The 56419-nt window shown below is 53.8% G+C and carries 62 protein-coding genes (2 of these 62 running past the window's edge); 23 read left to right on the forward strand and 39 right to left on the reverse strand.

Going from position 1 to position 56419, the window contains the following annotated elements; all coding sequences use genetic code 11:
* Together EVJ20_RS08170 and EVJ20_RS08175 are read right to left on the reverse strand one after the other, a co-directional pair.
* Positions 1-103: the 5' portion of an FMN-binding glutamate synthase family protein gene (locus EVJ20_RS08170; protein WP_131507859.1), read on the reverse strand. Its footprint begins 1484 nt before the window's first position; 103 of the gene's 1587 nt are visible here — the first part of the coding sequence; the start codon lies at positions 101-103; its stop codon lies off the left edge, out of view.
* A 102-nt stretch (positions 104-205) separates the two neighbouring features.
* The gene (locus EVJ20_RS08175; protein ID WP_131458521.1) at positions 206-1054 is read right to left on the reverse strand and encodes a MurR/RpiR family transcriptional regulator; all 849 of its coding nucleotides are present in this window, start codon (positions 1052-1054) and stop codon (positions 206-208) included.
* Between the two features lie 130 nt (positions 1055-1184).
* Between EVJ20_RS08175 and gnd the strand changes: the two genes are divergently transcribed.
* The 4 genes from gnd to EVJ20_RS08195 all read left to right on the forward strand — a co-directional run bounded on the left by gnd (position 1185) and on the right by EVJ20_RS08195 (position 5558).
* Positions 1185-2069, forward strand: coding sequence for a phosphogluconate dehydrogenase (NAD(+)-dependent, decarboxylating) (gene gnd, locus EVJ20_RS08180; protein ID WP_131507861.1), 885 nt, complete (start codon positions 1185-1187; stop codon positions 2067-2069).
* A gap of 82 nt (positions 2070-2151) precedes the next feature.
* Positions 2152-3495: a GntT/GntP/DsdX family permease gene (locus EVJ20_RS08185; protein WP_016507825.1), complete on the forward strand. Its 1344-nt coding sequence runs from the start codon at positions 2152-2154 to the stop codon at positions 3493-3495.
* Between the two features lie 16 nt (positions 3496-3511).
* Positions 3512-5011, forward strand: a complete 1500-nt coding sequence (gntK, locus tag EVJ20_RS08190) for a gluconokinase (RefSeq protein ID WP_131507863.1) — start codon at positions 3512-3514, stop codon at positions 5009-5011.
* 244 nt (positions 5012-5255) lie between these two features.
* Positions 5256-5558 (forward strand): hypothetical protein, encoded by a 303-nt coding sequence (locus tag EVJ20_RS08195; protein WP_131464474.1) that lies wholly within the window; start codon positions 5256-5258, stop codon positions 5556-5558.
* A gap of 42 nt (positions 5559-5600) precedes the next feature.
* On the opposite strand, the gene EVJ20_RS08200 is transcribed toward EVJ20_RS08195, so the two are convergent.
* Positions 5601-6116 carry a dihydrofolate reductase family protein gene (locus tag EVJ20_RS08200; protein ID WP_131464477.1) on the reverse strand — a complete coding sequence of 172 codons (516 nt, stop codon included), beginning with the start codon at positions 6114-6116 and terminating at the stop codon, positions 5601-5603.
* A gap of 66 nt (positions 6117-6182) precedes the next feature.
* On the opposite strand from EVJ20_RS08200, the gene EVJ20_RS08205 reads away from it, so the two are divergent.
* From EVJ20_RS08205 to EVJ20_RS08210, 3 genes are all read left to right on the forward strand, one after another.
* Positions 6183-7082, forward strand: coding sequence for a helix-turn-helix transcriptional regulator (locus EVJ20_RS08205; RefSeq protein WP_131458514.1), 900 nt, complete (start codon positions 6183-6185; stop codon positions 7080-7082).
* 84 nt (positions 7083-7166) lie between these two features.
* Positions 7167-7298, forward strand: a complete 132-nt coding sequence (locus tag EVJ20_RS15345) for a hypothetical protein (RefSeq protein ID WP_268887656.1) — start codon at positions 7167-7169, stop codon at positions 7296-7298.
* A gap of 321 nt (positions 7299-7619) precedes the next feature.
* Positions 7620-8336 carry a polysaccharide deacetylase family protein gene (locus tag EVJ20_RS08210; protein ID WP_131504889.1) on the forward strand — a complete coding sequence of 239 codons (717 nt, stop codon included), beginning with the start codon at positions 7620-7622 and terminating at the stop codon, positions 8334-8336.
* A gap of 34 nt (positions 8337-8370) precedes the next feature.
* On the opposite strand, the gene EVJ20_RS08215 is transcribed toward EVJ20_RS08210, so the two are convergent.
* The 6 genes from EVJ20_RS08215 to EVJ20_RS08240 all read right to left on the reverse strand — a co-directional run bounded on the left by EVJ20_RS08215 (position 8371) and on the right by EVJ20_RS08240 (position 13393).
* Positions 8371-8793: a cytidine deaminase gene (locus EVJ20_RS08215; RefSeq protein ID WP_255570025.1), complete on the reverse strand. Its 423-nt coding sequence runs from the start codon at positions 8791-8793 to the stop codon at positions 8371-8373.
* A gap of 146 nt (positions 8794-8939) precedes the next feature.
* Positions 8940-9971, reverse strand: a complete 1032-nt coding sequence (locus tag EVJ20_RS08220) for a FecCD family ABC transporter permease (protein ID WP_131507865.1) — start codon at positions 9969-9971, stop codon at positions 8940-8942.
* Positions 9968-10987 (reverse strand): FecCD family ABC transporter permease, encoded by a 1020-nt coding sequence (locus EVJ20_RS08225; protein ID WP_070328124.1) that lies wholly within the window; start codon positions 10985-10987, stop codon positions 9968-9970. Before EVJ20_RS08225 ends, EVJ20_RS08220 begins: the two co-directional genes overlap by 4 nt.
* Positions 10988-10991: 4 nt before the next feature.
* Positions 10992-12011, reverse strand: a complete 1020-nt coding sequence (locus EVJ20_RS08230) for an iron-siderophore ABC transporter substrate-binding protein (protein WP_131507988.1) — start codon at positions 12009-12011, stop codon at positions 10992-10994.
* 186 nt (positions 12012-12197) lie between these two features.
* Positions 12198-12689, reverse strand: a complete 492-nt coding sequence (locus tag EVJ20_RS08235; RefSeq protein ID WP_131507867.1) for a hypothetical protein — start codon at positions 12687-12689, stop codon at positions 12198-12200.
* A 110-nt stretch (positions 12690-12799) separates the two neighbouring features.
* Positions 12800-13393 (reverse strand): FMN-binding negative transcriptional regulator, encoded by a 594-nt coding sequence (locus tag EVJ20_RS08240; protein ID WP_131507869.1) that lies wholly within the window; start codon positions 13391-13393, stop codon positions 12800-12802.
* A 167-nt stretch (positions 13394-13560) separates the two neighbouring features.
* On the opposite strand from EVJ20_RS08240, the gene EVJ20_RS08245 reads away from it, so the two are divergent.
* The 4 genes from EVJ20_RS08245 to EVJ20_RS08260 all read left to right on the forward strand — a co-directional run bounded on the left by EVJ20_RS08245 (position 13561) and on the right by EVJ20_RS08260 (position 15746).
* A complete protein-coding gene (locus EVJ20_RS08245) occupies positions 13561-14232 on the forward strand; it encodes a haloacid dehalogenase type II (protein WP_131507871.1) in 672 nt (223 codons plus the stop codon).
* 29 nt (positions 14233-14261) lie between these two features.
* On the forward strand, positions 14262-14876 hold the full coding sequence (locus EVJ20_RS08250) for a flavodoxin family protein (protein WP_131490204.1): 615 nt from the start codon (positions 14262-14264) through the stop codon (positions 14874-14876).
* A gap of 88 nt (positions 14877-14964) precedes the next feature.
* Positions 14965-15324 (forward strand): DUF2200 domain-containing protein, encoded by a 360-nt coding sequence (locus EVJ20_RS08255; protein ID WP_131507873.1) that lies wholly within the window; start codon positions 14965-14967, stop codon positions 15322-15324.
* Positions 15324-15746 carry a DUF1801 domain-containing protein gene (locus EVJ20_RS08260; RefSeq protein WP_131507875.1) on the forward strand — a complete coding sequence of 141 codons (423 nt, stop codon included), beginning with the start codon at positions 15324-15326 and terminating at the stop codon, positions 15744-15746. Before EVJ20_RS08255 ends, EVJ20_RS08260 begins: the two co-directional genes overlap by 1 nt.
* Before the next feature lie 41 nt (positions 15747-15787).
* On the opposite strand, the gene EVJ20_RS08265 is transcribed toward EVJ20_RS08260, so the two are convergent.
* A complete protein-coding gene (locus EVJ20_RS08265; protein WP_131490207.1) occupies positions 15788-17497 on the reverse strand; it encodes a methyl-accepting chemotaxis protein in 1710 nt (569 codons plus the stop codon).
* 206 nt (positions 17498-17703) lie between these two features.
* Between EVJ20_RS08265 and EVJ20_RS08270 the strand changes: the two genes are divergently transcribed.
* Complete coding sequence (locus EVJ20_RS08270) at positions 17704-18351, forward strand: TVP38/TMEM64 family protein (RefSeq protein WP_131507877.1); 648 nt, start codon at positions 17704-17706, stop codon at positions 18349-18351.
* Between the two features lie 89 nt (positions 18352-18440).
* Here the strand turns inward: EVJ20_RS08270 and EVJ20_RS15165 are convergent, their stop codons facing one another.
* Positions 18441-18614 carry a hypothetical protein gene (locus EVJ20_RS15165; RefSeq protein WP_161568103.1) on the reverse strand — a complete coding sequence of 58 codons (174 nt, stop codon included), beginning with the start codon at positions 18612-18614 and terminating at the stop codon, positions 18441-18443.
* Between the two features lie 224 nt (positions 18615-18838).
* Positions 18839-19702 (reverse strand): SDR family oxidoreductase, encoded by an 864-nt coding sequence (locus EVJ20_RS08275; RefSeq protein ID WP_131490208.1) that lies wholly within the window; start codon positions 19700-19702, stop codon positions 18839-18841.
* A 237-nt stretch (positions 19703-19939) separates the two neighbouring features.
* On the opposite strand from EVJ20_RS08275, the gene EVJ20_RS08280 reads away from it, so the two are divergent.
* The 4 genes from EVJ20_RS08280 to EVJ20_RS08290 all read left to right on the forward strand — a co-directional run bounded on the left by EVJ20_RS08280 (position 19940) and on the right by EVJ20_RS08290 (position 22501).
* Positions 19940-20128 (forward strand): CsbD family protein, encoded by a 189-nt coding sequence (locus EVJ20_RS08280; protein ID WP_131490209.1) that lies wholly within the window; start codon positions 19940-19942, stop codon positions 20126-20128.
* A 200-nt stretch (positions 20129-20328) separates the two neighbouring features.
* Positions 20329-21249 carry a TerC family protein gene (locus EVJ20_RS08285; RefSeq protein WP_131507879.1) on the forward strand — a complete coding sequence of 307 codons (921 nt, stop codon included), beginning with the start codon at positions 20329-20331 and terminating at the stop codon, positions 21247-21249.
* Between the two features lie 95 nt (positions 21250-21344).
* Complete coding sequence (locus tag EVJ20_RS15225) at positions 21345-21518, forward strand: hypothetical protein (RefSeq protein WP_201740016.1); 174 nt, start codon at positions 21345-21347, stop codon at positions 21516-21518.
* A 266-nt stretch (positions 21519-21784) separates the two neighbouring features.
* Positions 21785-22501: a peptidoglycan DD-metalloendopeptidase family protein gene (locus EVJ20_RS08290; protein WP_071398313.1), complete on the forward strand. Its 717-nt coding sequence runs from the start codon at positions 21785-21787 to the stop codon at positions 22499-22501.
* A 40-nt stretch (positions 22502-22541) separates the two neighbouring features.
* Here the strand turns inward: EVJ20_RS08290 and EVJ20_RS08295 are convergent, their stop codons facing one another.
* A complete protein-coding gene (locus tag EVJ20_RS08295) occupies positions 22542-23405 on the reverse strand; it encodes an SDR family oxidoreductase (protein ID WP_236636317.1) in 864 nt (287 codons plus the stop codon).
* A 178-nt stretch (positions 23406-23583) separates the two neighbouring features.
* On the opposite strand from EVJ20_RS08295, the gene EVJ20_RS08300 reads away from it, so the two are divergent.
* On the forward strand, positions 23584-24711 hold the full coding sequence (locus tag EVJ20_RS08300) for a sensor histidine kinase (protein ID WP_236636320.1): 1128 nt from the start codon (positions 23584-23586) through the stop codon (positions 24709-24711).
* 41 nt (positions 24712-24752) lie between these two features.
* Here the strand turns inward: EVJ20_RS08300 and EVJ20_RS08305 are convergent, their stop codons facing one another.
* The gene (locus tag EVJ20_RS08305) at positions 24753-26195 is read right to left on the reverse strand and encodes a carbon starvation CstA family protein (RefSeq protein WP_131464521.1); all 1443 of its coding nucleotides are present in this window, start codon (positions 26193-26195) and stop codon (positions 24753-24755) included.
* Positions 26196-26440: 245 nt separating this feature from the next.
* Between EVJ20_RS08305 and EVJ20_RS15230 the strand changes: the two genes are divergently transcribed.
* The 3 genes from EVJ20_RS15230 (at position 26441) to EVJ20_RS08310 (ending at position 27228) form a co-directional block, all read left to right on the forward strand.
* Complete coding sequence (locus EVJ20_RS15230; protein ID WP_167615672.1) at positions 26441-26587, forward strand: hypothetical protein; 147 nt, start codon at positions 26441-26443, stop codon at positions 26585-26587.
* A 49-nt stretch (positions 26588-26636) separates the two neighbouring features.
* Positions 26637-26789, forward strand: a complete 153-nt coding sequence (locus EVJ20_RS15170; RefSeq protein WP_161567338.1) for a hypothetical protein — start codon at positions 26637-26639, stop codon at positions 26787-26789.
* A gap of 91 nt (positions 26790-26880) precedes the next feature.
* Entirely contained in the window at positions 26881-27228 is a 348-nt protein-coding gene (locus tag EVJ20_RS08310; protein ID WP_131507883.1) for a hypothetical protein, read from the forward strand.
* A 51-nt stretch (positions 27229-27279) separates the two neighbouring features.
* Here the strand turns inward: EVJ20_RS08310 and EVJ20_RS08315 are convergent, their stop codons facing one another.
* The 7 genes from EVJ20_RS08315 to EVJ20_RS08345 form a co-directional block, all read right to left on the reverse strand.
* Positions 27280-28008, reverse strand: a complete 729-nt coding sequence (locus EVJ20_RS08315) for a glycerophosphodiester phosphodiesterase (protein ID WP_131507886.1) — start codon at positions 28006-28008, stop codon at positions 27280-27282.
* On the reverse strand, positions 27971-29278 hold the full coding sequence (locus EVJ20_RS08320; protein WP_131464550.1) for an ABC transporter substrate-binding protein: 1308 nt from the start codon (positions 29276-29278) through the stop codon (positions 27971-27973). Before EVJ20_RS08320 ends, EVJ20_RS08315 begins: the two co-directional genes overlap by 38 nt.
* 15 nt (positions 29279-29293) lie before the next feature.
* The gene (locus EVJ20_RS08325; RefSeq protein WP_131464553.1) at positions 29294-30103 is read right to left on the reverse strand and encodes a carbohydrate ABC transporter permease; all 810 of its coding nucleotides are present in this window, start codon (positions 30101-30103) and stop codon (positions 29294-29296) included.
* Positions 30100-31005, reverse strand: coding sequence for a carbohydrate ABC transporter permease (locus tag EVJ20_RS08330; protein ID WP_131507888.1), 906 nt, complete (start codon positions 31003-31005; stop codon positions 30100-30102). Before EVJ20_RS08330 ends, EVJ20_RS08325 begins: the two co-directional genes overlap by 4 nt.
* Entirely contained in the window at positions 31002-32093 is a 1092-nt protein-coding gene (locus tag EVJ20_RS08335) for an ABC transporter ATP-binding protein (protein ID WP_070328149.1), read from the reverse strand. Before EVJ20_RS08335 ends, EVJ20_RS08330 begins: the two co-directional genes overlap by 4 nt.
* On the reverse strand, positions 32090-32677 hold the full coding sequence (locus tag EVJ20_RS08340; protein ID WP_131464556.1) for a glycerol-3-phosphate responsive antiterminator: 588 nt from the start codon (positions 32675-32677) through the stop codon (positions 32090-32092). Before EVJ20_RS08340 ends, EVJ20_RS08335 begins: the two co-directional genes overlap by 4 nt.
* 201 nt (positions 32678-32878) lie before the next feature.
* On the reverse strand, positions 32879-34360 hold the full coding sequence (locus EVJ20_RS08345; RefSeq protein ID WP_131464559.1) for a cryptochrome/photolyase family protein: 1482 nt from the start codon (positions 34358-34360) through the stop codon (positions 32879-32881).
* Positions 34361-34435: 75 nt separating this feature from the next.
* Here EVJ20_RS08345 and EVJ20_RS08350 point away from each other — a divergent pair, with 75 nt between their 5' ends.
* Positions 34436-35065 carry a class I SAM-dependent methyltransferase gene (locus EVJ20_RS08350; RefSeq protein ID WP_131507890.1) on the forward strand — a complete coding sequence of 210 codons (630 nt, stop codon included), beginning with the start codon at positions 34436-34438 and terminating at the stop codon, positions 35063-35065.
* Between the two features lie 81 nt (positions 35066-35146).
* On the opposite strand, the gene arcC is transcribed toward EVJ20_RS08350, so the two are convergent.
* From arcC to EVJ20_RS08415, 14 genes are all read right to left on the reverse strand, one after another.
* Positions 35147-36109, reverse strand: a complete 963-nt coding sequence (arcC, locus tag EVJ20_RS08355; protein WP_131507892.1) for a carbamate kinase — start codon at positions 36107-36109, stop codon at positions 35147-35149.
* Positions 36106-36906 carry a DUF2877 domain-containing protein gene (locus EVJ20_RS08360; protein WP_131507894.1) on the reverse strand — a complete coding sequence of 267 codons (801 nt, stop codon included), beginning with the start codon at positions 36904-36906 and terminating at the stop codon, positions 36106-36108. The genes arcC and EVJ20_RS08360 overlap by 4 nt, the downstream gene beginning before the upstream one ends.
* Complete coding sequence (locus EVJ20_RS15235; protein ID WP_236633435.1) at positions 36903-38174, reverse strand: DUF1116 domain-containing protein; 1272 nt, start codon at positions 38172-38174, stop codon at positions 36903-36905. The genes EVJ20_RS08360 and EVJ20_RS15235 overlap by 4 nt, the downstream gene beginning before the upstream one ends.
* 12 nt (positions 38175-38186) lie before the next feature.
* A complete protein-coding gene (gene fdrA / locus EVJ20_RS15240; RefSeq protein ID WP_201738998.1) occupies positions 38187-39878 on the reverse strand; it encodes an acyl-CoA synthetase FdrA in 1692 nt (563 codons plus the stop codon).
* Between the two features lie 12 nt (positions 39879-39890).
* Positions 39891-41132: an MFS transporter gene (locus tag EVJ20_RS08370; RefSeq protein ID WP_051121426.1), complete on the reverse strand. Its 1242-nt coding sequence runs from the start codon at positions 41130-41132 to the stop codon at positions 39891-39893.
* Positions 41133-41259: 127 nt separating this feature from the next.
* Positions 41260-41943 carry a response regulator transcription factor gene (locus EVJ20_RS08375; protein ID WP_071398332.1) on the reverse strand — a complete coding sequence of 228 codons (684 nt, stop codon included), beginning with the start codon at positions 41941-41943 and terminating at the stop codon, positions 41260-41262.
* Between the two features lie 3 nt (positions 41944-41946).
* Entirely contained in the window at positions 41947-44436 is a 2490-nt protein-coding gene (locus EVJ20_RS08380; protein WP_161568104.1) for a sensor histidine kinase, read from the reverse strand.
* Positions 44437-44616: 180 nt separating this feature from the next.
* Positions 44617-44895 (reverse strand): hypothetical protein, encoded by a 279-nt coding sequence (locus EVJ20_RS08385; protein ID WP_131468944.1) that lies wholly within the window; start codon positions 44893-44895, stop codon positions 44617-44619.
* 156 nt (positions 44896-45051) lie between these two features.
* On the reverse strand, positions 45052-46143 hold the full coding sequence (locus tag EVJ20_RS08390; protein ID WP_131507898.1) for an RNA-guided endonuclease TnpB family protein: 1092 nt from the start codon (positions 46141-46143) through the stop codon (positions 45052-45054).
* Between the two features lie 234 nt (positions 46144-46377).
* Positions 46378-47427: a C45 family autoproteolytic acyltransferase/hydolase gene (locus EVJ20_RS08395; RefSeq protein ID WP_131490230.1), complete on the reverse strand. Its 1050-nt coding sequence runs from the start codon at positions 47425-47427 to the stop codon at positions 46378-46380.
* Positions 47428-47490: 63 nt separating this feature from the next.
* A complete protein-coding gene (locus tag EVJ20_RS08400; protein WP_201740017.1) occupies positions 47491-49230 on the reverse strand; it encodes a methyl-accepting chemotaxis protein in 1740 nt (579 codons plus the stop codon).
* 94 nt (positions 49231-49324) lie between these two features.
* Entirely contained in the window at positions 49325-49777 is a 453-nt protein-coding gene (locus tag EVJ20_RS08405) for a hypothetical protein (RefSeq protein WP_131507900.1), read from the reverse strand.
* 11 nt (positions 49778-49788) lie between these two features.
* Positions 49789-50211 (reverse strand): 3-hydroxyacyl-ACP dehydratase FabZ, encoded by a 423-nt coding sequence (gene fabZ / locus EVJ20_RS08410; protein ID WP_070328162.1) that lies wholly within the window; start codon positions 50209-50211, stop codon positions 49789-49791.
* 13 nt (positions 50212-50224) lie between these two features.
* Positions 50225-50476 carry a DNA-directed RNA polymerase subunit beta gene (locus tag EVJ20_RS08415; protein ID WP_070328163.1) on the reverse strand — a complete coding sequence of 84 codons (252 nt, stop codon included), beginning with the start codon at positions 50474-50476 and terminating at the stop codon, positions 50225-50227.
* A 205-nt stretch (positions 50477-50681) separates the two neighbouring features.
* On the opposite strand from EVJ20_RS08415, the gene mscL reads away from it, so the two are divergent.
* Entirely contained in the window at positions 50682-51062 is a 381-nt protein-coding gene (gene mscL, locus EVJ20_RS08420) for a large-conductance mechanosensitive channel protein MscL (protein WP_070328164.1), read from the forward strand.
* A 17-nt stretch (positions 51063-51079) separates the two neighbouring features.
* On the opposite strand, the gene EVJ20_RS08425 is transcribed toward mscL, so the two are convergent.
* The 4 genes from EVJ20_RS08425 to EVJ20_RS08440 form a co-directional block, all read right to left on the reverse strand.
* The gene (locus EVJ20_RS08425; protein WP_236636322.1) at positions 51080-52183 is read right to left on the reverse strand and encodes a glycerate kinase; all 1104 of its coding nucleotides are present in this window, start codon (positions 52181-52183) and stop codon (positions 51080-51082) included.
* 63 nt (positions 52184-52246) lie between these two features.
* Positions 52247-53032, reverse strand: coding sequence for a flagellar hook-basal body protein (locus tag EVJ20_RS08430; protein ID WP_070328166.1), 786 nt, complete (start codon positions 53030-53032; stop codon positions 52247-52249).
* A gap of 11 nt (positions 53033-53043) precedes the next feature.
* On the reverse strand, positions 53044-53817 hold the full coding sequence (locus tag EVJ20_RS08435; RefSeq protein ID WP_070328167.1) for a flagellar hook-basal body protein: 774 nt from the start codon (positions 53815-53817) through the stop codon (positions 53044-53046).
* A 158-nt stretch (positions 53818-53975) separates the two neighbouring features.
* Entirely contained in the window at positions 53976-55907 is a 1932-nt protein-coding gene (locus EVJ20_RS08440) for a sensor histidine kinase (protein ID WP_131507902.1), read from the reverse strand.
* Between the two features lie 189 nt (positions 55908-56096).
* Between EVJ20_RS08440 and EVJ20_RS08445 the strand changes: the two genes are divergently transcribed.
* Positions 56097-56419 carry the 5' portion of a sensor histidine kinase gene (locus EVJ20_RS08445; RefSeq protein ID WP_131507904.1) on the forward strand. Its footprint extends 1486 nt past the window's final position, so only the first 323 of its 1809 coding nucleotides appear in the window; its start codon is at positions 56097-56099; the stop codon falls past the right edge of the window.

Consider the following 56419-nt stretch of genomic DNA (forward strand, 5'->3'; position numbering starts at 1 on the left):
TGCGGTCTTTCATCCATAAGTAGAACAGCAGCATGAACGGCATCGAAATCAAAAGCACCATCAATATGAGCAGTACGACCAGCATCGTCGTATTGAGCGACATCGTCCTCTCTCCTCCCGTAGCGTTCGGTTGTCCTTATCCGATACCACGTCGGGTGAACGATGAAACAGCTCCGACCCATAACGTCCTGGGTCGGAGCTGTCTTCACATACGACGGCGTGAGATGGCTTCCCGCATCTGACGGAGCGCATCCCGTCCCACTTCCCCGCGTTGCATCATGACGACCGTGAACAGAGCGTCAATTAAACTGAGCTCGGCGATACGCGAAGCGAGCGCCTCGGAACGGAACTCGGTCTCTTGCGACACGGTATACAAGGCGACGTCGGCGAGTTTCGAGAGCGGTGATTTGGCGTAGTTCGTGATTGCTATAATTGGCACACCGCGATCCCGACAGACGTGCGCGACGTCGAGCGTCTCTTTCGAGGCACCCGAATGCGAGATGAGGACGGCGACGTCGTCTGTCGTCAGCTGTGACGCCGACATGAGCTGCATATGTGATTCTAAATTCGCCGTGACGAGCAGGCCGCTACGGACGAATTTGTGGTACGCGTCAAGTGCGATGACAGCCGAGCCGCCACTCCCGAAAAACTCGATGCGGCGGGCCGACAGCAACAAGTCGACCGCCTGCTGCATCGTCGCCTCCTCTAAGATTTGGCGGGTCGACTCGATCGTCTTGACGTTCGTCGCGAAAATTTTTTCGGCGATTTGAAGTGGCGTATCGTCTTGCGTGATGTCTTCATGGATATCATGGAGCGGTGCGACGATATCCGAGGCGAGCGCGATCTTCAGCGCTTGATACCCTTTGAAGCCGACGCGTTGACAGAAACGGAACACGGTCGACTCGGCGACATCTAAGTCGTCGGCCACTTGGTTGATCGTATGGTGAATGATCAGTTCCGGTTGTTTCAACATATAGTCGGCAATTCGTTGTTCCTTTTTGCTGAGTGTCGAATAGGCACCGCGGATACGGGCCAGTCCATTCATCGATTCCATCATCTATCACCCTTTCGTCTCTCTTAACGATACCTTTCCGAAAAAAATTCCGCAATCTCTATTGAAAATCGAATTTTATTTGATATTATGGACTAGAGACGGAAAAAAATTCTTTTTTTGAGGTGACGTTATGAAAATCGGTTTGATTGGATTAGGTAAAATGGGTTACAACTTGGCGCTCAATTTGAGCGACCACGGTCACACGGTCATCGGAACGGACGCGTCGAGCGTCGAGGCGACGACAGCGTTTGAGATCGTCCCGACACTCAAGGACGTCGTCGACAAGCTTGAGGCGCCCCGTGTCGTCTGGGCGATGGTCCCGGCTGGTGACATCACCGAGACGGTGCTCACTGAACTCTTCGAGCGACTCGAACCTGGTGACATCGTCATTGACGGCGGCAACTCGAACTATAAATTGTCGGTCTCACGCGCCGAGCAGTTCGCAGAGAAGAACATCTCGTTCTTCGACTGCGGGACGAGCGGCGGGACGGACGGTGCACGCAACGGGGCCTGCACGATGGTCGGCGGTGACGCCGACGCGTGGCCAACCATCGAGCCGATCTTCAAGGACCTCTCGGTCGAGAACGGCTACTTGTACACGGGACCGGCCGGCAGCGGCCACTTCCTCAAGATGATCCACAACGGCATCGAATACGGCATGATGCAAGCCATTGCCGAAGGGTTTGATATTTTAGAGAAGAGCCCGTTCGACTACGACTACGAACAAGTCGCCCGAGTCTGGAACCACGGCTCGGTCGTCCGGTCATGGCTCATGGAACTGACCGAGAACGCGTTCAAAAAAGACGCCAAGCTCGATGAGATCCGTGGCGTCATGCATTCTTCAGGGGAAGGAAAATGGACGGTCGAGACGGCGCTCGAACTGCAGGCGGCGGCCCCGGTCATCGCCATGTCACTCATGATGCGCTATCGCTCGCTCGAGGACGACACGTTCTCAGGTAAAGTCGTCGCCGCACTCCGCAACGAGTTCGGAGGCCACGCGGTCGTCAAAAAATAATGTTCGGGAGAAGGTCAGGGGTGGCCTTTTCCTTTGTAAAAATTTGTAAACGGTTACACATACGGTAAAGGGGGAACTAAATATGTCAGGCTCTACACTTATCTTGATCGCCGTCGCCGGCATCTTCTTGCTCTTATTTTTGGTCATGCGGACGAAACTTCATGCGTTCGTCTCGCTCTTGCTCGTCAGCTTGCTCGTTGGGATCGCGGCCGGAATGCCGCTCGGGGATGTCATCACCTCGATTCAGAACGGGATGGGCGGGACGCTAGGTTTCGTCGCCGTCGTCGTCGGACTCGGTGCCATGTTTGGTAAAATGTTAGAAGTATCAGGTGGCGCGGAACGTCTCGCCCAGACACTCGTCAACAAGTTCGGTGAGGACAAGGCACAATGGGCACTCGCCATCACCGGCTTCATCGTCGCCGTCCCGGTCTTCTTCGACGTCGGCTTCATCATTCTCGTTCCGATCGTTTATGGCCTCGCCAAGCGGACGGGTCGCTCGCTGCTCTACTACGGCATCCCGCTCCTCGCCGGCCTCGCCGTCACACATAGCTTCATCCCGCCGACACCAGGTCCGATTGCGGTCGCAAACCTCATCGGTGCCGAGCTCGGTTGGGTCATCTTGTTCGGAGTGATCGCCGGGATTCCGGCAGCGATTCTCGCCGGTCCAATTTTCGGGAAGTACATCGCGAACAAGATTCACGTCACCATCCCGGACTATATGGAATTTGAAGAGATCGACACATCGAAAGAACTGCCAAGTTTCAAAATGATCATCTCGCTCATCTCGATCCCGCTCGTGTTGATTCTTGCGAACACGTTGTCTGCGGTACTGTTAGATGAAGGAAATACGATTCGTACGTTCTTGACGTTCATGGGTCATCCGTTCGTCGCTTTGACGATCGCGACGCTCCTCACGTTCATCTTCCTCGGCACGCGCCGTGGTTACACACGTGACGAAGTGCAAGAGATTGCGACGAAAGCGCTCGAACCGGCCGGGATCATCATCCTCGTCACCGGTGCCGGCGGCGTGTTCAAACAAATCTTGATCGACTCAGGTGTCGGTGACGTCCTTGGGGAGATGATGGCCGGGTCACCGCTTCCGGCGATCGTGCTCGCCTTCTTGATTGCGACCGTCGTCCGCGTCGCCCAAGGTTCAGCGACCGTATCGATGGTCACGGCGGCAGGACTCATCACGCCGCTTCTTGAGATTCAAAACATCACTGGGGCCGCGCTCGGCTTGATCGTCATCGCCATCGCTTCCGGTGCGACTGTCCTCTCACACGTCAACGACTCGGGCTTCTGGCTCGTCAACCGCTACTTCGGTCTAGACGTGAAAGACACGCTCAAATCGTGGACCGTCATGGAGACGATTATCGGACTGACCGGATTTGCGGTCGTCTTCTTGATCAGCCTATTCATCATTTAACAAAGGAAGTGATTGTGTGTACACCATTGGCGTCGACATCGGGACGACGAGTACGAAAGCCGTCCTGTTTCAGAATCACCAACAACTCGCGGTACATAACGTGCTGTACCCGCTCCTCACCCCGGACACGGAGACGGCCGAGCAAGACCCGGTCGTCATCTACGGGGCGGTGCTTGAAGCAGTCAGTGCCGTCCGGGCGCAAGCCGACGGGCCGATCCGCTTCGTCTCGTTCAGCTCAGCGATGCACAGCTTGATTGCACTCGATGTGTCAGGGCATCCGCTCACGAACAGTATCACCTGGGCCGATAGCCGGGCCAACCCGTACACGCAGGAGATTAAACGCGACTTTGACGCGAGCGCGCTTCATATGCGCACCGGCACACCGGTCCATCCGATGGCGCCGCTGTCGAAACTGCGTTGGTTAAAAGCGGAACATGCGGACGTGTTCAAGCGTGCCGCCAAGTTCGTCTCGATCAAAGAGTACGTCTTCTATCGCCTGACCGGACGCTTCGTCGTCGACCATTCGATCGCCTCGGCGACCGGTCTGTTCAATTTGAAGACGTGCGACTGGGACGCGGAGGCGTTACATATCGCCGGCGTCACACCGGACCAACTGTCTGAACTCGTCCCGACGACCGAGATCATTCAATTAAAGCAAGACGTGCGTGAGACGCTCGGCTGGGACTTCCCGCTCGTTATCGGGGCAAGCGACGGCGTGCTATCGAACCTCGGTGTCGGGGCGTTCGAACCGGGCGTCGTCGCCGTCACGATCGGGACGAGCGGTGCCATCCGGACGGTCGTCCGTGAGCCGGTCGAGGACCCGAAAGGCCGGATTTTCTGTTACGCCTTGACCGACAAGCATTGGGTCATCGGTGGACCGGTCAACAACGGAGGCATCATCTTGCGTTGGCTCCGCGACGAGTTCGCGGCGAGCGAGGTCGAGACGGCGAAACGGCTCGGCATGGACGCCTATGACGTGTTGACGCGCATCGCCGAGACGGTCAAACCGGGTTCTGACGGACTGTTGTTCCACCCGTACTTGATGGGCGAACGGGCCCCGCTCTGGGACTCGAACGCGCGCGGCTCATTCTTCGGTCTGAGCATCCACCATAAACGCGAGCACTTCATCCGCGCTGTCTTAGAAGGCGTCATCTTCAACTTGTACACGGTCATGCTCGCACTCGACGAACTGACAGGCGCACCGAACCGGATCCATGCGACGGGCGGATTCGCCCAGTCGAAGCTATGGCGCCAGATGATGGCCGACATCTTTGACACGCCGGTCGTCGTACCGGAGAGCCATGAGAGTTCGTGCTTAGGTGCGGTCATGCTCGGTGAGTATGCGTTCGGTGACATCGACGACTTCACGGCCGTACCGCAAGTGACGCATGAGCACATTCCGGACGTAGAGGCGACGACAATCTACCGGGAACTACTCCCGATTTATATTCGCTTATCGCGTCATTTCGCGGAAGAGTATGAAGCGATTGCTGCGTTTCAGCGGAAACATGTGTGAGAGAAGCCGAGTCCTTCAAGGGCTCGGTTTTTTGAGGGAATCAATTATTCGGATGCGGTCGCAGGTGCTAAAGTACATCCGTCATCGGAATACGATCATTCGAATGAATGACAGGATTACGAAAGGATATTCAATTACATATATGGAAAATAACGATAGGGTTAAAAGTGTCTACACTGCCCTTGGAAGGGTTATAAGTTTTAGTGAATGAAAAGGATGATCATCAGGAGAAGGGATTGATTCAGTGGCCATTGCTGTCGGATATATCATTGCATGTATAGGTGCACTTGCGGCTTATTTGCTTAGTACAGGAGAATCGAGAAAGAAAAAATATAAAATATGGGGCATCGCTCTGATGCTTCCCATTTCACCCGCTTTAGCTTTTTCGATTGGACTCTCTTATGCAATTAGTGTCCAAAATGGTTGGGCCGGATTAATCATGTGGCTTATCTTCCCTATTATTTTCTTAATCGGACTCACTCTGCTGTTAGTTGGCATTTTCAAAAAAGAAAAAGATAACCAAGCGAACAGAACTTCTAGTACATAGAAGTTCTGTTCGACTTGATTGTCTTCAAGAAATTGAGCGATTTCACTCGTACGTCACCATGACGAACTGTCCGGACGCGCGCTGACTCGTCAGTCTCAACTTCGTCTCCTTCGTGCCTTCCGGGAAGAGCGGGATGCCTTCTCCTAGGACGACCGGTGCGATGGCGATCTCATAACGATCGATCAAATCGTGTTCCATCGCGGCCTTGATGATTTCCCCGCCGCCGATGAGCCAGACGTCTTTGTCGACTTCTCGTTTCAACCGCTCGATCAACTGCTCGATCGGCTCGTCCGTAAACGTGACGTGCTCGGCTTCCCGCTCCGGGCTCCGCGTCAGAATGTAGTTCGGGATGTCCGGGTACGGATAGCGGTCAGGCTCTAACTTCAACACTTCCTCGTATGTCTTCCGCCCCATGATGACCGCACCGACCGTCTTGAAGAAGTCGGCGTAACCGTTGTCCCCATCCCCAATAATTTCAAATAGCCAATCGAGCTGATCGTTCGTCCGAGCGATCTTTCCATCTAAACTCATCGCGATATATACGACGACGTTTGCCATGATGTATTCCTCCTTGGTTCGTGATACATTCAGCTTAATCGACAAACACGACAAAACATGACGGGAATGGTTCATTTGAAAAAACGACATTTGCAGTTGATCCGATTGCTCAACCGGGGACGACGCTTCACGGCGGACGAACTGGCGACAGAGACGGGTGCCTCGGTCCGGACGATTCAACGGGACATGTTCACGCTTGAAGAACTCGGCTATCCGATATGGAGCGTCCCTGGCACGGGCGGCGGTTATGAGATGTTGCCGAACCGCTTGCTACCGCCGCTCCAGCTCCGGGAGCAAGAAGCGGTCGCGCTCTACCTCACGCTCAAATGGATGGAACAGATCCCGGACGTACCGTTCGGCGATATGCGCGACACGCTGTCCGACTGGTACGTGAACGAGCTGCCGCACGACCTCGAGATGAAGATCGCCCGACTTGAAAAGAACATTCTTTGGCTCGGGAACAAGACTGTCCCGCCGGCACCGTTCACGAAAGACGTCTATGAGGCGGTCGAACGAAAACGAAAAGTCGAAATGACGTACGCGACGACGAAAGGACAACGGACGTTCACAATCGAGCCGGTCGGGATGGCGCTCCTCAACTTCAAATGGTACGTGTTCGGTCTCTCGGATTACGGGTTGCGTCAATATCGGATCGACCGGGTCGAAGCGCTACGCCTGCTCGATAAGACGTTTGAAGCAGATGATTTGGCGACGCTCCTCGAAGCAATTGACGAACGAACCGGCGTGACCGTCCGGCTCAATATCACTCCGCTCGGCCGCCGTCTGCTTGAAGACGTATTACCCGATATCGCTGAAAAGAATGAGTGGGATGTGCCGGAAGCAGAGCTCCCGTTCTTGTCGCGGCAGTTGCTCGCGGCCGGCGCGGAAGTCGAGGTCGTGGCACCGATCGAATTGCGTGAGATGATGCGAGATCAAACAGAACGGCTTTGGGACCTGTATCGGTGAGCAAATCGATGCTTTGGCCTCATGTCAAAATTGTCTTTATATGGTAATATCAGTTCATATTGCTACATGTAAAGGAGCGCTATTATGACTAACAAGCTATCGTTCTCCACGTTATTCCTTTCCATCAGTGTCATCTCCCTCTGCGCCATCATGGTATACCTCAACGTCTCGACGCTCGAGTTGAACGAGACGATTGGTTCAGGCGTTTTCTATTAAAAGGGCTATTATGAGGAAGGAAATATGATTGTCACCGAGCAAGGTATCGGCGTCATCACGTTGCCACTCGCGATCGGACTCGTCACATCGACACTCATCAAGGTCGTCCGGTACTACAAAACACCAGCGTTCACGAACTAAAAATCAGCCCGTCAATCAACCGATTGATGGGCTTTGTCTTGGCTATAAACGAGCAACGCGAATCATCCATTTCTTGTACAAAAATATGCTGTTTCGCCTTCTAATCGGGTAAAGAGTAACGTATATTTCACGCCGGCACCGTCCAACCCCCGTCGACTTAACGTTAGGAGGGTTTGTACGATGAAGAAGAGCTTGATTTTGTTCGTGTTGGCCTGTCTGTTGCTCAGCCCTTTGTCGCCAGCAAGCGCGGCGACGCCAAAAGCGTACAACGACCGCAGCCTCATTTATTTGACGTTCGATGACGGGCCGCATCGTCAGACGGGCGCGTTGCTCGACGTTTTGAAGAAGCATAAGGTCAAGGCCACGTTTTTCATTCTCGGCAACAATATAAAAGGCAATGAGAAACTGCTGAAGCGGATTGTCGCCGAAGGACACCTCATCGCTCTGCACGGGATGACGCACGACCGGCATAAGTTTTACCGGACGCCGACGACAGCCGTGCGCGAGATGCAGACGGTCCAAAAGCTCGTCTTCCAAGTGACAGGCGTCAAATCGAACATCGTCCGCACCCCATACGGCAGCAATCCGTACATGACGTCAGCGCACAGGCAAGCGATGGCGAAAGCCGGCTTCCAAATGTGGGACTGGAACATCGACAGTCTCGACTACCGGTATAAGTCGGACAACCGCCGCGTCCAAAATCAAGTGTTCGCCCGGCTCGACGCGAACTACAGAGCGAGAATCGCCTCGATCATCCTGACGCACGACCATTCGATCACCCCGACCGCACTCGACTACATCCTCCGACATTCGAAGAAACGCGGCTACGAATTCAGGACGCTACAAGGCATCAAAACCCCGCACAACTTCTTCAATAAATGGAAGCCAAGACAGTAAAAAATGCCGAGTCGCATGGACTCGGCACTGCTGTTTACATTTCGAGCTCTGTGAACGCGAGCGGAACGAGTTCTTCGAGCGTCACTTCTTTGACGTCGGCGTTGCCGTTCGTGAGCAACACTTTAAAGTCCGGATCACCGAACTCGACGAGCACTTGACGGCAGATGCTGCACGGCGGCAAGAAGTCGACCGTGTCACCTGACACCGCGACGGCTTCGAAGTCGCCTTTTTTATAGCCTTGCGCGATGGCCGTGAACACAGCCGTGCGCTCGGCACAGTTCGTCGCTCCGAACGAGACGTTCTCGACGTTGACGCCGTCGATGACCGTCCCGTCCTTCATAAGAAGGGCCGCTCCGACGCGGAAATTCGAATACGGTGAGTAGGCGTTCTCTTTCAATTGACGGGCGCGCTCGACTAATTGTTGTTGGTTCATGGGATTGTATCCTCTCTGACTCAAAATGAACTGATGCCAGTTCCCGTGCCTCGATTTTTGGGCAGGATTTTTAGCATACACCCCACATCGACCAAAGTCAACGTCTTTTTGATGGCGCTTTCACCTAGACGAAACAGGAGCCGTGTCCCACCAGACACGGCTCCTGTCGTCTACAATTCCCCTCTCCGGTTCATCCGGATCAAGAGGTAAATCAAATACGGTGCCCCGACCATACCGGTGATGACACCGACCGGATAGCGGACTGTGAAAGCGAACTGTCCGATCAAGTCGGCGGCGAGCACGAGAATGACGCCGACGAGTCCGGCCGGAATGATCGTCGACCGTCCATCCCCGACGAGCCGTTTCGCGATCGGTCCGGCAAGGAAAGCGATGAAAGCGATCGGTCCGGTCGTCGCAGTCGCTAAGGCGAGCATGAGCACCGAGGCGATGATCAAGAGGATCCGGGTCTGGTTCGTCTTGATGCCGAGCGACGTCGCCGTCATCTCCCCGAGCTCTAAAATCTGCAGCTGCCGGCTGAGGCGGAGGATGACCGGGAGACAGAGGGCGACCGCGAGCATGAGCGGCGGCAACGTCTCCATCTTGACCCCGTTCAAACTGCCGCTCAGCCAACGCATCGCCGTCCCGACATCGTTTTGGCGACTGATGAGCAATAAGTAGTTGATGACCGCGGTCAGCATCGCTTGGATGCCGATCCCGACCAAGACGAGACGTCCGATCGAGAAAGCGGCGCCTTTTGATAAGACGTAGAGCACGATCACCGTCGCGAGTCCCCCGATGACCGAGATCACCGAGACGAAAGTGTTGCTCGCCTGCAAGACGACGATGCCGAACACGGCGGCCGCACTCGATCCTGTCGTGATACCGATGACGTTCGGGTTGGCGAGCGGGTTTCTGAGCATCGTCTGGAACACTGTCCCGGCGATACCGAACGCGAGTCCTGAGAAGACGCCGGCGAGCATGCGTGGCAGACGGATCGTGCCTACGGCGAACGACGCACCCGGTACTTGTTCCCCGAACAAGACATGGACGACATCCGCGACCGGATAGATCGTATTACCGAGCATGAGCATCAATGCGCTCAAGGCGAGCGCGAGCACGAATAGCACGAGCGTCACGAACACCGTACGCTGCCGGCGCTTGCGACTATTGTGAATGATAGGTTGAACTGACTGTTTCATCATAGGCCACGCACCTTCACTTTCATCGTCAAGGCGATCAAAATCGGCGCCCCGACGAACGCGGTGACGATGCCGACTTCAAGTTCTCCCGGACTGCCGAGCAAACGCCCGACCACGTCGGCGAACGTCAACAGGATGGCGCCCGATAAGGCCGACATCGGAATGATGTACCGTTCATCCGGGCCGAGCACGAGACGGATCAAGTGCGGGGCCAACAGACCGATAAAGCCGATCGGACCGGCCAATGCCGTCGCTGCGCCACACAAGATGACGCCGGCGAACGAGGCGATGACTTTCAACGAACCGATCCGGACCCCGAGTCCCGTCGCCATCTCTTCGCCGAGCGCCATGATGTTGAGTGACGGGGCCGCGAAAATGGCGATAAAAATGCCGGCGATGAAGAACGGGAGAAACGTTACGATCGAGTCCATCGTCCCCGCCCCGACGCTGCCGACTTGCCAGAACCGGAACTGGTCCATGACGTTCGAGCGCGGGATCATGATTGCCATGACGAGCGAGGACAAGGCCGCACTCGTCGCCGCCCCGGCCAAGACGAGCTTGAGCGGGGTCGAGCCGCCCCGCCCGAGCGAGCCGATACCGAACACGAACGCGGCCGTCAAGAGCGCACCGACGAGGGCGAACCAGATGTAGTCGCCCGCAGTCGAGATGTTGAAGAACGCGATCCCGACGACGACGAACAGCGCCGCGCCCGTGTTCACCCCGAGAATACTCGGGTCAGCGATCGGATTACGTGTCACCGACTGCATCAAAGCACCCGACACACCGAGCGCCGCGCCGCACATGAGACTGAACAGCGTCCGCACGACCCGTTGCCGGACAATGTCCGCTTCATACGACTGAACAGCCGGACGGAATAAACCGTCAAGCAGTTCATCCCATCCGACTGTCCGTGAGCCGAAAGCAAGTGAAGCGAGCATGCAGACGACGAGCAGGACGATCGACCCTACGAGCAGGAGCGGGAAATGTCTCGGCGTTTGCAACTTCTTCAGCGTATTCATATGATTACTCGACTTTCCCGATTGCTGCTGAGACGAGCTTCAAGTAGTCGTCGATCGTGTATTCGATCGAGAGCGGTGACGGTGTCCCGGCAGCCGCAAGTGGCGTGTTGTCTTCGATCATGACGACCGAACCGCGCTCGATGGCCGGTACTTTGCTGTAAAGCGGGTCAGCTTGAAGTGCTTTCAACGTCTCTTCGTTGCCGTAAGCGACGAAGATGTCGACGTCGTTCAAGATGTCGGCGTTCTCCGAGCTGAGCTCGAGGTAGAAGCTGTTCTCGTCTTTAATTTGGTCCGTGATGTTTTTTGGGTACTCCATGCCGAGCTCTTCGATGAAGGCGCCACGCGGGTCACCCGTCGTGTAGATGTAGAACTTCGAAAGGTCGTCCGGGCTGAGCGCGATGAAGGCTGCTTTTTTGCCAGCCATGTCCGGTACTTCAGCCGCTTTGTCAGCGATGAGTTTCTCTGTGTCTTCGATCAACTGTTTGCCTTCTGCTTCCATGCCCATGGCGATCGAGTCGTAGAGGACCGTGTCCTGCCATGATGAGACCCAAGGCGTTTCTTGGTAAGCAACGACCGGTGCGATTTCGCTCAACGTGTCGTAGTCTTCTTGCGTGATGCCTGAGTAGGCAGCCAAGATGACGTCCGGCTGTGAGTCAGCGATCGCTTCGAAGTCGAGACCGTCTGTGTCTTGGTAAATGTTCGGGTTTTCTTCCCCAAGGTCTTTTAGCTTCTCAGCCGTCCATGGCAACATGCCGCTGCCGTCTTGGACACCGTAGTTCGCAGCCGAGAAACCGACTGGGACGACGTCAAGCGCAAGGGCGACGTCTTGGTTCGACCAAGCAATTGTTGCGACGCGTTCCGGTTTCTTGTCGATGACCGTCTCGCCTAACGCATGTTTAATCGTGATCGGATAGCCTTCTGCCGTTTCGGCAGACTCATCTGTCGTGGCCGCATCTTCATTGTTCGAGCCGCATCCTGCGAGCACGAGCACGAAAGCAGACATGATGATGAACATATGTAGCATCTGTTTGTAGTTTTTCACGTTCTTATCCCCTTTTCATATGACAATGCCTTTATAACGACATTGATAATCATTATCATTTATGAGTATAGAATGAATTGAGAAACGTTGTCAATCTGAACTTCAAGATATCTTCTGAAAAATAGAAAAAACCTGCGCCTCTCGATCGATGAGAGATGCAGGTAGTCGTTATAACGTTTGATTGGCCAAATTGATCAATTGTTGAACCGACAAGCGGTTCTCATCGTCGAGTTCAACGGAGTTGCCGTCGATGTAGTAGATGATTCGGGCCGTGAAGCCGTCTCGATTTTGCCACCATAATCCTTGTGACGTCGACTCCGTTTCATCGAAATAGGCCGTTGTCCCGTCAGCAAGCTCGTATTGGTCTCCGTATAATGAGATGTCCTCCATCTCATTGGGTTCATCAACGATTTTATGGACGATATAGTGCAGTTCTTGTGTCGTCTCCTCATTCACATAATGAAACACGAATTGGTGCATGTGGTGCGGCTTTGCGATATCGATTTCACTGTAGCGACGCGTGATATCGAACGGAAACGCCGTCGGTTCTTCAAATTCGTGTTCAATCGGTGGGTTCGGTTGATCTGGCCAGTCCGTCGCCAGCTCCACCAAGGCTAAGATGACAATCAGCCAACCCAGTGTTCGTACGATCCATTTCATCTTCATTTCTCTTCGCTCGATTCGTAAGTGATTTACGTTCCACATTCATGATACGCCTCGTCGCTTCACTTGAGTAGACATCAATGAAACGTCGGGTCAATGAATCAAGGTCACCGTTGCTTGCGCATCACTTCCGCCATCGGACACCCTTCCTGCTCGAGCTCGGAGACGATGCGCGTATAATCGGTCTCGTTCCGATTTTGGCTCAACTTGAACGCCGCCTGCATCTCCGTAACGTCGATGCGGAAACCGACGACGCCATGTTTTTGTCGTTGCACCGGCTCCGATAACTCCTCCCAGACGACGGCGTTCTCTCTCTCCCCTTCATGGTCACGGAGTAGCCCTGCCAGATCTTCCTCGAGTTGTTCCGCGTTCAGGATAGTCGCCTGTCCATATGCATGGACGACCTGATAGTTCCACGTCGACACGTCCTCGTGGCCATACAAGGACGCCGAGATATAGGCGTTCGCTCCTTGGACGATAATGAGCACGGTCTGGTCTTCGATTGTCTGCCATTGTGGGTTGTTTTTGGCGACGTGGGTCGTGAACCAAACGTGGCCATCTTCTGCGTGAAATCGGAGCGGCACGTGTGTCGCGTGCGGCTTCTGCCCGTCATGTGTGACGACGGTGCCGAACGGATGGGCTTTCAAGAAAGCGTGGACTTCTTCAGCGTCGTTGACGGCATATAGTTTTGGAACGTACATCGAATTCCTCCTCCATTGTTAGCTAGCTTATAAACAAAGCGGCTCATCACATTAAGAACTAACACAAACTTACTCGACGAAGCCGCAGACTTCAACTTATCGGACGTGTTTCTAATCTGTCTGTCGGGTATAGGAAAAAGGACGACTGACACTATAGGAGGAATTTGATGAAACCGACAATTCAAGCATTCGTATTCGATGTGTACGGGACGCTGTTCGATGTCCATTCCGTCAAGGCGGCGTGTGACGAACAGTTCCCGGGGAAAGGTGACCAGATCAGTCAGACGTGGCGCACGAAACAACTTGAATATTTCTTCATCCGTCAGATTTCGGGCCGCTACGAAGACTTCTCGGTCGTCACGCGTGACGCCTTGCGTTACGCCTTAGCGGCGGCGGATGTGACCGCATCTAGCGACGTCGAGGATGCGCTCATCGCCACGTATGCGGAGCTCTCGCCATACGAGGAAGTCGAGGACGTGTTGAAGCAGCTGCGGGACACCCAGACCGTCGTCTTGTCGAACGGGACCGCTGACATGCTTGAACAATTGATCGCGAACGCGTCGTTCACCGAACTGTTCGACGAACTCGTCAGCATCGACGGCGTCAAACAGTTCAAGCCGTCACCTGCCGCCTATATGAGCTGGTTCAAGACGACCGACTTGAAGCGGGACGAGGTGCTGTTCATGTCTTCGAACGGCTGGGACATCATCGGCGCCAAGAACTTCGGCTTCCAGACGGCGTGGATCAACCGTGACGGCAAGCCTTTCGAAACGATGGATGTGCGTCCAGACGCGGTCTACGACGACTTGACCGGAATTTTGGAGTGGAGAACTTCCTAACGTCTTGCTTTTGAGAAGGAGGAATCGTGATGAAGGCATTATTTTTGAACTGTTCGTTGAAAGGCGGAGACACGGTATCACATACGGAAGGTCTGATGAAGGACATCATCCCCCACTTTGACAAACTCGGCGTCGAGTCAGAGATCGTCCGCGTCATCGACTACGACGTCGCTTTCGGGGTGACCGAGGACGAAGGGGCTGGCGACGAGTGGCCGCAACTCTTCGCCAAAGTGAAAGCCGCCGACATCCTCATCATCGGGACGCCGCTTTGGCTCGGGGAGAAGAGCAGCGTCGCCACTCAAGTGATCGAACGGCTATACGGCGGGAGCGGGCTGAAAAATGAACACGGTCAAGCCATTTACTACAACAAAGTCGGCGGTGTCGTCGTGACGGGCAACGAGGACGGGGCGAAGCACGCCTGTGCCTCAATCCTGTACGGTTTGTCCCATATCGGCTTCACTATCCCGCCGAACGTCGACGCATACTGGGTCGGCGAAGCCGGTCCAGGCGACTCTTACCTCGACGCCGGCCGCAACAACGCCTTCACGAAAAAGAACGGACGGGTTTTGGCGTATAACCTCTATCATTTCGCGAACATGTTGAAACAACATCCGATCCCGGCTGAAGGCAACATCATGCCGTGACCGACCAAGGCGAGGAATCCACAAACGGATTGATCGTCTTTTGCCGTTGTGTGCGAAAATGAAGGTACCATCCACGAAATGAGGAGATATTATGGCACACCGCATCTACACGACGAGCTTCGCGAGCGTCTATCCGAGTTACGTCGCGAAAGCCGAACGGAAAGGCCGGACGAAAGACGAAGTCGATACGATCATCCGCTGGCTGACCGGCTATGACGAAGCCGGGCTCGAGCGGCAACTCGAAGCCGAAGTCGACTTCAACACGTTTTTCGCATCGGCCCCTGACATGAACGAGGATCGCGCTCTCATCAAAGGCGTCGTCTGCGGCGTCCGCGTCGAGGACGTCGAGGAGCCGCTCATGCGCGAGATCCGGTACTTGGACAAACTCGTCGATGAACTGGCTAAGGGCAAGGCGATCGCGAAGATTTTGCGAGGGGGCGAACAGTAATGGACTATACGACACTCGTCGATGACAAACGGCTCGACAGCTTTATCCGCTTGATTGACGTGATTGATGCGAACTTACCGGACGGGTTCGAGAAGACGACCGACGGGAAAGGTGTCCATTACGTCGTGCCGTTGTCGATGTACCCGCCTGGTTATCACGTGACGCCGGGCACCCCGTTGCCGTTTTTGAGCGTCATCGCCCAGAAGAATCACGTCGCCTTGTATCATATGGGCGTCTACGCCGACGAAGACGTGTTGCGTTGGTTCGAGCAGGCGTACGCTGAACGAGTGCCGACGAAGCTCGATATGGGCAAGAGCTGCATCCGCTTCAAAAACGTGAAGCATATCCCGTACGACTTGATCGGTGAGCTCGTCGCGAAGATGACACCGGACGAGTGGGTCGCCACCTACACAGGACGCTAAAAAAGACAGGTCGATTTTTATGTCGACCTGTCTTTCGTTCGTCATACATTGAATTTTTTCGTCATTTGGCGCATCTCGTCTGCCATGTTCGACAGCTCTTGCGCCGACGCCGTGATTTCTTCCATTGACGCCATCTGTTCTTCCGTCGCCGCCGATGTGTTCTCGGTCTCGGTCGCCGTCGTCTCGGTGATACCTTGAATCTCATGCACCGATGTCAACACTTCGGTCGCACCTGCCGCCATCTCTTCAACAGCACCAGACACTTCCTCGACTTTCTGGCTCACCTCTTCAATCGCGAGCTTAATCTCATCGAACGCCGTCCCTGCCTGTTGGACGTTCGTCACGCTGTGCGCCATATCGTCTTCGACGACGTGCATCGTCTTGACGGCTTGTTTCGTCTCCGTCTGTGTGTCCGTGATCAGCGACGCGATCAACTTCGTCGCGACGGCCGACTCTTCGGCGAGTTTCTTCACTTCAGAGGCGACGACGGCGAACCCGCGTCCATGATCGCCGGCCCGGGCCGCTTCGATGGCCGCATTTAACGCCAGCAAGTTCGTCTGCTCGGCGATGCCTGAAATCGTTCCGGTGATCGTCCCGATCTCTTGGGAACGGACGTCGAGTTGGCCGATGACGTGTTGGAGTGATTTGACTTTCTCATTCATCTCCTCGAGCTGTGTCTCGAGCGTCTCAATTAGTTCATTACCGGCTCCGACTTTTCGGAGTGCGCCTTCCGAGAGCTCTGTCATCTGCTGGGCGCTGCCCGAGACGTGGTGGATTCCGTTCGTCAGTTCCGTCAGTGTGCCGTTCGATTCTTTCACCCGCGTTAATTGGCGGAGCGACCCTGACGCGATCTCTTCCATCGTCACAGCAACCATTTCCGTCGCTTTCGTCGTCTCCTCGACGTTCGATTTCAAGTCGTCCGAAGATGTCGCGACACGTCCAGCCGTCACCGTGACGCTACCGATCAAGTCACGCAAGCTTTCTTTCATCTCATTGAACGACATCGCGAGCGAACCGATCTCGTCACGAGACGTATACGTGCTATCGACGGTCAAGTCACCGGCTCCGGCACGGCTCATAAGTCCATTCAATTCACGGACCGGCCGCACGATGAGACGCGTGATATAGACGCCAAGTCCGATCGAGACGAGTGCGCCGATGGCGACGAGCACCCAAAACAAGAGCACCGACTGAGCACGATTTTCTTGCATCGCCGCACTTGCCGTCTCGGCTTCTTCGTTAATCCCGTCCATGACGACCGTCGCCGTTTCGACGAGCGCGAGGCGGATTGGGCGTAGCTCGCTGACATATTGACGATAGGCTGCCGTATTCTCGTTTCTGATTGCCGGTTGCAAGACGATATCAATCCGTTCCAAATACGTCGTAATCAACGTATTCAAATCTGTGACCTGTTGTTGCATGTCAACATCTGTCGAAGCGAAGTTTTCATTAAACAACTTTAAATTCTCGACCATGCTATCTCGTCGCTCCGTAATATTTTCTTGGAGTTCCGCGTTACGACTTTCTTCGGTTGCTAACATCAACTCGAGTAAATAGCTTTCCAGGGCTCGGTTATCGGTCCGAACTTGACCGAGTGCCCGAATCGGCAACAACCGCTCCTCATAAATTTCTTCCCCCGCGTCGGCCATCCGTCCCATCAAGACGTGGCTGAGCGCCGCGATGATGACAAGCGTCGCGATGAACGCGGTGATGAGCACCGCAAACTTTTTAGACATTTTCAAATTCTTCATGACCATCCCTCCTATCTGCTTTATCGTAGGAAAGAAGGTTCACGTGAAGTGTGATCGCACATGCGTTGACCTAAGTTTCTATTTTTCGACAGATTATACGATTCATCAGCACATTGATCGCATGTTTGTAAGCTGTCTCACCTTCATTTCAATAAAAAATGCGATACGATGAACAAAAGAAAATCGATTCGAAAGGAATGATTCCCGTGCCGCGCCCGCTCAAAATCAGTCTCTTGCTCGCCGTGTTCGGGAGTATCTTCTATATCACGCATTTTCATTACGAACTCCGCCCGTCCGACATCCGCGACGTCGTCTTGTCGTTCGGTTGGTGGGGACCGGTCATCTTCTTCCTCATCTACGCGATCGGACCGATCGTGTTCTTGCCGACGTCGGTCTTATCGCTCGGAGCCGGCCTCGCGTTCGGTGTCTGGCCGGGCGTCCTGTATATTCTGTTCGGAGCGACGGCTGCCGCCGTGACCGGCTACGTCATGGCGCGCTTGTTCGGACGCTCCGTGCTCAAGGTCGAGAACTATCCGTGGTCGGAAAAGCTGTTCACGCAGATGGAGCAGCGCGGGTTTTTATACGTGTTCGTACTCCGGCTCATCCCGCTCGTCAGCTTCGATCTTCTCAGCTACGCGGGCGGGATTGCCAAGGTTCGCTTCAGGTCATTTATTCTCGCGACCGTGCTCGGGATGATCCCCGGTACACTCGCCTATAGCTTTTTAGGGGCAAGCCTCGCTTCAGGGAGCGTGACGACGGTCTTCGTCGCCGCCCTCGTCTTCGTCAGTTTGATCGGCATCACATATTACTTCCGGGAGCCGGTGAAACGGTGGCTCGGGCTCACTTCGAACTAGAGCACGTTAGAAGACGCGACCGGTCAACTTGAGTCCCGGACCAACTAAAAAACAGGCCGCGAATTTTGGATTCGCGGTCTGTTTTTTAGTTAACGGCTGAAGAAAGAGATTTTTGCAGTCGATCGAATGACGAGCATCGTCACAAACATGAGGATGGCCGTGACTTTGAAGCCCATATCCCCAATCACATTGAATTCATATCTTAATCCGAAAAGTAAGAGCAATCCGAGGACAACTCCCATTAAAAACATCATGTTTTTCATACAATCACTCCCCCTATGAACGAGATGATATTTACCAGTTCTTGCATATTTACGCTTTCGATTATCCATTAATTGTTAGTATACATGCTATGTCGGACGTAGGGACAAATATGTGAGGATCCATCACTAGCATTCATCAAAAAACGTCACGTTTTCGAAATCGAGAACGTGACGTTGTCATTTGTAATCTGGTCAGAAAGACGAAGCATCCCGTCCTGTAGTTGTTATGCTAACGCGGTGACGAGCTTTTGAAGCGCCTCTTTGAGCGGCGTCACCGGACGACCGAGCACCAATTCAAAGTCATTTGATTCGACTTCGAGTGACCCGTTGCGGATACTATCTTGAATGCCGACAACAATCGGAATCGCACCTTCCGGCACACCGGCACCGCGCATGACGTCGGCGTACGCCTCAGCACTAACTTCTTGGAGTTTGACCTCACGGCCGAGTACGTCACTGAGCGCTTCGACGAGTTCAGCTTGCGTGTGGAGCGGACCCGATAGTTCGAAGATATCTTGTTCGAAATCATCTGCCATGAGGACGTTCGCAATCGCTTCGGCGTAGTCTTGTTGCAGCGCCCAACCGACTTTCCCGTCACGGGCCGCTGTCACCCAAGGGGCACCGGCGAGCACGCCTTGAATGCCACCGAGCTCGTTCTCTAAGTACCAGTTGTTGCGCAGGAATGCGTGTGGGATCCCGGTTCGTTCGATCGCCCCTTCCGTCTCGACGTGCGGCGGTGCCATGAGATTTTGACTCTCTGTCGCATCGGCGAGGCTCGTATAGGCGATGAACTTGACCCCGGCCCGCTTCGCTGCTTCGACCGCGTTCGCATGTTGACGGATACGGGTGTCGTTATCCCCGTCCGCTGAGATAATCAGCAATCTTTCAACGCCGCGGAACGCCGTATCGAGCGTCTCTCGTTTGTCAAAGTCTCCGTGACGTACATCGACGCCTTTCGCTTTCAGCGCTTCCGCTTTCTCCGGGTTACGGACACTGACCGCAAGTTCGCTCGCCGGTATCGACTCGAGCAATACCTCGACGATTTTTGATCCGAGTTTCCCCGTCGCACCTGTGACTAAGTATTTCATGATTCATTTCCTCCTTTTCAATTTGTAGTCGAGTCAGTTACACCTGCTGTATTTGTCACTTGGTTGTTCCCTGTTAAGCTGAGAGTGTAACCATTCTGCTTACATGATTGTTCCGGAGGTGGTGGCCAATGACGATTAGAAGTCATTAAAACAAGTTCTAATGACCTCAAAAGTTTAGATTGGTGCAAATTCGGTTATATTATCTATATAGATTTCAAACGAGGAGGAATTAGACACATGTCTGAACATAAAAAAAACGGTAAGTATGACCGTATCATCGATCAAGTTGCGGCCAAGGCGAAAGAAGTCACCGGAAAGATGAACGATGATAAAACTACCGGTCAACGAAGCGGCGATGGACACTCTAACTCTTTGACGGACAAAGTCAAAGGCGCCTTCAACCAATTTCAAAAGCGCAAAAAATAAGACGAAGGGCTTCCTAGCAAAACAGCTAAGAAGCCCTTTTAATGCGATTCTGTCATTTTCCAGCCCTTTCCATAGTTCCAATAGGTCCGATTTCTCCTCTCTTTGTTTTATTACGAAATACGAATTCTCTTTACTTTAAGTTCATATGAACTTATTATAATGATATCAAGTTCACTTGAACCTATAATGAGGAAAAATTGTTGACCCTACTCATCGCCTTTTTGGCTCTCATCATCTTCATGCTCGCGCTTGACCTCGGGGTGTTCCACCGCAAGGCACACGAAGTCTCGCTCCGTGAGGCATGGACATGGACATTCGTCTGGATCGGGATTGCCATCGCTTTCGGCGGTTGGTTGTTCTACTCGCAAGGCAGCACGGTCGCGACCGAATATGCGAGCGTCTACTTCATCGAAAAGGCACTCGCCATCGATAACGTGTTCGTCTTCTCGCTCGTCTTCGCCTATTTCGCGATCCCGCTCAAGTATCAGCATAAAGTGTTGTTCTGGGGCATCCTCGGTGCGATTCTCTTCCGGGCCATCTTCATCGTCGCCGGTGTGTCGCTTCTCGAGAACTTCGGTTGGGTCTATTACGTGTTCGGCGCTTTCCTCGTCTATACGGGCTGGATGATGTTCAAAAATATCGGCAAGGATGAGTCGCTCGAGGACAACAAGACGATCAACTGGTTGAAAAACCACTTGCCGCTCACGCAAGACATGTCGTCCGGGAAATTCACGAAGCGGATCAACGGCAAGTTATTCTTCACACCGCTCTTCATCGCTTTGATCTTTATCGAGCTGTCGGACATCGTCTTCGCCGTCGACTCGGTCGCAGCAAGCTTCGCCTACTCGCGTGACCCGTATATCATCTTCTACGCGAACATCATGGCGATCCTTGGACTTCGTAGTCTCTACTTCGTCCTCGCCAACTTGATCGATCGCTTCTACTACTTGAAGCACGGGCTCAGCTTCATGCTCGTCTTCATCGGGACGAAGATGATTTTCGGTGACGTCTACAAGATGCCGATCTGGATGTCGCTCGGCGCGATCGTGCTCGTCATCTTGATCAGCGTCGTTTACAGCTTCTACAAAACGAAACCAAATTCACAGGAGAACGTATCATAAAGAGATACGTGCTAGCCCGCTCTTTAAAACAGGTGTATCTCGTCTCAAATTTGGGTACTTGATAAGTCTAGCAAACAAAGAAAAGGTGGTTATCAATGTTTGACCGTATGGGTGATGTGAGTATCGGACTCGTCTTCGGGATCGTGTTGATGTTACTATTCAACAATCTTTGGGGACTTGGAGTCGGCGTGATGTTAGGACTCGTTTTCCTCGTCGCACCGCGCTCGACAAACCGCCGTACTAAAAAATATATGCCGCAAATACACTAAGCCGAGGCGCCCGCCTCGGCTTTTTTCATATTCGCTCAGTTTCATGCACATGACATGCGACGCTCCATCTCCTAGGTGATTCAAGCCTCAGATGAACTACTGCAACTTATTGTTTTACCCTGTATGCAAAAGTAAAATGTCAATATATTTTTTTGAAATATAAATGACATATTTAATTATATTTTTTGATGGTAAAATTCCTAAAGAAGGTTAAGAAAAACATCGTTCCGTCGCCCTGTTAACTGACCGAAAGGATTTACCAAAAAATGAAAAAACAATTAATGACAATTACTCTCGGCGCACTTCTCGTTTCCGGTTTGACGCTTCAAACGTCAACACCGGTAGAAGCAGCCACTTCTTATAAAGTCAAAATCACAACGAACAGCTTGAACGTGCGGACGGGTCCATCGACCGCCTACAAAAAGGTCGGCAGCGCCAAGCTCGGTCAATCGTTCACGTATCTAGGGGCGACCGGCTCATGGACGAAAATCAATTACAACGGCAGCACGAAATATGTAGCGAGTACATATGTCAAAAAATATAGCGGTACGGCGTTACAAACGGCCACGGCAGCTAAATTCATCATGCCGGCGCAAGGCAGATTGTCGCAAGGGTATGGCCCGGCGAGCGGAAAGTACGGTTACACGTTCCATAACGGCATCGACATCGCAGCTGCCAAAGGGACACCGATCCAAGCGGCCGCTTCCGGTCAAGTCATCGTCGCCCGTAACTATGGCGCCTACGGGAACCACGTCATGATCTCGCATACGATCAACGGCCAAGCGTACACGAGCGTCTATGCCCACATGGATCGGTTGAACGTCGTCAAAGGCCAATCGATTTCGAAAGGCGCGAACATCGGGACGATCGGGAATACCGGCAACTCGTTCGGGAGCCACCTCCACTTCGAGATCCATAAAAACAAGTACGTCTATAGCGGCTCGACAGCCGCCAACAGCGTCAACCCGTATACGTTATTCTAAAAAATACACCTTCATCCGCTAAAGGATGAAGGTGTATTTTTTAGTGCCGGAACGTATCTACGTGATCACGTGCGAACGCAGCAAACGAACGCGGCTTCTCCCCGGTCAACCGTTCAAAGTCGTCCGTCACCGCCTTCGCCGTCCCGAGCCGTGTCATGAGGTAGAGCGCCATCGTCACATTCACATACGCTGGATCCAGGCCACGTTCCTGAATATAGTGTGAGCGATAGCGCAGCATGCTAGGCTTGGCGTACGTGATGCGCCGCCCGGTCAGAATCGTCAATTGGTTGGCGATGTCGACATAATCGAGCGCCTCGGGTCCGGTGAGCGTATAGGCCGTGTTGCGATGTGACTCCGGGTCGGCCAAGACGTGCGCGATCGCCTTGCCGATATCCTCGGCGTCGATGAAGCTGACTTGACTGTTACCGGCCGGGATGAAGATCTCGTCGTCTTGACGGATCTCCTCGGCGTGGACGCCGGTCACGTTCTGCATGAAGAAACCTGGCCGGATATGAACGGATGGAACACCTGACTGCTCGATGTACTTCTCGATCTTATAGTGTGGCGGGAACGGATTCGTCTCGACGCCCATGAGTGAAAGAAAGGCGACGAGTCGAATCGAACGTTCGGCCATCGCCTCAATGAACGGAACGAACACGTCCGCGTCCCCGATCTGTGGCGGACGCATCAAAAAGACGCGATCGACCCCGTCGAGCGCCGCTTCGTACGTGTCCGGGTTTTCAAAATCGAGTTCGACGTGTCGTGCCGCCGTCGGGAAGCGCCGCTGCAGCTCGTCCACCCTGCTCCCGGCCGCGACGACAGCTTCCCCTCGATTCTCTAAATACTTCACAACGTATTGTCCGACGTTCCCGGTCGCACCAGTCACTAAAATCGCTTGCTTCATCATATCCCCTCCTCTTCTCATTGTCGTATAGCCCCGTCTGTTTGTGTTTGAACAATTTGTGCCGACCGTCCCAATTTCCTCTCATTTTTAGGTAGGTCCATGGACTATATAGGGAAATACTGCACAATGTCGTATAATAGAGACAAATCAATCGACATCGTAGAGAGGAGGCCGACGCATGGACCGAAACCGATTTTATCGTTCATCCGCAAGGCACGGCCGAACACGTCCAAAACGAGCCATCCCGAACTATTCAACACGACGCCTGCCGCACTCTCCCATCGCTTCGCTCATCGAGGAAGTGCAGGATGCCGTCTGTTATATCGATTTTACCCGCAACCACCTGTATACGAACCAACCGCTCCGTGCTTTCTGTCCGTCGCTGACGACGCGGCGCTTCACCGATTTCGAGACCTTGAGCCGCTTCCTCCATGACGTGTTCGAACGGAACGGGGCCGACCCGATCGCCGTGACGTCTTTTTGGGAAGAATTGCTCGACAATCGCTTCGGCTGCTGTCCGAGTATGGAACCCCACTACTTTCAACTCGGCGACCGGACGCTGCAACTCATCTTGAACTTCACCCACACCCCGCGCGGCGTGTTCATCCTCTGGCGCGACGAGACCGAAGCGCGCCGGTTCGAGGAGCAGAAAGACTCATTTTTGGCCGAGCTGTCGCATGAGTTCCGCTCCCCGCTCACCGCCATCAGCGGCTACACCGAACTGCTCATGTACCAACATAGCGATCATGAGAAGACGCACGGCATGCTGACGCTCGTGAAGCGAGAAGCGGAGCGGCTCGAACGGCTCGTCGATAACTTCCTCGACTATCAACGCGTCAACTACTCCGCGGAATTGCTGACGCTGTCGACGTTCGCACTCAAACCGGTTCTTGAAGGCATTGTCGCCCACTATGAGACGACATCCCCGAATCACCAGGTCGTCTTGTCCACTTGCGACGCGACGATCGAGGCCGACCAGGAGAAGTTGTTGCAGCTGCTTCACAACTTGATCGGCAACGCCATCAAGTATTCACCGAAAGGCGGGACGATCCGGATCACGGGCTCGATGGACGATACGACGCTCGTCTTGTCCGTCCGTGACCCAGGCATCGGTATCCCTCCTGAGTCCATCCCTTACATCTTTGACGAGTACTACCGGGTCGACTCCGACTCCCACCGTCCGATCAAAGGGACCGGGCTCGGCCTGCGCATCTGCAAACGGATCGCCGAGGCGCACGGTTGGGGCATCCACGCCGACTCCGTGTACGGAGAAGGGACGACGTTCTCAATTTACTTATATGACTGATCAACAAAGGGGCCCGGCAATGTATGCCAGGCCCCTGTTTGTTATGCGGCTTTTCGAACCGGTGCGTCGCACTCGAGATCTTGGGCGCGCATCGCTTTGGCGTGCTTGAAGAACAAGAAGAACAATGTCACCGTCCCGACCGTCGCGATGACGTACGGAATGACCCCATCCATCTTGAAGCCGATCGGCGCCGTCAAGATATAGAACCAGACCGCATACAGCATGAACGTCCCCGGGACGAGCGCGATCCAGTAGTTGCGTCCTTTGATGTACAAGTACGTCGCCCCGACGAACAAGGCGATAACCGCCGTCGTCTGGTTGGCCCAGTTGAAATATTGCCAGAGGAGACGGAAGTCGACTTTCGTCAAGATGAACGAGATGACGAACAACGGGAGTGCGATCCAAAGGCGTGATGCGAACTTCTTCTGCGCGATCTTCATGTAGTCGGCGATGATCATCCGGGCGCTACGGAACGCCGTGTCACCTGACGTGATCGGCAAGACGATGACACCGAGGATGGCGAGCGTGCCGCCGATGCTGCCGAGCATGAGCGTTGCCACTTCTTGGACGACGAGCGCCGGTGTGCCGGCGTTGATCATCGCGAGCAGTTGACCCGGTTCGAAGATCGCCATCGCGGCCGCTGCCCAGATCATGGCGATGACGGCCTCGACGATCATCATGCCGTAGAAGATGCTGCGACCATTGCTTTCTTTCATCGTCGTCCGCGAGATGATCGGCGACTGCGTCGCGTGGAATCCTGAAAGCGCGCCGCACGAGATTGTGAAGAACAAGAGCGGCCAGATCGGCAAGCCGTCCGGGTGCATGTTCGTGAACGTCATCTCAGGGACCTGATAGCCTTGGGCGAACAGGCTGACGGCGATGCCGACGGCGCTGATCAACAAGAGCGCCCCGAAGAACGGGTAGATGCGCCCGATGATCTTATCGACAGGTAAGAGCGTCGCCAAAATGTAGTAGCCGAAGATGGCGAGGAGCACCCAGGCGAGCGTCGACGCGTTACCGTCGAACAAGTTGTTGATCATGTTGGCCGGTGACGTAACGAACACCGTCCCGACAAGCAGTAGCAACAAGAGCGCGAACCCGTTGACGACGTGGCGGAGCGAGCGGCCGAGGAACTTCTCGGCGAGCTGCGGCAAGTGTGCGCCGTTGTTCCGGAGCGAGATCATCCCGGTCAAGTAGTCGTGTACCGCCCCGGCAAAGATTGACCCGACGACAATCCAAAGGAATGCGACCGGACCGTAGAGTGCTCCCATGATCGGACCGAAGATCGGACCGACACCGGCGATGTTCAACAGTTGGATCATCGAGTTACGTTTTTTTCCCATCGGTACATAGTCGACACCGTCCTGAGACGCATAGGCGGGCGTCGTCCGCTCTTCCTTGATGCCGAACGTCTTCTCGACGTAACGGCCGTAGACGAGGTACCCGACCAATAGTAATCCTAGTGCGATAAAAAATGTAATCATCTTCTCTTCCTCCTATAATATGACCCATGTATGATTTCTTATTGTGAAGTTTATCACAATTAAAATATAACAGGCTTTCCTATGGATGGATAGATGTAATTGCTCACTATTTCACATGAAAATAACAATGTTCATTTTTTAGACAAACGTTGCTGTTGAGCCATTTTTATGAAAACGGTTACTTTTAGAATGAATCATTCCGCTTCCGGGAACAGTCAAAGAGAGACACAGAAAGGATGAATCAAATGAAACGACAACGTGGATATTTAGCACTACCGGTCGCCGTCGCCTTTATTCTCATCTTCGGACTGTTGTTCGACAACTGGTGGCTCGGTATCGGGATCGGCATCGCGATGTTTTTCGCGTTCCAAGGGACGAAGAAGAAAGCGTGAAACTTTTTGAGGCGACACTCGTAGAAACTGGGCAAAGGAGGAGTTCTCCATGTCCAACAAACAGACGACGGGCAGCTATGCCTTTCCGCTTGCACTCGGCGTCGGCGTCACGTTTGCGATTGCTCTCGACAACTATCTTCTCGGGCTTGCCCTCGGGGTCGGTCTGTATTTTGCATTTAGCGATTCACCAAAGAAAACATGACACCGACCGCCTCATTGAGCGAGCTTTGTCATGTTTATCCATGGCTCGTGCGGTAGCAGTTGATCGATCTCATTAAGGAAGGCCGATGTAGATGACATCTAAAAAAACATTACCCAAGTTTCAAATCGCTTTTGCTTTACTGATTTTGGGAGGAGTACTTTTTCTTCTACATGAGGTATATCAGCGAGAAACTTTTTTGAATGAAACGTTACATGACCATTTTTCGATCGAGAAGAACGCCTATGACGTCGAGTTCAGCATTAATCAATTTGGATACTTGTATCGTTTGAAATTCGAAGACGAAAAGAGAGTCGAATATGAATTTTTCGTCAAAACCAATCCGGACAATGAGTATGTCGTCACCTATTACGGACATAACTCCAAAGGCGATTCACCTTTGAGAGAAGATGAATTCACCACTTTGAACACAGGATACTAAATTTACATCTGTTAAGAGAGTTTCAATAAGAAAATGACTGAGGTATATACTTCAGCGATGCGACCTCGATTGAAACCGCTCGACCTCGTCCGTCATGATAGCATCGACACCAGTCATGTCCGGCAGCTCGTTCGGGTCGTTGATCGTATATAGTCGAATCAAGCGATTCTGTTCCCGAAGCGTCGTCCAGTCTCTCGTCCAGAGAAATTCCGGTTGGGCATGAACGGCCTCGGCCCCAATCCGCTCGATGAAATCAACCAAGCCTGGATGCCCGTCCACCGTTAAAACGGCGATCCTCGCTTCTCGGGCGATATCTCGTAACCGGATGAGCGTATCCGGATTGAATGACGAGAAGACGACACGTTGCTCGAGCTTGAACTCGGTGACAGCGAGCCATGTGAGATATTCAATCCCGTCATAATCGAATCGGTCCGTCTTCAGTTCGATATTGAGCGTGACATCGGACGGTTCAATTAATGAGAGTACTTCTTCGAGCGTCGGGATTCGTTCCCCGCTCTCAGTGCTTAGCAAGCGGATCTGCCGGAGCGTCATGTCTTTGACGTAGCCGCTCCCGTCTGTCGTCCGGTCGACCGTCTCGTCATGGATTACGACGAGGCGGCCGTCTTTTGAGAGCTGGACATCGAGCTCGATGCCTTCGGCGTAAGGCAGCGCCGCTTGAAACGCCGCCAACGTATTTTCCGGATACTTGGCGCTATAGCCGCGATGGGCATAAATCAACACGTCACTGCCCCAAGGTGGAAGTCGTCTCGTCGGCCGCACGCTTCAACGCGTCCTCGACCGACACGCCTTGGTATAAGCTCTCCATCGCATTGACGACGCTCTGACGCGACTGTGGGAACGTCGAGATGAGCGCGCCTTGTGTCGCCGGGGACGCCTTCGTCTCGCTCAATTGATCGACCGTCACTTTTAGCTGTGGGTACTCGGCCCACATCTCTTCGACAATCGGTTCGTTGTAAGCGTCCGGGTTGATGGCGAAGTACCCCGTCTCGACGTGCCACTTGGCCTGTGCTTCTTTCGAGGCGGCATACTTCATGAACTCCCATGCGCCTTGCTTCGTCTCATCGGCGATACCGTCCCCCATCCAGAGCGAGGCGCCACCGATGACGACCCCTTCACGGTCTGCTTCGTCTGGTACCGGCAAGTACGAGGCGCCGACTTCAAACGACGCATTGTCCGCGACCGTACGAATTCCAGCCGATGAGTCGAGATACATCGCGACTTTCCCAGACTGGAAAGCGGCGCGCATGTCGTCCCAGTTTTGTCCGACATTTAGGAACGTCTTCTCGTCGTACATGTCTTTGATCAAGTTGAAGGCGTTCTGACCTTCTTCGCCGTCGAACACCGCTTTTGTCGGCGCCCCACTGCGGCCGTTGTCGTTGTCGACGTAAAGACCGCCTTGCGCGGCGACGAGCTGTTCGAAGAACCAGCCGTAGTTGAGCATCGTGAAACCGGTCTGGTCATCGGTCGTGAGCGCCTTCGCCGCTTGCTTCAACTCATCATACGTTCGTGGCGCCTTCTCCGGATCGAGTCCCGCTTTTTTAAAGGCGTCCTTGTTGTAGATGAGCACCGGTGTCGACGAGTTGAACGGCATCGAGTATTGCTTGCCGTCGACTTGGTAATAGCTCAAGATGTTCTCTTCCCAGACGCTCGTATCGAAGTCTTCTTTGTCGATGAACTCTTGCACCGGCGTGATCTTGTTCGTGTCGATCATATACTTCGTCCCGACCTCGAACGTCTGCATGATGGCCGGCGCGTCCGTCGAACCGGCGACGGCGTTAAATTTGGTGAGTGCCTCTTCATACGTCCCCTGGAACACTGGTTTCACTTCGTAATCCTCCTGCGACTCGTTGAAGGCGTCGACCTGATTGTTTAGCGCCGTCTCTAGGTCCCCGCTCATCGCGTGCCAAAACACGACCTCTGTCTTCCCGTCTTCTGTCGTCGACGCTTCCGTCGCCGCCTCTTCGCTACCGCATGCCCCGAGTAATAATAGCGAACTAGTCAATCCTGCGAATAGTGCTTTCTTCTTCATCGTACATTCCCCCTATTATTTGATCGCACCTTGCGTCAATCCTTCTTGCAACTGTTTTTGTCCAGCGAATAACAGCATCAGCGTCGGGATGATGATCAAGATGACCGCGGCCATGACGACACCCCAGTCCGATGCCACTTCGTTCGACTGCATCTGTTTAATCCCGATTTGAACCGTTCGAGCCTGCTCCGTGTTCGTGACGAGGAGCGGCCATAAGTACATGTTCCATGTCGTCAAAAAACTGTAGACCGACAACGTGACGAGCGGCGTCTTCGACACCGGTAAGACGATATTCCAAAAGAAACGGAAGCGGCTGACCCCGGCGATTTGTGACGCCTCATACATCTCGTGCGGGATCGTCTTGAACTGTTGCCGAAGCAGGAACGTCCCGAACGCAAGCGCGAAGAACGGGACCGACAGCCCCCATACCGAGTTCAACCACCCGAGTGACTGGATCGTCAAGAAGTTCGGCACCATCGTCGCTTCCCACGGCACCATCATCGTCGCGAGGAAGAGCATGAAGATAATCCCTTTCCCCTTGAAGTCGATGAAGACGAACGCGAACGCAGCAAGGCTCGACAAGACGACTTGTCCGACCATGACGAAAAGCGCAACGACGAGACTGTTCCACAAATACGTCAACAGCGGCAGGCGCTCGAACGCCGCGACGTAGTTCGCGAACGACGCCTCACGTGGGAACAAGTGACCGTTCAATACTTCGCCGCCGTCCATCAAACTGATCGAGAACGCGTAGGCGATCGGGAACAGCATGACGAGCGTACTCAAGACGAGGAGCGTATACGTGACTACTTTCCGAAGCGTCATTGGTAATGCACCTTCCTTTCGACGAGCTTGAACTGGAGCCACGTCAAGAGCAGCACCGTGACGAACAAGAGCACCGCCTGGGCGCTCGCCCCACCGACGTTATAGTTGATGAACGCGTCCTTGTAGATGGCGTAGACGATGACGTTCGTCGAATTCGTCGGACCGCCTTTCGTCAGTAGATCGATCTGTCCGAACGTCTGGAACGCGTTGATGAGCGAAATGATACCGACGAAGAAGAGCGTCGGTGACAGCATCGGAATCGTGATTGACCGAAGCTGCGTCCCGTAACTCGTCCCAGCGATGTCCGCGCTCTCGTACAGCGTCCGGTCGATATTTTGCAGTCCCCCGAGGATGATTAAAAATGTGAAACCGATGTTCATCCAGACGGTCGCGAGCGATACCGACAGGAGTGCATACTGCGGGTCAAGTAGCCACTGTACCCCACTCGCCCCGACCGCTTCTAAGAAACGGTTGAAGATGCCGATCGACGGATTGTACATAAACATCCAAATGACCGATGATGCCGCGACGCTCATCCCCATCGTCGCCGAGAACGCCGGCCGGAAGAAACCGATACCGCGTAGTTTCTCATTAGCGAGCAGCGCTAACCCTAGCGCGATGATGATTGTGAGCGGAACGGTCAACAGAACGAAGCCGACCGTCGCTTGGATGCTTTGCCAAAACGAGGCGCTCGTGAACAGTTTCGCGTAGTGCTCACCCCCGACGAAGCTGAGCGGCGTCCCCTGCGTATCGGTCCGAAAAAAGCTCAAGTAGATCGTCCGGAACAACGGATAGACGAGGAAGATGCCAAACAGCGCAATCGAGGGCGATAAATATAAGATCCCGGCCGCTGCGTCCGAGAGGCGTGCCCGGACTCTCTGTTTCGGCAACGCGACCGTCATTGGAACACCTCCAGCGCCTCGAACAGTTTCGGTTGCCGTGGCTCGATGCGATCGCCGGCCGTATCAAAGAGCGACATTTGTTTCGGATCGACGTAACAAGCGATCTTCTCCCCGATCGAGAGCGGCCACTGTCCAGGCCATTTGGCGAGCCATTCGGTCCCGCCCATATCGAACGCAAGAATCGTTTCGGTGCCGAGCACCTCGATGTTCTTCAGTTCGGCATAAAACGTCACCGTCTCCCCGGCCGGTGTGATTTGTTCCGGCCGAATACCGAGCGTTGCCACATCGTGTTTCGTCACCGTATTCGGATGGAAGAGACGTCCATCCGAGGCAATCCAGCCTTTCTCCGCCCGTTTTACCTCGGTCAAGTTCATCGGCGGCGAGCCGATGAACGAGGCGACGAACGTATTGGCCGGTTTGTTGTACAAATCGAGCGGCTTGCCGACTTGTTGGACTTCCCCGTCGTTCAATAACATCATCCGGTCGGCCATCGTCATCGCCTCGACTTGGTCGTGTGTGACGTAAATCATCGTCAAGTTCAGCTTGCGTTGCAGCTGGCGGATCTCCGAACGCATTTTGGCCCGAAGCTTGGCGTCAAGGTTCGAGAGCGGCTCGTCCATGAGGCAGATTGGCGCCTCGGTGACGATAGCCCGGGCCAGTGCGACCCGTTGCCGCTGCCCACCCGAGAGCTGGCGCGGCTTGCGCTTCAAATAGTCGGTCAGACCGAGTGTCTCGGCCGCCGCATCGCACCGTTCGCGCTGCTCGAGCTTCGTGAGTCCTTTCGTATGTAGGCCGAATGTGATATTTTTCTCGACCGTCATATGCGGGTAGAGCGCATAGTTTTGGAATACCATCGACAGTTGCCGCTCGCTTGGCTTCAGCTCGTTCGCAGCGACGCCGTCAATCCGGAGTGTCCCGCTCGTGATCGACTCGAGACCGGCGATCATCCGGAGCATCGTGCTCTTGCCGCAACCCGACGGTCCGACGAGCGCGAAAAATTCGCCCGGCTCAATCGTGACGTCGATGCCGCGGATGACCTCGGTGTCCCCGTATGATTTTTTGAGGTCTTGCAGTTGGATCGACTTCATGCCATTTCCTCCTTCGTCGCGTGTGACGCCCATAGCCGCTCGTCCCCTGTCGAGACGGCGAACGCCCCATGTGACAACGCTTGGTGGACTTCGATCGGTTTACGAATCATCCCACCCGTCACGATTGGGAGTGAGACGCTACCGGCGACATGTTCGATTACGCTCGGGATGAGACCGGGCATGAGTTCGAGTGCGTCCGGCTGTTGATCGTTCGCCATCTTGATGCCTGAGGTGACGGCGTCCGAGTCGACGAGGAATAAGCGTTGCACCGTCATCAGCCCAGCTCGTTTGGCGTGTTGGATGACCGATGCTTTCGTCGTGACGATACCGTCGGCGCCGACCCGTTTCGCCAAATAGTCGATGCCGTCGCGGTCGAGGCTGATGCCGTTGATTCGTTCGGCGTGCAGGAACACGGTCCGGTTCTCCCGCTTCAAATGCGCGACATACCGGTCGAGCGTGCTGAGCGTGCCCATCATAAGGAACGTCGTCGTGACGTCCGATTGCAGGAACTTCTCGAGCTGTTTTGGCGACTTGATCGATGCGATCATCTTCTCTCGTCCAATCGTGCGAATTGTTGGATTCATTTGATTCACCCTTTCCTAGAAAAAAAGACCAACAGAAACATGACGTCACGGACGTATGGGCTTCTGTTGGTCTCTCGAATGTTCTACCGAATGCTATTCACTTTGGATTGAGGGGTCTCACAAGTCATATCGTACCGAACGATTGTAAAGTGTCCGTGAACGCTCTGCAAAATTTCATTAAGGAAACGTAAAAAAACCGATTCACGGGGAATCGGTCAATGTTTGTCGCGCCTTCGCCAAGATGTCGGCTTTGACGTCGTCGTCACGCCCTTGCCAGTTGCGGACCATCATCTTCATACGTTGGTTGTTCGAGAAGCGTTCCTCGTGCTTGTCGATGAAGTTCCAGTACAGGGCGTTGAACGGACAGGCGTCAGCCTCGGTCGTATGTTTCGGGTTATACTTACAGCCTTTGCAATAGTCGCTCATCCGGTCGATGTATTTGCCCGAGGCGATGTACGGCTTCGTCGCAAGACGTCCCCCGTCAGCGTGAAGCGCCATGCCGAGCACGTTCGGCAACACGACCCAGTCGTAGGCGTCGATATACATCTCGTTGAACCAGTCGCTCGTCTGTTGCGGCGAGATTTCGAACAGCGTCGCATAGTTACCGAGCACCATCAGCCGCTGGATGTGATGGTTGTGCGCTCGCTCGACGACCGGTTTCAAGCTCTCGTGCATACAGTTCAGGTCCGTGTCCGCGTCCCAAAACAAGCCAGGTAAGTCACGCTCGTGGTTGAACGTGTTCACGTCTCGATAGTCGGGCATCAACGCCACATAGACGGCGCGCATGTATTCCCGCCAGCCGAGGATTTGGCGGACGAACCCTTCGACTGAAGCAAGGGGCGCGTCGGTCGCGCATGCCGCCTCGATGACTTCGTGCGGGGTCAGCAGTCCGACATTGATCGCCGCCGACAATAGACTGTGCGACATCTCCGGGTTTTCGGTCAACATCGCATCCTGATACGGACCGAACGTCTCGAGCCGCTCGTCGACGAAACGTTTGAGTGCTCGCCTTGCCTCGTCCCGCGTCACCGGCCAAGCGAACGGTTCGATTTGTCCGGGGTGGTCGGAAAACGTCGTCTCGACTTTTCGGATGACGTCTGTCGTGATGGCGTCAGGTCGGAAGTGGATGGCCGGTGGGAACGTGAGCCCGGACTTTGGCGGCTGGCGATTGTCCGCGTCGAACGACCATTTGCCGCCTTTTGCCTTCCCGTCTTCGAGCAACACGTCAAACTGTTTGCGCATATGACGGTAGAACCGGTCCATCCGCCACGGCTCGCTGCCGAGCGTGTCGACGGCCTCTTGCTTCGTTAAATAGAAGAGCGGTACGTCCGTATGTTCGATGAGCTCGTGCTGGTCTCCGAACTGCTTCAGCTTCCGCTCCATCGGCTCATCGGTGACGGCCGTGTAGTGAATCGCATCGGGATTGAAGCGGCTGAAGTGATCGTCCCACGCGTCTTGGAACGAGTCGGCCTCGTGATAGTCGACGGTGAAGCCGCGCTCGCGTAACTCCTCGGCGAAATGTCGCATCGCCGAGAAGATGAGGACGAGTTTTTGTTTATGATACTTCCGCCACATCGCCCGTGACGTCGCCTCGATCATGACGATGACGTCGTCGGCTTTGACGTGGTCGAGCATCTCGAGGTCGTGTGATAACTGATTGCCGAAAATCCAAAATGAGCGCACGGATTCATCCCCTCTCTGATTTTTGATTGTGCTACACTAAATTTACATCTGCCTCATTTAGAAAGGAATGGTTCGATGCGCCCGAAGCGTCTGCAAACATGGATCGACAGCCAATACGAGAACCCGCGCGGCATCGTCGGGACGTATATCGGCGAGAAGATGGTCCGCCAACACCGGGTAGAAGTCGACTGGACGATTGAACAGTTGGCGGTTCAGCCGGGCGACCGCATCCTAGACCTCGGTTGCGGGGCCGGTGATGCGATCGCACAAATGCTTCGTAGCTTTGATGAGGTGCACGTGACCGGGCTCGACCGTTCCCCGACCATCGTCCGCTCGGCCTCAAAACGAAATCGAGCGGCCTTGCAAGCAGGGCGAGCCGAGGTCGTCGAAGGCGACCTCGAGACACTCCCGTTTCCGGAAGGGAGTTTCAATCACGTCTTCAGCATCCATACGCTCTACTTCTGGGACGACATGTCCACGGTACTTGCCGAGATTGAACGCGTCTTAACCCCAGGCGGGTCGTTCATCATCACGTACTGTGACGGGAAAGGCGACGTGACCTGGGACGGGATCACGACGCTCGTCCGGGAACAGTTCATCCCTTCCGCCAAGACTCTCGGTATGACAGACGTCTCTGATCAGCGCGGACCTGATTCTCGCGATTATCGTACGGTCGCGGTGAGTGGACGCAAAACGCAATCCTAATTGAGCAACCCATCTCACAACAACAGCCCCTTTCTTTATTCGTTATAAAGAAAGGGGCTGTTCGTATATAGATACAATCGGTCAATAGACAACATCCGCAGAAGCGATGTCGTACCGGATCCGCGTCCCTTCTGTTTCCGCAATCGCCCCTTTTAACGAAGCGACGTCTGTGATTACGGCTTCTCGATTCGAATCGGCTTCCACAAACTGGAGGGCCGCCTCTACTTTAGGCAACATACTGCCGGCCATAAAGTGATTCTCCTCAATCAACTGTTCAAGACGAGACGTCGAGACGGTCTCCAATTTCTCTTGGTTCGGTTGATTGAAGTGGATGTAGACGTTAGATACTCCCGTGATGATCATCAAATGCGTTGCTTCAATCGACCGGGCCAGCTGCGCGGCGGCAAAGTCCTTGTCGATAACAGCTTCCACGCCTCGAAGCGTGTATTGCTCACGGACGACAGGAACGCCGCCCCCACCTGCAGCGATGACGAGATGGCCTGCATCGAGCAAGTCTCGAATGACCGGTGCCTCAACGATACGGATCGGCTTCGGACTGGCGACGACTTTTCGATATCCGCGTCCCGCATCCTCGACCATCACATCGCCTTTCATACGCATCTCGACCGCTTCCTTCTCAGTATAAAACGGGCCAATCGGCTTTGTCGGATGATCGAATGCAGGGTCTGATAAGGCGACTTCCGATTGCGTGATCATCGCGACGACTTGTCGCTCCATGCCTCGACGGGCGAGTTCGTTCTTCAATAGCTGTTGGAACCAATACCCGATCATGCCTTGCGACATCGCTCCGCACGTCCCTAAATCCATCGCCGGTGTCTTCTCCGAATTCGCCATTTGTTGCTGAATCAAAATCGCACCGATTTGGGGGCCGTTCCCATGACTGAGTACGACTTCATGTCCTGCCTCGACCAAGTCGGCGATGTGACGCGCCGTTTCCATGATGGCGTGTCGTTGTGCTTCTGCCGTCCCATCGTCCGTTAAAATCGCATTCCCTCCGAGAGCAATGACAATTCGTTTTTTCATCTGTCTAGTTCCTCCATTTCTTGTTTCAATGCCAAATATATTCCGAGCGCAGTATCCTGTCCTGATGAACTCCCAAACGTGATGAGACGTTCCCATTCAACCTCACAATTTGAGAACGATTTGGTCAACAGCACTGTAATCAGCCTTTTTAATTCGCTCGTATACTCTCCCCGCAGTGCCGCCTCATAAAAAGCGACAGAACTTCGTGTCGTTCGATATTTAGCTGTCATCACGTAATCGTTCTGCCACTTCATCGGACGTCCCAATACCTCACATACGGCCATATAGCCAATTAAGACGTCATCGCCGCTCGGCGTCAGTCCTTTGCCGTAGCCGATCAGACGTTTCCCTTCTGCTTGACCGATGTTCGTCAAATATTCATACAGCGGTTCTCGTCTCTCTTCATAGGCGTAACTCCAGTCGTGACCGAGTTCGCGCAATCGTGCCTCCATCTGCCTGAGGTTTAAGGCCAGTTCATAGCGCTTTGGCTCGACACGTTCCATGTTCATTTTCAACACCTGGTCTGGATAGATCGTTATCCCGCTCGGCACGTGGTGAATCGTCGCACCGATGCCCGCCAATAGACAATCTCCTACTCTCCACTCCAATCGATCGACCGTCTTCACATGAATTCCAAAAGGCGTATGTCCGTTCTTCGTCGTACCGATGTAAATCAAGTGTCCCCCCATTCGCAGGTTATAACCGTTTCGAAAGACGGCCTCGACTTGTAACGCTTGGGGGAATTCTTGAAGGAGAGAGGCAGCATACGTACTGTACGCCGCCCCGATTTGTCTCATGCGTGTTGCACCAGTCCTAATTTTTCAGCGTATGCTTCGAGCGCCTTCTCGAAGCAGGCCAGTGGAGCACGAACCGTTCCCGCACCGACTTGGCCGATACCTGGCTCCCGGTGTGCGATTCCTGTATTGATGATCGGTGTGATCCCGGTCTCGACGACTTTCCGGATATCAATACCGACGCAGGCACCTTGGAAATCCCATGATGGAATACTCAAGTTCGGGTTATGTCGATCGCAAATTTCGTTCATCTCTTCACTGATCGCGAGCGCTTCGCTCGATCCTGCCCGGCCGAGGAACCGCGTAACACCTGGCGCAGCGACCATCGCCATCCCACCGACGCCATACGTTTCCGCAATCGCACTGTCACCGATGTCCGGGTTCGCATCGTCTTGGCTGTAGCCTGTGAAGAACAAGCCTTCCGGCATGTTGACGGGTGCCGTGAACCATTCGTCCCCCATACCGCTGATTCGAATTCCAAAATCTTTCCCGTTTCGGGTCATAGCCGTCACGATCGTGCCCGCTTCGTGCCGTCGAGCCTCGTCTAGGATTGCTTTTCCGGTCGCCATCATGACGTTTAAAAAGAACTGATCGGTATCGGCCAAGAACTGCAAGACGTCACGTCGTTCCGTTTCATCGACGTCCGCCAACATAAGGTAAGGTGCCAATTCTTTTAGCAGCAACACCGAGGCCGCGATATTTCGTTGGTGGAACTCATCCCCCATCGTAATGGCTTTCGAGATGATGACGTTCAAGTTGATCCCGTCTCCTGCTTGTTTCAACGTTTGTGAGAGGACCGGCCCCAGAACGTCTTTCATCCAGTGGAGGCGTGCGATGACTTCTGCATCGTTGGCACCAAACCGCATCACTTTTCCGATTCCTTCGTTCATCGTGCAGTACGCTTTCGCACTTCCGTTTCGGTTTTCGACAACGAGGACCGGCATATGTCCAGACGTGATCCCGCCCATCGGTCCGACCGCTTTCACATGATGACACGGGATGAACGTCACGTCTCCGCGCTCGAGCATCGCTTCCGCCTCTTCATAATCGTCGGTCCACTGCTCAAAGATGATCGCCCCTATGGCCGCTCCTTTCATCGGCCCCGTCATGTCTTCGTACGCGATCGGTGGGCCAGCATGGAGAAGTACTTTTTCTTTCAATTCTGGAATGACCGTGTGAGCTGGGACGACGTCCGTCAAAAACGGTTGTCCTCCGATAATCGTTTGAATCACCTTGTCATTTGCTTCTTGAATCATCGCTCCGATACTCATTTTATTTCCTCCTCAAGACATGAGCGCTAACAAGCGCTGAAGATGTGGTTTTCCGCCGGCTGTCGGTTGCCAGTTGTACTGAACGCTGTGACCACCTTCGCTAATTACGGCGTCTGCGAACGAACGAAGTCCTAAGTTGACGACTTTAGGTGCGCGCAGCAACTGCTGGATTGCTTCTGACGACTCAATTTTATGTGTACTCGGTTCTACAGATGGAACTGTTTTCTGCTTGAACTGTGGAACTTCTTTCCCAATCATTCGAAGTGCATATTCGACAGCTGCCACGTTACTCTCGGCGACGAGGATACCAGCTGCTTCAAAGAGTTGCTTTTGGGCACTGTAACGCTGTGGATCCTGTTCGGTACCACAAACGTTGACGATCACCTCTACGTTCGGACGAGTTGCCTGTAGTTCAGTTAACGTCGGGAGCAGTGCACCGGCCATGTTCTCATGCGAACCATATCCGAGGACGTTATCCAACAGGAGCACGATTGAATCATCTGTGTCACAATAGCGATTGATGAAGTCGATTCGTGTCGACGGATCGATCATCGGATGCGGCTTCCCTTGCGTGTAGACGTCATCCCCTAAATCGATGACGACGTTCCCGTCATAGTCAAACGAGAAGCCGTCCCGATGCTCACGGTCTGCCTCCACGCCGAACGAGAGGCCCATCAAGTCAGCCGTCTCCGCGGCCAACGTTCCGCCTGAGAACAGGCCGATGATTCGTGACGCCCCATTCGAGGTGACATCGGTCCGGTGCCGTTCCTGCGTCGACTTTCCAAGCGCAAGCAATGCCGCTTCTTCCGATGTGTCCGCATAGACGACGTGGTTGACAGGCGCGAGTCCGTGGTCCCCGACGAAGAAGGCCACGACCGGTTTGTTGACTTGTTGAAGCAACTGCTCAATCTCTTCGCGCACTTCTTTCGCAGGTGGTTTTGAGATGACGACGATCGTGTCCGTTGTCACGTCCTCCGCAAGTGCCCGAATGCCGGCTTTCATCGAGATCCCGCCGATTTCGGTCGACAAGTCACGTCCGCCCGTTCCGATCGCATGGGAGACCCCGCCACCGAGACGATCAATCAACGTTGCCACTTCTTGAATTCCTGTCCCTGAGGCTCCGACGATTCCGACACGTCCCTCCCGGACCACGTTGGTGAAGGCGAGCGGAATACCTGCGAGTGATGCGGTACCACAGTCAGGACCCATGACTAGCAGTCCTTTGTCATCGGCGAGCTGTTTCAGTTCACGTTCCACTTCGACAGGGACATTGTCACTAAAGATATGAACGTTCAAGCCTTGGTTCAGTGCTTTTCGTGTCTCGTATTCGACGTATTGTCCAGGAATCGACAACAGCGCCAAGTTCGCTCCCGGCAGTTCTTCGAGCGCCGCTTTCCACGACCGGACTTCTGTCTTATCCGCACCTGCTTGTTTCGTTTGGTTGTTCAGGAAGTCATGGATTGCTTTCAAAAGTGGTTCGGTCTGATCGGTTTCCGCATCGACGACGATACACATGTCTTGTGGCGTCGCCGCCTCTAACTCTTCTGTATAGAATCCTGTACTTTTAAAGATGTCGAGGTTGGCCGGTGTCCCCATCATGATCGAGACTTTATTGATGCCTTCGAGACTCGAGACGTGGTTCGATAACACCATCAACGTGACGGAGTCTTGATACGTGTTCGCTTGAATGATTGTTGTCAACATACGTTTCTCTCCTTATGCTTCCGCCGGTTTGACGGTTTCTTTTGTGAATAACATGGCGATCATTCCGATGACGAGTAAGACGGCTGCCAAGTAAAATCCGGTTTGCATCGATCCCGATTGATCGACTAAATATCCAGTAAGATAAGGCGCCAGAATCGACGACGTCATCCCGACAAAGTTATAGACACCGAAGACGGTTCCGTACACTTTTTTCGGAGCGTTGTTCGCCACGAATGAGAGCAGGACCGGGTCAAGCGCTAACTTTCCAGTCAATCCATACAGGATGAGCGCCGCGAAGAGCAGTGGCGTGCTCTCAACGAAGACGACCGCCAAGATGGAGGCGATGGACAATGGGACGAGAACGAATACGAGTGGTTTTTTCTTGCCCATCTTGTCTGATAGATAACCGATCAATAGTGCCCCCGGAATAGACGCCCATGGGACGAGTGACGAGATGAAGCCGACATCACTGCCTTGGAAGCCACGCTCTACTTGTAAGTATTGCGGGAGCCAAGTGAGAATCATGAAGAATCCATAAAGTGAGCAGAACACCATGACAAATGTCGCGAGCAAGTTACGATTTTTGAACAGGCTCATGATTGAGAAATCTGATTTTTCGACCGTGTTCGCGACACGTTCTGGTCGCTTCTCTTTGACGACGTACCAAATCAAAATCCCTGTTAAAATCGTCGGGATCGTCATGAAGTAAAATGGCGTTCGCCAACTCATGCCGAGCTCGAGTGTCAAATAACTCGATGAGATATAGCCGAGTGAGATACCGAGCGCCATACCACTGTTGATGATGGCAGTCCCGATCGTTAGAAACTGCTTCGGAATCGCCTCAGACGACAACGCGTATTGAGGACCGTAATACGTTCCTTCTCCGAGTCCTGTGATCGCTCGGGCGATCATGAATAAGAGAAATGTCGAAGCCAGTCCGGTGATCCCGGTGAATAGTCCGAACAAAATAAATCCAGGAACTAAAATTCGTTTGCGTCCAAACTTATCACCAAGTGAGCCCGAAGGAATTTGGGCGATGGCATAAGTGAGGAAGAATACACTGTTGACCAATCCGAGCTGGGCGTTGTTCAACCCGAACTCTTGGGCCAGGTTCGGCATGACCGGGTTTAAAATTGTTCGGTCGGCGTACATAAACATCCAACCTAAGAAAAATACCGCGATGACTTTCCACCAATACGGGATTCGTTCCTTCTTCGCTTCAAACGAAGGTTGAGACACTGGGGATGTACTCATGGGGTTACTTCCTTTCTGTATTTTGGTATCGCTTACAACCCCACTTTACGTGTCAGCCCATAAGAAACGCATAAACAGAACGGGTCTTGCCGTAACAATTCCATAAAAAAAAAGCACCCTAAGGCGCTTAAGAGAGTAACGCGTATCCGATACCGGGATACGTTTTTAGTTGATCGGCAGCCTCTAGAGCCCCAGCTGCTTTAAATTTCTTTCGGATGCGTCCAATCGTGACACGCAAATACTCGACTTCCCCGCCATATTCCGGTCCCCAAACAGCTTGAAGTAGCTCACGATGTTGGACTACTTGATCTAAATGCTTTACGAGTTCTGACAGGAGCGAGAACTCATTTTGGGTCAATTTGACTTCTTGCCCTTGATGAAACACTCGGTTGCGCAGACGATCGATTTCCAAGCCTTTTATCTCGACCGTATTCTCTAGCGCCTCACTCACCTTCGTCCGTCTCAATACGGCTTTCACCCGGGCGAACAGCTCGTCAAGCGCAAATGGTTTTGTTAAATAATCATCCGCTCCTAAATTTAGTCCATCCACCTTATCTTTTGCCTGACTTCGAGCAGTCAACAAAATGACCGGAACGTCCGAGACTGTCCGGAGACGGCGTAACACTTCAAATCCGTCCATATTAGGCATCATAATATCGAGCAGTACTAAATCGACTTGACGGCGATCGACATCCTCCAAAAAAGAGGAACCGTCTGGATAGTCATAGACCGAGTACCCGAGCGACGATAAATTGGCCGCCACGAATCGTGCAATTTTCTTCTCATCCTCTACAATCGCAATCGTCTGCATGCTTCAATCGTCTCCTTTCGGTAGTTCAAGAAAGAATCGAGTCCCCCGCCCGAGTTCACTCTCAGCCCAAATCTTTCCGCCATGGGCTTCAATGATGCCTTGGCATATCGCCAATCCGAGCCCGGTTCCTCCTTTTCGCCGTGTCGACTTCATTTCGACTTGATAAAACCGGTCGAAAATCCGTTCCAAATGATCATGGCGAATGCCAATCCCTTGATCTTCAATGACGAGCGTCCAATCCGTATCTGATTCATAAGATTGGATGTGAATGGTTGGCGGGCCGTCACTATAACGAACCGAATTGGTCAACAAGTTGACGAGCACTTGACGGAATCGATGAAAATCGACCTCGACGACGGGCGGACCTTGCCAGTCATAAGTCGTATGCGCATCAATTTGTAGCTCATGAATGATTTTTTCCACGTAAGGCTTCAAGAGGACCGCCTCAATCTCGACCGGAAAGTTGCCCGATTCAAGCTTCGTGATGTCGAGCCAATCATCAATCAGCTGACGAATCCGTTGAGAATCTTCTTGAATCCCTTGCAGCAATTCATGACGGAAAGGCGCTTCCCACGTCACGTCTTTTCGCATCAGTGTCTCGACACTGCCACGGATGTTTGTGAGCGGTGTTTTGAACTCGTGTGAGGCGAGCGAGATCAGATTATCTTTTAACTGGTCAATCTCGACTTCACGCGTCACATTTCGGACGATATACCCTTGTCCGATCGAGTTAGCTGCATCGACTACAGAGAACGGCTGAATTTGAAAGATCTGCTCGTCCACTAATAACCGCAGGGGTTCTCTCTCCATCCTGTACTCGTCCATGAGCTTCTCCCAGTCTTCAGCCCGGCTCGATGCGTGGAGGTCGAAATAGACTTCCATAAAACGATTCACATATTCAATCTCACCGTCTTCATTCAATACGATGACACCTTCTGACATGCTGCTTAACGTCGCATGCCACAACGCATTTTGTTTCGTCGTTTCATCCACGAGGAGCTTATTGTCCAACAACATGGAGAAAGCATCCGCTAGCGTATGCAGAAAAATATCCTCCCGTTTCGAAATCGTCTGATTCATCGTTAATCCAACGAGTAACATCCCGCTGGCTTGCCCGCCATAGTAGAGCGCATTGACTTGGAAGCGATAGGCGTCTTGTTGCGTTTCGATGAATTCATATAAGCTTTCTTGGGATAAAATCGCGTCTTTTGATATGACCTGGTTCGGTAACGATACAAATAACGGATAAGGCAAGATTGCTGATACCTCGTGCAACGTACTCTGCACGAGCGCAATCGTGTCTGGCGCATGACGAAACGATGTCATAAATTGATTGAGTGCCTGTAACTCAAGATTGTTTTGTTCGAGTTCATGCGTCCGCAACTTAACTTTTTCTTCAAGCGCGTCGTTCAACTGCCTCAAGTTTTCTTGTCCGGATCGGACATCATCCGCCATCACAGCAAACTGTCTGGCCAATCCAATGATTTCTTTTGGGGCATGAATTGATTTTAAATGAGCGACTACATCCGGTGCCTCGGCACGCTCGACCATCAACTCGGTCTGATTGACAAAATCGGCGAGCGATTGATTCAGTTTTCGGGATAGGACCAATCCGAGCACGAGCATGATTGCCGCGACGATTAAAAACAGGATCGTATTTGGTAGTAACGTGTTGACTGTTGCAGCTAAAATACTGCCGACCGGACGCGCGATCCAAACCGTCCACTCATACTTCGGGACTTCCGCATAAGTAGCGAGCTGTGATTCTTTCTTTTCTTCATCATAAACACGCCATACATTTCCCCACAGTAATGTACCCGCCTCATTCGGGTTCGTTGAAATCGTTTTCACTTCAGTCGATGGGTATTCGTCCGGATGAAACACGACTTGATTACGATCATCGACGATGACCGGGTATTGCTGTTCGTTAAAATTGTTAGCAATGAGCGTTTCGCCAATCCCGTCCAAATTGAGTGCACCTAGCACATAACCTTCCATGTCCTCTCGTTCATTGAAAATCGGTGTCGCAATCACAATCAGTGGTTTTCGACTTCCGCCTCTTCCTTGAAACACATGTGACACGTAAGTCGTTTTACTCGATTGAATGCGTTCAAAGTAAAAGCGACTGCTAAAATCCAATCCGATGTTCGAGACACCGTCCTCATTGTTCATCGGCGAAAATGAGGTCGTCTCCCCTTCCGAATCAGCAATATAGAGATTTTCGAAGCGTGGATTGTGTCGTTTAATATTGTCGAGCATCGCTTGCTCCCATTCTCCCGATCGAGCAGTCGCACGAGATAAACGGATATTGACCGCAGCCGTTTGAATGACTTGACGGCTTTGTTCGATATAATCGAACACAATCGATTGCATCTGTTTCGTCGCAACTTCTTGTTGAGTAAATTCATCTTTCACGTTTTGGACCGTGTCCGCCAAATAAATCACAAGTGAGAATAGGCCCGAAACGAGTATAAGTAATATGAAATCAAACAAAAGTCTTCCTCGAAATGTCTCTCGCATCACCCGAATCCGGTGTAGCATTTCCTATCACCACCTATAAAAAAAGAGTAGCACGGTTTATGCTTTTTTTAGATATTCCATCGGGTTTTTTATGTTTTTGTTATGGCGATGTCGTGACAAAAAGGTTGACCATAAATGGCCAACCCGTTTGTCTTATCCCCGGCTCCTCCGTGTCACAGCGACCCCGCCGAAACCGCTGATGATCGCGATATAGAATCCTAAATCATAAAACCAACCGGTGTTGTTCACTTCATAGACGCGATACGTATCATTGAACAACCCTAAAATCAGTGACACCGGTGCGATCCAGCCGTGCCAGACACCCCAAAAGAAGCCGGCCGGGTCCGTCGTGTAGGAGCCGTCACCCGGCACGCAGCCGCCGAGGACGACAACCATCCCGAGCATGATGGCCAATAAACCGATTCGTTTCATATAAATCCCTCCTCGTATTCCTATTCCCCGTTTCCAGTGAACTACTTACCACTTGTTTGCTTCGCAAATTGAAGTGGGAGCTTCTTGGGAAGACCGTGCTCTTACCAGCCACGGTTGTAGACCAAGCTCGTCGGGCAGTCCCTGCCCTGAAGTGTTTCAGTCGGCGAGACCCAACAGGTTGAGGCTCGCGTTGACGTCGCGGTCATGGTGCGCGCCGCATGCGGCGCATGTCCACTCGCGGACGTGCAGATCCTTCTTGCCGCCGTTCTCGCCGCAGGCCGAACAGACTTGAGTCGAGGCGAACCACGGGTCGGCCTGAATGAGCGTCCGGCCGTGGAACCTGCATTTGTAGGCGAGCTGGCGGACGAACTCGCCCCACCCGGCGTCCCCGATCGACTTCGAAAGGCGGCGGTCCTGCATCATCTCCCTCGGCTTCAGCGTCTCTACCACGACGACTTGGTTCTCGTCGACGATGCGTCGCGACAGCTTGTGGAGGAAGTCATGTCGGCGGTTCCGTACCTGCTCATGTTTCTTCGCGAGGATGAGCCGGGCCTTCTCGCGGTTCTTGCTGCCGGGCTTTTTGCGGGAGAGCGCACGCTGCGCCCGTCTCAGCCGTTCCTCGGCCTCGCGCAGGTTGCGCGGGTTCGGGACCTTCTCCGTGACGAGCGCGTCGTTCGTCATGACGGCGAAGTGCCCGAGGCCGAGGTCGATCCCGATCTTGTGCTCGGCCGGGACCCGGGGCTCGTCGGGCTGCTCGACGAGGAGCGACACGAAGAACTTGCCCGTCTTCGTCATCGACACGGTCGCCGACCGGATGACGCCGTCGAAGATTCGGTGCTGTGTGAAGCGGATGAACCCGACCTTCGGGAGCCGGACCCGGTCCCCCTCGATGCGGATCGTGCCGTGCTGGTTGTTCGTCGTGTAGGACGCGCGCGCTTTCCGTCTCGACTTGAAGACCGGAAAGCCGGCCGTCCCGGCGAAGAACTTCGCGAACGCCGTGTCGAGGTGAAGCTTCGCGTTCGCGAGCGCGAGGCTGTCCGCCTCGGCGAGGAACGGGAACAGGGGCTTGTACGAGGCGGGTGTCGGTGGCTTCCGCTTCGGCCCGTTCCCTGCCTTCGCCTCCTCGTGGATGGCGATGCGGTCCTCGAGCAGCTTGTTGTAGATAAAGCGGGCGCAGCCGATCGTCTTGACCAGGAACTCGGCCTGTGCCGCCGTCGGGTGGAGCCTGTATTTGTAGCCCTTCAGCATGTCTGCGCCTCCTCTCGGCCGATGATCGTGATGAACGCCTTCCTCATCCGATACCCGCGGCGGGGGAAGGGAAATCTGACGGAATCACGAACTTTTGTTCGCGGTATCTGTCACAGGGGTGGCCAAGAGGTTTATGTACGGGCGAGAATTCTCCCACCTACGCTGGGCCTCGCCCCAGACGCTTAGAGGTGGGAGAATTCTCGCTTAATTATGTTAAAAAAGCACTGACCGAAGTCAGCGCCAAAGCTGGACCGTGTTCGCGAACTCGATATCGGTCGCGATCTCACCGTCGAGGGCGTGCAAGTCGAAATCCTCCCCGTCGAGCCACGTCTGAAAATCAAAGATGACCGGGTCGCGGTCGCCGCCGAGGGCGAACCACGTCTCGAGCGTCTCCGGGAAATAGGCGGCCGTATGGATCGTCCCAGCCCAACTTTTATACAGCTCCGAAAACACACCTTTATCCGAATCGTTCATGAGCCGGAACGCGCTCTCGGCGTCTTGGACGATATGTTGATACATCTTGATCTCCATCATCCGCCGCGTCGAGTCGTCGAGATGGTAACGGTTCTCGTGCTGCAACAGCTCGAAATGGTTCGTGCAAATGTTCGACTCGCGGACACGGATGTCGCGCGGGGTCGCTTCGATGACACGTGTATTTGACGACTTGTCATGGACGACATACGTGAACGAGCCACGGTGCGGAATCTCTTTCAACAGATCGACCGCTTCTTCGACCGTCGCGCACGTCTCGAGGATCATCCGTCCGATCATCTGGCAGACGAAACCGTCGCCGGGACGGCGGCGGTTGATGAAGTTGTAGCCCATGGCGAGGCCGCGTTCGTTCATTCCGTCCATCCGCCCGGTGACGCGCGAGACGGGTCCGATGACGGCGTAGCCCTCGTCCGGTTGGAACACGTTGTAGCGCCCGTCATACGTCATCGGATGATAGTCGTAGTTGCGGACGAGGAAGTTGTCCCCTGTCAAAATCGAGCAGCCGCTGATCGGGTTATTGACCCGGAAATGACCGAAATGAAGGAGCGTATCGCCGAGCGTCAGTTCGAGCTCATCCTGCAGGCCGAGCAGTTCTTCCCAAATCCTCGGGGCGAACCGGTCGAACGCTTGTTTCGCCTCGCGCTCGTCAATCTCAAACCGGGGGACGCGCAGCTTCCACTGATCGGTCCGGTTCTCGAGCAGCTTGCTGCGCTTGATATATTCACCTTGAAAGCGGCCAAAGTCATAATGACTGCCGCGGAATTGTGTAAGTTCGCTTGAGACACGTTGCATGAAAAAACCTCCCTTGCGCCCATTATAGCGGACGCGTAGGAGGGATGTCTGACTTGAAGCTGTTCATAGTTTGAACTGACGGCTCATCTGTTGCATGTCTTCCGCGGTGAGCGACAAGTCTTTGACAAGACGGTTCATCGTCTCGCTCGTCGCCGACATCTGTTCGGTCGAGGCGGCCACTTCCTCGTTACCGGCCGTGCTCTCTTCTGAGATCGAGGCAATGTCTGAAAGACCGCGCTTGATGTCTTCTTGGTTTGTCTTGACGCGACCGAGCTGTCCTTGCATCGACCCGGTCAGCCGCTGCATCTCACGGACACTCGCCTCGATCTCATTGAACGCCTGCTTCGTCGCCTCGAGCGTCCGTCTGCCGTCTTCGGCGGCGTGCATACTGTCAGTGAACGTCTCGCCGAGCGCGATCGAGTTCCGTTTAACGCTGCCGACGATCTCTGAGATCTCACTGACCGATTGGGCGACGCTGTTCGACAGACCGCGAATCTCGGAGGCGACGACGGCGAACCCTTTCCCGTGCTCCCCGGCACGGGCCGCCTCGATGGCCGCGTTCAAGGCGAGCAAATTCGTCTGTTGCGAGATCTGTCGGATGATCGTGACGAGCTCCGTCACTTCGTCCGCCTGTTGCTCAAAGTCTTTCACTTGGCCTTGCGACTCATTTACTTGCGCATGGATGTTCGTCATCTTCCCGACTGCGTCTTCCATGAGCTGCAACCCTTCCGTCGTCGCCCGACTGACGACTTCCGCTTGCGTGCTCACGCCGTGCCCGTCCGTCGCCGTTCGTTCGACAAGTTCCGAAAACTCGTTCATATGTCCGTACAGCTTCATCGTGAGCACACTCTGATTCTCGACCCCCCCAGCGATTTCTTCCATTGTGAACGCAATCTGTCGCGATGCGTCGTTCACTTCCTCTGAGATGCTCGCGACGTTGCCACTCTCATCCCGGACCGTCTGTGCTGACGTCTGTAGGTTTGAGATCAATCCTTTCAACATCTTCGTCATTTGGTCCATCGACGCGGTGAGACGCTTGATCTCATCGTTGGCGCGCAATTGAATGTTATCCATCTCAATCGACGCCGTCGCCAAGTCGCCACCGGCGATGTGCGTTGCGACGCGTTCGAGGTCACGAAGCGGACGTAATTTCCAACCGAGGTAACGCCAGATGATGACCGAGGCGAGACCGAGCAAGATGACGAGTCCGATGAGTACCGGGGGCAGACTTTCACGTAATACGTCAGTCGTGACCGCCGCAACATCGGCCGCGCTTTTGTCGATGCCGATGACACCGATGACTTCACCCCCTTGCTTGATTGGGACGAGCACCGTCATATAGGTCCCAAACTCCGGGTCTTCGACAATCGGCGTCGTGCCGGTCCCGCCTTCAAACGCCGGCTGTGCGTCTTCGAGCGAAGTTGCAGACACCGGTTCCCCAATCTCGGACGCGTCTGTCCCACTCATTCCATCTACAATAATTTGTAGCTCCTCACCCTCCAATGCAAGCGTGTAGACGTACATCGCCCCGATTTGCGTGCGGTACGTATCGAGTTGTTCCCGAAACTGCTCGAATTGTTCATTCTTCTCCGGATTTTGTAAAAACGCCGCATACGCGTCCGCATCTATCGCCTCACTGATTCGGGCGGCGTCTTCTAGCAAGACGGCCTGCATCGAACTGAGCACCGTATGTTTCGTACTCACGTATTGAGTGACCCCGAATATGACGATGAGTAGCGTCACAAAGGCGAGCATCGCCGCGAGAATCCGATTTTGTAGTGACTGTGGTTTATTTTGTTTCATAAATTCCCCTCCTAGTTCCTTATTGGTTATATCGGAGGAAACTAAAAAAGAGTAAACAAAAAACGGATGATTTTCGACAAAATCATCCGTTTTTTTATTTATTTGTCGAATTAACGGCTTCGAGCGGCATCGAGACTTCCGCCTCACCTTCTTCTCCGATGTGGAACAATGGGAGTGTCGTCGGCACGAACAATTCTGGGTTCATGTCGGCTTGATAAACGTATGTCCGCACGTCACCTTCACGCTCGGCGACGATTTCACCGAACGGGATCGGTACGCGCGTTCCATCGACTTCGTAGCTGATCACCGTCGTCGGATCGAGCCGACGGTCTTCGAGCATTCGGATCGTGAACAGCATCGTCGAGCTGTTCGTCCGCTCGAGCGACACGGCAATCGACTCAGACTGTCCGGCCCGCTTGTCGATCATCGAATCGCCCGCCGTCTGTTCGAAGACGACGTTCTCTTCTGTCGCTTCTTCTGTTTTCATCTGTTGGCATCCGACGATCGTTGCTAATCCAAGCATCAAGGCAATCACTAATACACGCATCTCGTTTCCCCTCACTTCAGGGCGAAAGTCAGTTCTGCAACACACGCCACTTCTCCGTCGACCGTCGCTACGGCACGTCCTTTACCGATCGGACCACGCACCTTCAAGATCTCGACCTCGAGGCGCAACTGGTCGCCCGGGACGACTTGACGTTTGAAGCGACAGTTGTCGATGCCGGCGAAGAACGCGAGCTTACCTCGGTTCGACTCTTGTTTGAGCATCGCGAACGCACCGACTTGGGCCAGTGCTTCGACGATCAAAACGCCCGGCATGACGTTATAGTCTGGGAAATGTCCGTTGAAGAATTCTTCGTTCGCCGTCACATTTTTTAAACCGACGGCCCGCTCGCCTTCTTCGACCTCGAGAATCCGGTCGATGAGCAAGAACGGGTACCGATGCGGGATCACTTCTTTAATCTGTTCAATCGTGTACATGGTTCCACCACCCTTATGATGTTAGCCAGAAATCGGTGATATGGCGCCACGTGTCGATGTTGAACACGTCTCTCCACTCGCCTCCGCCAATCACGCTGTACCCGATAATGGCACCGATCGCGAGCATCGCGGCGGCCAAGATCAAGACAACGATGATGCGTAACAAGATCGGGAAACGGCGGTTGTTCGACAAGCGCTTTCGCTCCGTCCGCTCTTTAGGCTCTTTTTCTTCCGAGCCCTTCTGTTCTTCGTTCGTCACGTCCATTCATCCTTTCAGCTGATCTGATTATAACATATTAGTACCAGGTATTAAAATTGTTTCATAAGTTCTTTATAAGTGTAACGTATCTAGAAATGTCGAACAAGCGCCCCGTCCTCTAGCAGTCGAGCGTCCGTGCGAAAAAAGATACGGCTTGCCCTAAATAATATGCTAACGTGAGGGTATTCATTGTAAAAGGAGGATTCATTTCATGTGGAAAGAGTTCAAAGACTTTGCAATCAAAGGTAATGTGATCAACCTTGCTGTCGCCTTCATCCTCGGGGCCGCCTTCACGGCGATCGTCACGTCGCTCGTCAACGATATCTTCATGCCGTTCCTCGGCATCCTGATCGGCGGCATCGATTTCTCGACGCTCGCAGTCACCGTGCTCGGCGTCAGCGTCACATACGGCAACTTTCTGCAAGAGATCGTCAAGTTTTTCCTGATCGCTTTCGCCTTATTCATGATGGTCAAAGGGATCAATCGCCTGAAGCGCGAGCAAGCGGTCGAAGAGACGCCAGAGCCAGAGTTGTCGCGCGAAGAACAGTTGCTCTCCGAGATTCGCGATTTGCTTAAAAACCGTCCGCTATGAGTCATTCGTCTGAGCCGTCACGGTTTAGACGTTTTTTCAATTAGTCGAAACACCCGGCTGACCGCGTTCGTCAAGAGCGGTGCCGCTTCCATCATCGCCGTCTCAAGCGTCATGACCCGGGAAATGATCGGGAAAATGGCTTCAATCCCGACTTCCGGGAGTGCCGTCATGTCGGTCTGGCCGGTGAAGACGATTGTCGGTACATGATGTGTTCGTGCGAGGCGGGCCAGACCGTATGGCGCTTTCCCGTGCAGTGTCTGTTCATCGAACTTACCTTCCCCCGTGATCAACCAATCGGCCCCATGTAGCTGCGCGTCAAACGATGACCAACGCATCACTTCCTCGATGCCATTCACGTACGTCGCCCCGAGTTGGTACATCGCAAAACCGATGCCACCAGCTGCTCCCGCCCCGGCGACCGTCGTATCGGCGCGATCGAAACAAGCAGCGTAAGCGCTCATCAAGTCGTCATAGCGGGCGACGTCACTTGGTGCCAGACCTTTTTGTGGACCGAACACGGCCGCCGCGCCCGCATGTCCGAGGAGCGGGTTCGTCACGTCCGAGGCGATTCGCCACGTGACGTGCTTCGCCTCCGGCATCAGACCGGACCAGTCGACGCGCTTCACGCGCTCGAGTCCGTGCGGGAACGGTTCGAGCACTCGTCCGGACTCATCGAGGAAACGGACGCCTAGCGCTTCGAGCACGCCCTTGCCACCATCAACAGTCGCACTGCCGCCGAGACCGATCGTGATGCGCCCCGCTCCGCGTTCGATCGCTTGTCTGAGTTGCATCCCCGTCCCGTAAGAACTGTACCGCCACGGGTCGAACCGATTGACGAGCGTCAATCCGGACGCTTCCGCCACTTCGACGACCGCTTCTCGTGTTGCTTCGTGCCATCCGTAGCGCGCCTGACGGACCCGTCCGTCGAGCGCAGTCACTTCCTGTTCGACCGCATTCGCTTCCGGATGTGTCGCCAGCCAGGCGTCGAGAAACCCTTCGCCCCCGTCCGATACGGGGATCTCTACGACGTCATGTTCCGCAAGCGCCCGTCGCACCGCCCGATTCGCTTCCTGACTCGTCAGCGAGCCTTTGAATGAATCCATCGCCACAACAATTCTCATACCGTTCCCTCCTTCACCTCATTATAAAATAAAAACCGCTCCTCCGAAGAGAAGCGGTCAATGTTATGGGCGAAGTGACGTCACGAGCCCCATCATCTGGTCGCTCATCGACAGCGCCCGGGAGTTCATCTGGTAGGCACGCTGTGTGATCGTCATATCGGTCATCTCTTTCATCAAGTCGACGTTCGATGATTCGAGCGTTCCTTCTAATAAGAGATTCCCGACTGGACGGTCGACTTCGATGTCAAGATCAGCCGAATAGACGTTGTTCCCAAGCGGACGAAGTTCCGACGTGTTGCGCACCTCGACGATGTCGAGGCGCCCGAACTCTTCTTCGACGCCGTTCACGCTGGCGACGAGGACCCCGTCTTGACGGACGCGATGATTCGTCGCTTCGTTCGGTGTGACGATGCGATTGCCATCTGCACCGAGAAGTGCGTTGCCGTTCACGTCAGAAAGTGTCGTCCCGTCATTGCCGACCGAGAGCTGCATGTTGCCGCTCCGGGTCACACCGATCCCGTCTTCCGTCTCGACGACGAAAAACTGGCGGCTTGCCTGCAAGAAGACATCAAGACCTCGGTCCGTCTTCTTGATTTGGCCGATGTTGAACTGTTGGGAGATGTCACCGACATGACCGCCGACACCGATGCGGATCCCGTTCGGTGTATCGCGGCCGACTTCAAGTTCGGCCCGAGGCTGATTGTCATACGCTTGCGAAAGGAGCGAGGCGAAGTGACCTTGCTGGCGTTTAAAGCCGACCGTGTCGACGTTCGCGATGTTGTGGCCGGTCACATCGAGCTGACGTTGAAGCTGGGCTAGTGACGAGACCGAGTTATAAATGGACTGCATGGGTTTCCTCCTTATCGAATCCGAGCGATTTCGATGGCCCGCTCGGCACTCTTGTCATACGCCTGGACGACTTTTTGGTTTGCCTCGAACTGACGGTACGTCACCATGAGGTCAGCCATCGTCCGGTCGAGGTCAACGTTTGCTTCTTCGATATAGCCTTGTTGGAACTGGACGTTCGCAGCGGGATTTGCTCCCCCGTTGACGCGATAGTCGTTCCCGACTTGTTCGAGCGTGGCTAAATCATCGATTTGAACCGCCCCGAGCGTCGCTACGTCCTGACCGAGCGACGTGATTTGACCGTCGCCTGACAATTCGAAGTCACTAGACGGCAACTGGATGCGTTCACCCGTATCAGACAAGATGTACCCACCATCTGCCGAGCGGAGGAACCGCTCATCGTCGACCGAGAAGCGGCCGTTCGTCGTATAGAGCGCCTCCCCGTTCTGTTCGACCGCGAACATGGCGGCGCCTGTGAAGTCAGCCGGAACTTTCAAATATACGTCGGTCGGGCTATCCGTCGCCGTGACGCTGCCAGCAGAGAAGCGTGGCATCGTTTCCTGCAAATACACGCCGGTCGAGAGCGTGCCGACCTCGCCTTGGACGCGCGAACGGTCGTTACCAGGATGGCTCACCTCGGCGAGCAATAGTTCAGGGAACGACCGGACGACACCGTTTGATGCCTTGAAGCCCGGAGTCCGAACGTTTCCAAGGTTGTTGCTCAATATCTCTTGTTGCCGCTGAAGCGCGTTCATCGCACCCGCCGCCGTATAAAGTCCACGTAACATGTTCGTCTTCCCTTCATCCTTAAAGTTTCTACTTCTTATATCGTACCAAAGGAAGGAATCATTCACCCTTTTTCGAAAAAATGCATAAAAAACTTCTTAGTCGTCAATACGAGACAAAGCCCACTTCAGTTTGACTGAAGTGGGCTTTGTCTATGCAATCATTCAACAATCGGCAATTCGACGATGATCGTCGTCCCTTGTTCTGGTTTAGAACGGACTGAAATCGTTCCGCCGTGTGATTCGATGATTTCTTTACAGATGGCGAGCCCAAGGCCGGTGCCTCCAATGTTGCGGCTCTGTTCATTCTGTACGCGATAAAACTTTTCGAATAGTCGCTCGGCGTCTTCTGCCGTCACCCCGATGCCCTCGTCTTCGATGGCGACGCGGATGACGTCCCCTTCACACGATACGTTGACGGCAATATTCCCGCCGTCGGGTGAATATTTGATGGCGTTGTTCAAGATGTTCGAGAACACTTGGCGTAGTTGGGCCGGGTCCCCTGAGACGCGTATTTCCTCGTCACACTCGAAATGGAACGCATGCAGCTCGGTCGACCCCGCATGAACCTCAAGGACGTCCGATAGGAGATCGAACAAACTTTCGACTTTAAAGGCTTGCTCGACTTTTCCCGCTTCCATCTTTTGAACGTCAAGCAGGTCGCTGACGAGCCGTTCGAGCCGTCTCGTCTCGCTGCTGATCATCCCTAGGTAACGCTTGCGTTTCAGTTCATCGACGTGACGGTGCTCGAGGAGCTCCGTGAAGCCGAGGATGGATGTCAAAGGCGTCCGCAGTTCGTGAGATACGGTCGCGACCAATTCAGTTTTCAACCGATCGACCTCAATCTCTTTCGTGACGTCGCGCAACACAAAGATAACACCAACACGTTCGTCCTGCAGTTCGATTGGTTCGGCGTACATCCGTATGATACGTGTTCCCCCTTGCATCGAGTACGTAAACGTCTCATCGAATATTCCTTCGTGCTTCGCTCGATTTGTGAACCGGTTGAGACCTTCCTGATCGTCGATTTGATCCATGAACGGTCGGTAAAACTCTTCAATCGGATAGAGACTTTGGCGATCATCAAACGGGATCGGTTGTTCGTACAGATCAAACAACGCCGCATTGGCATACCTTTGCCCTGTGTCCGTCTTAACAAATACAATCGCGTCTCGCATCGTATGAACGATTCGTGCCGTCTTCTCTCGTTCCCGCTCCAATTCATCATGCTGTTGGATGAGCGAGCTCGACATCGCATTGAACGATCTTGAAAGCTGCCCCACCTCATTTTGAAGCGGATCGACCGGGACGAGCAATGCGTGCGGATCGACCGCCAACCGTTCGCTGTTCGTGATGAGTGCCTGGAGCTGGTTCGTCAACCGGACGATATACGGTTGCAGACTGATAAAGAGCGTAAACAGGGCGCCGAGTAAGATGATGAGCCAACTCCATTGGGCTTTGGCGAGCTGTTCAGATAACGACTCACGCAGTCCCGTTTCTTGGAAGTCAAGTTCGGACCGATAATCGGTGAATATCGATTCCATGTCGACGATGCTCGCGCTCATATCGGCCGCGTTAGTCGGCTTCAATTTGAATCGTGTCTGGTCCGAGCTCGCGTTTTGCGGCATGAGTTGGCCAATGGTCGCCATCTGCAAGAACGGCTCATCGACTTCTCCGTTCGCCTTGGCAATCACGTAACGCTCGAGTCCGGGCATGACCCGGGACGTATAGATTGTGAAAAGGAGACGGGCTTCAGTCGCGAACGTCACTTCTTCTGCGCTCGCGGCGCTTTGTTCGAACCACGTCGTCTGTTCGTCGATCCGGCCTTGTGCCGCTCGTACTTCATCTAGCAGTGACGCCTCACCGAGCAGGACGTGCCCGCGCATCTCATACTGCATCGATTGCCACGTCTCGAACAAGTCGGTCGCACGCGCCCGTTGTTCACTGATCCGCTCGAGTTCAACCATCGTCTCATCGATCGCCTGTTGCGTATAAAAATAAGTCCCGAGCGAGGGAACGGAAATTAAAACGATGAGAACGTAGAACACCGTTAGGACTTGCCGGCTAATCCGTTGTTCGATCCAGTGTTTCATACATGGCCTTCTTTCCGTATCAGTTATATTTTATTTATTTACGTTCGCTATTCACATAAGCTAGATTCGTGTATTATAATTAGATGTTAGACACTATTATTCTAAAAAATGTAGTTTTTTTCCTGACCTAGTAACAGTATAGCAATGACTTCTCACAAGAAACTCACAAATAGCGAAGGGAACATGCTGATGACCCCTAAATATATCGGGCTGACGCTGTTGATTCTCCTCCTGGCATTGACAGGTGGGCTCACGTTCACACGCGGGCAATCGATTGACAGTACAGCTACCGTCATCCAAGGAACTGCCGACTTGAGCGCTTCCGAAGTGACTGACACAATCGTACGTCTTGACGGGACTTGGCGTTTTCAATCGAGCCTGCTCGACCAAGTCGACCGTCAGACGTATCGCAACGTCCCGTACGTGACCCCACATCAAGTGGCGACGTACGAAGTGGACGTCTCTCTCCCGCCTGGCCAGTACGCGTTACGCGTCCCGAGAAACCACCCGCA

It is taken from the genome of Exiguobacterium sp. SH0S1, from assembly GCF_004337165.1.
GTDB lineage: Bacteria > Bacillota > Bacilli > Exiguobacteriales > Exiguobacteriaceae > Exiguobacterium > Exiguobacterium aurantiacum_A.

What these genes read in the sequence shown, in the direction of transcription:
- EVJ20_RS08175 (WP_131458521.1), bottom strand. Translation starts at nt 1,054, where the DNA reads ATGGAATCGATGAATGGACTGGCCCGTATCCGCGGTGCCTATTCGACA.
- gnd (WP_131507861.1), top strand. Translation starts at nt 1,185, where the DNA reads ATGAAAATCGGTTTGATTGGATTAGGTAAAATGGGTTACAACTTGGCG.
- EVJ20_RS08185 (WP_016507825.1), top strand. Translation starts at nt 2,152, where the DNA reads ATGTCAGGCTCTACACTTATCTTGATCGCCGTCGCCGGCATCTTCTTG.
- EVJ20_RS08200 (WP_131464477.1), bottom strand. Translation starts at nt 6,116, where the DNA reads ATGGCAAACGTCGTCGTATATATCGCGATGAGTTTAGATGGAAAGATC.
- EVJ20_RS08205 (WP_131458514.1), top strand. Translation starts at nt 6,183, where the DNA reads ATGGTTCATTTGAAAAAACGACATTTGCAGTTGATCCGATTGCTCAAC.
- EVJ20_RS15345 (WP_268887656.1), top strand. Translation starts at nt 7,167, where the DNA reads ATGACTAACAAGCTATCGTTCTCCACGTTATTCCTTTCCATCAGTGTC.
- EVJ20_RS08210 (WP_131504889.1), top strand. Translation starts at nt 7,620, where the DNA reads ATGAAGAAGAGCTTGATTTTGTTCGTGTTGGCCTGTCTGTTGCTCAGC.
- EVJ20_RS08220 (WP_131507865.1), bottom strand. Translation starts at nt 9,971, where the DNA reads ATGATGAAACAGTCAGTTCAACCTATCATTCACAATAGTCGCAAGCGC.
- EVJ20_RS08225 (WP_070328124.1), bottom strand. Translation starts at nt 10,987, where the DNA reads ATGAATACGCTGAAGAAGTTGCAAACGCCGAGACATTTCCCGCTCCTG.
- EVJ20_RS08230 (WP_131507988.1), bottom strand. Translation starts at nt 12,011, where the DNA reads ATGCTACATATGTTCATCATCATGTCTGCTTTCGTGCTCGTGCTCGCA.
- EVJ20_RS08235 (WP_131507867.1), bottom strand. Translation starts at nt 12,689, where the DNA reads ATGAAATGGATCGTACGAACACTGGGTTGGCTGATTGTCATCTTAGCC.
- EVJ20_RS08240 (WP_131507869.1), bottom strand. Translation starts at nt 13,393, where the DNA reads ATGTACGTTCCAAAACTATATGCCGTCAACGACGCTGAAGAAGTCCAC.
- EVJ20_RS08245 (WP_131507871.1), top strand. Translation starts at nt 13,561, where the DNA reads ATGAAACCGACAATTCAAGCATTCGTATTCGATGTGTACGGGACGCTG.
- EVJ20_RS08250 (WP_131490204.1), top strand. Translation starts at nt 14,262, where the DNA reads ATGAAGGCATTATTTTTGAACTGTTCGTTGAAAGGCGGAGACACGGTA.
- EVJ20_RS08260 (WP_131507875.1), top strand. Translation starts at nt 15,324, where the DNA reads ATGGACTATACGACACTCGTCGATGACAAACGGCTCGACAGCTTTATC.
- EVJ20_RS08265 (WP_131490207.1), bottom strand. Translation starts at nt 17,497, where the DNA reads ATGAAGAATTTGAAAATGTCTAAAAAGTTTGCGGTGCTCATCACCGCG.
- EVJ20_RS15165 (WP_161568103.1), bottom strand. Translation starts at nt 18,614, where the DNA reads ATGAAAAACATGATGTTTTTAATGGGAGTTGTCCTCGGATTGCTCTTA.
- EVJ20_RS08275 (WP_131490208.1), bottom strand. Translation starts at nt 19,702, where the DNA reads ATGAAATACTTAGTCACAGGTGCGACGGGGAAACTCGGATCAAAAATC.
- EVJ20_RS08280 (WP_131490209.1), top strand. Translation starts at nt 19,940, where the DNA reads ATGTCTGAACATAAAAAAAACGGTAAGTATGACCGTATCATCGATCAA.
- EVJ20_RS15225 (WP_201740016.1), top strand. Translation starts at nt 21,345, where the DNA reads ATGTTTGACCGTATGGGTGATGTGAGTATCGGACTCGTCTTCGGGATC.
- EVJ20_RS08290 (WP_071398313.1), top strand. Translation starts at nt 21,785, where the DNA reads ATGAAAAAACAATTAATGACAATTACTCTCGGCGCACTTCTCGTTTCC.
- EVJ20_RS08295 (WP_236636317.1), bottom strand. Translation starts at nt 23,405, where the DNA reads ATGAAGCAAGCGATTTTAGTGACTGGTGCGACCGGGAACGTCGGACAA.
- EVJ20_RS08300 (WP_236636320.1), top strand. Translation starts at nt 23,584, where the DNA reads ATGGACCGAAACCGATTTTATCGTTCATCCGCAAGGCACGGCCGAACA.
- EVJ20_RS08305 (WP_131464521.1), bottom strand. Translation starts at nt 26,195, where the DNA reads ATGATTACATTTTTTATCGCACTAGGATTACTATTGGTCGGGTACCTC.
- EVJ20_RS15230 (WP_167615672.1), top strand. Translation starts at nt 26,441, where the DNA reads ATGAAACGACAACGTGGATATTTAGCACTACCGGTCGCCGTCGCCTTT.
- EVJ20_RS15170 (WP_161567338.1), top strand. Translation starts at nt 26,637, where the DNA reads ATGTCCAACAAACAGACGACGGGCAGCTATGCCTTTCCGCTTGCACTC.
- EVJ20_RS08310 (WP_131507883.1), top strand. Translation starts at nt 26,881, where the DNA reads ATGACATCTAAAAAAACATTACCCAAGTTTCAAATCGCTTTTGCTTTA.
- EVJ20_RS08320 (WP_131464550.1), bottom strand. Translation starts at nt 29,278, where the DNA reads ATGAAGAAGAAAGCACTATTCGCAGGATTGACTAGTTCGCTATTATTA.
- EVJ20_RS08325 (WP_131464553.1), bottom strand. Translation starts at nt 30,103, where the DNA reads ATGACGCTTCGGAAAGTAGTCACGTATACGCTCCTCGTCTTGAGTACG.
- EVJ20_RS08330 (WP_131507888.1), bottom strand. Translation starts at nt 31,005, where the DNA reads ATGACGGTCGCGTTGCCGAAACAGAGAGTCCGGGCACGCCTCTCGGAC.
- EVJ20_RS08335 (WP_070328149.1), bottom strand. Translation starts at nt 32,093, where the DNA reads ATGAAGTCGATCCAACTGCAAGACCTCAAAAAATCATACGGGGACACC.
- EVJ20_RS08340 (WP_131464556.1), bottom strand. Translation starts at nt 32,677, where the DNA reads ATGAATCCAACAATTCGCACGATTGGACGAGAGAAGATGATCGCATCG.
- EVJ20_RS08350 (WP_131507890.1), top strand. Translation starts at nt 34,436, where the DNA reads ATGCGCCCGAAGCGTCTGCAAACATGGATCGACAGCCAATACGAGAAC.
- arcC (WP_131507892.1), bottom strand. Translation starts at nt 36,109, where the DNA reads ATGAAAAAACGAATTGTCATTGCTCTCGGAGGGAATGCGATTTTAACG.
- EVJ20_RS08360 (WP_131507894.1), bottom strand. Translation starts at nt 36,906, where the DNA reads ATGAGACAAATCGGGGCGGCGTACAGTACGTATGCTGCCTCTCTCCTT.
- EVJ20_RS15235 (WP_236633435.1), bottom strand. Translation starts at nt 38,174, where the DNA reads ATGAGTATCGGAGCGATGATTCAAGAAGCAAATGACAAGGTGATTCAA.
- fdrA (WP_201738998.1), bottom strand. Translation starts at nt 39,878, where the DNA reads ATGTTGACAACAATCATTCAAGCGAACACGTATCAAGACTCCGTCACG.
- EVJ20_RS08370 (WP_051121426.1), bottom strand. Translation starts at nt 41,132, where the DNA reads ATGAGTACATCCCCAGTGTCTCAACCTTCGTTTGAAGCGAAGAAGGAA.
- EVJ20_RS08375 (WP_071398332.1), bottom strand. Translation starts at nt 41,943, where the DNA reads ATGCAGACGATTGCGATTGTAGAGGATGAGAAGAAAATTGCACGATTC.
- EVJ20_RS08385 (WP_131468944.1), bottom strand. Translation starts at nt 44,895, where the DNA reads ATGAAACGAATCGGTTTATTGGCCATCATGCTCGGGATGGTTGTCGTC.
- EVJ20_RS08390 (WP_131507898.1), bottom strand. Translation starts at nt 46,143, where the DNA reads ATGCTGAAGGGCTACAAATACAGGCTCCACCCGACGGCGGCACAGGCC.
- EVJ20_RS08395 (WP_131490230.1), bottom strand. Translation starts at nt 47,427, where the DNA reads ATGCAACGTGTCTCAAGCGAACTTACACAATTCCGCGGCAGTCATTAT.
- EVJ20_RS08400 (WP_201740017.1), bottom strand. Translation starts at nt 49,230, where the DNA reads ATGAAACAAAATAAACCACAGTCACTACAAAATCGGATTCTCGCGGCG.
- EVJ20_RS08405 (WP_131507900.1), bottom strand. Translation starts at nt 49,777, where the DNA reads ATGCGTGTATTAGTGATTGCCTTGATGCTTGGATTAGCAACGATCGTC.
- fabZ (WP_070328162.1), bottom strand. Translation starts at nt 50,211, where the DNA reads ATGTACACGATTGAACAGATTAAAGAAGTGATCCCGCATCGGTACCCG.
- EVJ20_RS08415 (WP_070328163.1), bottom strand. Translation starts at nt 50,476, where the DNA reads ATGGACGTGACGAACGAAGAACAGAAGGGCTCGGAAGAAAAAGAGCCT.
- mscL (WP_070328164.1), top strand. Translation starts at nt 50,682, where the DNA reads ATGTGGAAAGAGTTCAAAGACTTTGCAATCAAAGGTAATGTGATCAAC.
- EVJ20_RS08425 (WP_236636322.1), bottom strand. Translation starts at nt 52,183, where the DNA reads ATGAGAATTGTTGTGGCGATGGATTCATTCAAAGGCTCGCTGACGAGT.
- EVJ20_RS08430 (WP_070328166.1), bottom strand. Translation starts at nt 53,032, where the DNA reads ATGCAGTCCATTTATAACTCGGTCTCGTCACTAGCCCAGCTTCAACGT.
- EVJ20_RS08435 (WP_070328167.1), bottom strand. Translation starts at nt 53,817, where the DNA reads ATGTTACGTGGACTTTATACGGCGGCGGGTGCGATGAACGCGCTTCAG.
- EVJ20_RS08440 (WP_131507902.1), bottom strand. Translation starts at nt 55,907, where the DNA reads ATGAAACACTGGATCGAACAACGGATTAGCCGGCAAGTCCTAACGGTG.